Raw genomic sequence first — 57,413 nt, 5'->3', positions numbered from 1 at the left:
GGCAAAGGACAGCAGCAGCCGGTTCTGATGCCAGCGCGCCCGGGTCAGCGTCAGGGTTCCCACGTCGGGGTCGGTGCCGAACTGTGCATCGGGAACGAACCGGGAATCGGGGTCGTCGGTGCGGACCTCGACGGTGACCTCTCCACGGATTCCGTGGGGCTTGCCCATCCGGGCGACGACCTGGCTCATGTGTTCTGCCTCTGTTCGGTGTTGGGGACGGCGGTATAAGAAGGAATGCTCTGCCACGATTTTATCGGCTGCACGGGCAATGCCAACGGCCGGTAGACAGCAAACCGCCGCCCCGGGTGAACCCGGGACGGCGGATCGAACTGCTATGACTGAAAGCTCAGGACTCGATGAGGTCGACCCGGATGTTGTCCGGGGCGGCCAGGGCGTTGATCACGGTGCGCAGCGCCTTGGCTGTGCGACCGGACCGGCCGATCACGCGGCCCAGGTCATCCGGGTGGACCCGGACTTCCAGAGTCGTGCCACGGTGCCCATGGCGTTCCTTGATGGTGACATCATCGGGATAGTCCACGATTCCGCGGACCAAGTGCTCCAAAGCCTTGTCGAGCATGCTCAGGCCTCAGCGGTCTCTTCTGCGGCGGCTTCCTGCGCGGGAGCCTCAGCAGCGTCGTCGCCACCCTTGGGGGTGATCGCTTCCTTGATGACCGACTTGCCCTCCGGGGCCACGTAGGCGGCCTTTTCCGGCTGCGCCTTCACGCGGCTGGTGGTGTCCTTGTAGCCCTTGAACTTGGCCCAGTCACCGGTCAGCTTCAGCAGCTTCTTGACCTGCTCGGTGGGCTGTGCACCGACGCCCAGCCAGTACTGCGCGCGCTCCGAATCGATCTCGATGACCGAAGGGTTGTGCGTGGGCTGGTAGATGCCGATCTGCTCGATCGCACGGCCATCACGGCGGGTGTGCGAATCGGCGACGACAACGCGGTAGAAGGGTGCACGGATCTTGCCGATGCGGGTCAGGCGAATCTTGACTGCCACTTTAGTGGTGTCTCCTTTTATCAATAGGGTGGGCGCACACCCCGTCCCGTGGGGTTGGGAGGTGTAGTTCGTCCGTGTTCTTGAGTGAAGCCCAGGTTGAGAGGGTCCCGACAGCACTCGAGTACAAGTGTTTATTATGCCAGAAGCACTTACTTCTTGCCAGTCCCGAAGCCGCCGAAGCCCTTGGGCAACTTGCTCAGGTCGAACTCCTCTTCGCCACCCATATCGATGCCGCCGAAGGCCGAGCCGACGGGGTCGGGCGTCTTGCCCTCGCGGCGCAACTGTGCCTGGCGCGCTTCCTCCGCCCGCTTGGCCGGATTGCCGGACTTGCCGCCCTTCTTCTTATTGCCCTTCTTCTTCGAGCTCTTCTTCGTGCCACCGCCGCCGGTGGGCATCCCCGGCATTGCGGGCATCCCGGGCATTCCGCCGCCCATTCCGGGCATCCCCCGGCCGCCCTTCTTGCCCATCTGGCGCATCATCTTCTGTGCCTGGGAGAAACGGTCCATCAGCTGGTTGACCGCGGTCACGGTCGTGCCGGAGCCCTTGGCGATGCGGGTGCGCCGCGATCCGTTGAGGATGCGCGGATTGCTCCGCTCCTGCGGTGTCATGGAGCGCACGATCGCCTCGATGCGGTCGATCTCACGTTCATCGAAGGCGTCAAGCTGCTCGCGGAACTGGTTCATCCCGGGCATCATGCCCAGCATCTTCTTCAGCGAGCCCATCTTCTTCAGGGCCGACATCTGGGTCAGGAAGTCGTTGAGGTCGAAGTCCTCGCCCTTTTCGACCTTCTTGGCGAGCTTCTCCGCTTCCTTCTCGTCGAAGGTCTTCTCGGCCTGCTCGATCAGGGTGAGGATATCGCCCATATCGAGGATCCGGTCGGCCATCCGGTCCGGGTGGAACTGCTCGAAGTCCGTCATGCCCTCACCCGTGGAGGCGAACATGATCGGCTTGCCGGTCACCTCGGCCACCGACAGTGCCGCGCCGCCGCGGGAATCGCCGTCGAGCTTCGAAAGGACCACGCCGGTGAAGTCAACGCCCTCGTTGAAGGCCTGGGCTGTGGCGACCGCATCCTGGCCGATCATCGCGTCGATGACGAACAGGACCTCGTCGGGGTTGACGGCGGCGCGGATGTCCGCGGCCTGCTGCATCAGTTCCTCATCGATGCCCAAGCGGCCCGCGGTGTCGACGACGACCACGTCGTAGAGCTTGGACTTCGCGACCTCGATGGAGTCCTTGGCGACCTGCACCGGATCGCCCACGCCATTGCCCGGTTCGGGCGCGTAGACGAAGGCGCCCGCGCGTTCGCCCACGACCTGCAGCTGATTGACCGCGTTGGGTCGCTGCAGGTCGGCCGCCACCAGCATGGGACGGTGGCCGTCGGATTTGAGCCAGTGGGCCAGCTTGCCCGCCAGGGTGGTCTTACCCGCACCCTGCAAGCCGGCCAGCATGATGACCGTGGGTGGGCGTTTGGCGAACTGGATCCGCCTGGTCTGCCCACCGAGGATCCCAATGAGTTCGTCGTTGACGATCTTGACGACCTGCTGGCCGGGATTGAGCGCCTTGGAGACCTCTTCACTCAGCGCGCGTTCACGGACCCGCCCCGTGAAGGCGCGGACCACGGCCAGGGCGACGTCCGCGTCGAGCAGGGCACGGCGGATCTCGCGGATGGTGGCGTCAACGTCGGCTTCCGACAGCCGGCCCTTGCCGCGCAGGTTCCTGAAGGTCGCCGACAACCTATCGGACAGAGAGTCAAACAACGGAAGTCCTTTGCCTAAGCGAATGCATACGGTGAACAAGGATACCAACCCGGCACGCATCCGGCCCGCAGGTATCGGAACCTGCGGGCCGGGGTGTGCTGTGACGGCTGGTAGGAAACGTCACAGTTCGGGGGTGGCCGTCCGGGCCCCTACCGGCCCGGTCGCATGTCTCAGAGGGCGGCCAGACCCTCTGAGCGGTCGGAGACGCGGATCACGGATTCCACCGCGGTGACCCAGACCTTGCCGTCGCCGGCAGTACCCTGGCTGGTCACGTCGAGGATCGCGGTGACCACCCGGGAGACGTTCTCGTCGACGACCAGGATCTCCAGTTTGAGCTTGGGCACCAGGTTCGTGGTGAAGGTCGCACCCCGGTAGACCTGCTTCTCGCCCTTCTGCCGGCCGAAGCCGGAGGCCTCCGAGATCGTCAACCCCTGTACGCCGGCGGCTTCGAGCGCCTGCCTGACATCGCCCAGTTTCTCCGGGCGGATGACCGCTGTTACCAGTTTCATTCTCTATTCCGTCCTTGTCTGTTCTGCGTCAGTTGAGCGCCTGCGCTACTTGTCCGCCTGGGCAACGCGCTGGGCCTCGTATTCGGCGAAGGTCTGGCTGACGACCGCGGCGCGCGGCAGCCCGCCGCCGATAGCGGCACCCGTGCCGACTCCGCCGAACTCGTAGGCGGTCTCCGCGTGTTCGTGCAGATCGATGCCCTCGACCTCGGCTTTCTCGCTGACCCGCAGGCCGATGGTCTTCTTGATGACCCAGGCGATGATGAGGGTCATGACCGCGGTGAAGACGATGGAGAACACCGCCGCCATCACCTGGGCGATCAACTGGGCGATGCCGCCGCCGTAGAACAGACCGCCGGCGGTGACGTCATCGGCGGGCAGGGCGAAGAAGCCCAGGGCCACGGTGCCGATGATGCCGGAGACCAGGTGGACGCCCACGACGTCCAGGGAGTCGTCGTAGCCCAGCTTGAACTTCAGGCCCACAGCGTAGGCGGAGCCCACACCGGCCAGGATGCCGATGATGATCGCGCCGATGACCGAGACATTCGCACAGGCGGGGGTGATGGCGACCAGGCCGGCGACCACGCCGGAGGCCGCGCCCAGGCTGGTGGGTTTGCCGTCGCGGAACCATTCGACCAGGATCCAGGCGACCATCGCCATCGCCGGGCAGACCAGGGTGTTGACCCAGATCAGACCGGCCTCGGTGGAATCGGTTGCGGCACCGCCGTTGAAACCGAACCAGCCGAACCACAGCAGCGAGGCGCCCAACAGGACCATGGACAGGTTGTGGGGGCGCTGGCTTGAGTCCTTGCCGAAGCCAACGCGCTTGCCGACCAGCAGTGCCAGGATCAGGGCGGCGACGCCGGCGTTGATGTGGACCACGGTGCCACCGGCGTAGTCGATCACGGTGCCGAAGGTGGATCCGAACCAGCCCTCGTCGGACAGCAGTCCGCCACCCCAGACCATGAACGCCAGGGGGCAGTAGACCAGGGTGACCCAGACGGGGACGAAGACGACCCAGGCGGCGAACTTGAACCGGTCCGCCACAGCACCGGCGATCAGGGCGACGGTGATGATCGCGAAGGTGGCACCGAAGCCCACCGAGATCATGCTGCTTTCCTTATCGTCGAGCAGAGTGCTCAGGCCGAAGAAGTCGAACGGATTGCCGACGACCTGACCCCAGGAGGAGCCGGCCGATTCCGAATACCCCCACAGGACCCAGACGACCGCGGTGATGCCGATGGCCAGGAAGACCATCATCATCATGTTCAGGGAGGCCTTGGCACGTGTCATGCCGCTGTAGAAGAATGCCACACCGGGGGTCATGAGGAGCACCAGGGCTCCACAGACCATCACCCAGGCGTCGACTGCCGTAAGTTCCATTTTTCCTACCAGCTGTTCTATCGGTGCACGCCCGGGTCGTGTTCGCCCGGAGCGCCTAACAGTGATAAGTCTGGAAAAGCGGTGTTTCAGATCACTCGTGTATCAGTTTCGGCGATGTAACGGAATCCACCGATTTGTTACGCCGGCGTTTCCGCCTGCTCAGTCTCTGCTCAGTCCTCCAGCAGAGCGTCCACGAACCCCTCGGCGGTGAACGGGGCCAGATCGTCGGCGCCCTCGCCCAGGCCGATCAACTTGACCGGGACCCCCAGTTCCCGCTGCACTGCCACAACGATTCCGCCCTTGGCGGTTCCGTCGAGCTTGGTCAGCACGATGCCGGTGATGTCCACGGCCTCGGCGAACACGCGAGCCTGCTGCATGCCGTTCTGGCCGGTCGTCGCATCGAGGACCAGGAGCACCTCGTCGATCGTATGGCCTTCGGCCAGGGGCTTGGTCGCGGTGCGCTTGACCTTGCCCAGCTCGTCCATCAAGCCCTTCTTGTTCTGCAGCCGGCCGGCGGTGTCGACCAGGACCACATCGGCGGCCTCGGCCACCCCGCGCTCCACGACCGTATAGGCCACCGATGCCGGGTCGGCGCCCTCGGCACCGCGCACGGTGTCCACCCCCACCCGTTCGCCCCAAGTGGTCAGCTGTTCGGCCGCTGCCGCGCGGAAGGTGTCCGCCGCGCCCAACAGCACGCTCTTGTCCTCGGCGACCAGGACGCGGGCCAGTTTGCCCACGGTGGTCGTCTTACCGGCGCCGTTGACGCCGACGACCAGGACCACGGCCGGCTGACCGTCGGTTCGCTCGGTCGCCAGATTCCTGTTCATCGTCGGGTCGACCAGGTTGATCAGTTCCTCGCGCAGCAGGGTGCGGACATGTGCGGGTTCACGGGTGCCCAGCACCCGCACGCGTTCGCGCAGCCGGTCGACGAGCTCCGTGGTCGGGTCGACGCCCAGGTCGGCCATGATGAGGGTGTCCTCGATGTCCTCCCACGTCGATTCGTCGAGGTGGTCGCTCGACAGCAGGGCCAGCAGGCCGTGGCCCAGGGCGTTGTTCGACTTAGCCAGACGCGCGCGCAGCTTGGCCAGGCGGGTACCGGGCTCGGTGGGCACGTCGACCGGTGGGCCCTCGACGACGGCCGAGGTGCCGGCCGGTTCCGCGATATCGGTCGCCTCGCCGCCGGGGACGGTGGCAACCGACACGGTCTCCCGACCCGTATTCTCATGGCGGTGGCGGCGCCGCGGTGCCAGCAGCACGAAGCCCAGGAGGACGAGCACCACCACGATCGCGATGATGCCGATGGTGATGAGGAGCTGTGTATCCACGGGTGTTCCCTTCGAAACGAGTGGGTGAACCTGCCGGTGCCCGGCGGCACGCGGTGGAACCGTCGGCTACCGGAACAGCAGGTTGAGGGTGGTGCGCAGACCGGTACCGCCCTTGGGGACCTTCCAGTGCCGGGTGCGCGGGCGCAGCGTCGCCAGGGGCGGGGCCGCATGACGGCGCGGCTGCGGATAGAGGATATATGAGTGATGGGCCAGGTCACCCGCCGCCGCCTGTTCCCTGGTCGCCAGGTGGCTGGTGGCGTCGTCGGTCCCGAAGTAACCGTAGGCCTCGTCGTCATAGCCGGTCCATTCGCGTGGCAGCCGGAAATGTGGGGAGGCCGAGTCGGAGGGCTGGAGCCGGCCCTCCCGGCGCAGGGCCGGAACGGCGACCAGGAGCACAACGGCGATGCCGATGCCCACACAGACGACCAGGCCGATCAACATGACCAGCACCCCGCCCACTCCCAGGACCGCCGGACCGTCTTCGGCCAGGGCTGCGGTGACGACCACTGAGGCTCCTTCCCGGGCGGCCCGAACCAGACTGCCGGGGTCGCTTTGGCTAATGCACAACGCGAATCATTCTAACCGGATGATCTTGTCAGATCCGGCGTATTCGTGTAGACGTCGGCAACATTCCGATAACGTATCCGATTTCACCCTCCCTGAACTGGGCCGTTGCTTATCACACCGACTGTGACTTCGATCGCTGCTCGTCATCGGCCCGCTTGACCAGGCGCTGCGAGATCACCGTGGAGATGCCATCGGCGCCCATCGTCACGCCGTAGAGCGCGTCGGCGATCTCCATCGTGCGGTTCTGGTGGGTGATGACGATGAGCTGACTGGACTCCTGGAGTTCTTCGAACACCGTGAGCAGGCGTTGCAGGTTCACATCGTCCAGCGCCGCCTCGACCTCGTCCATCACGTAGAAGGGGCTGGGGCGGGCCTTGAAGATGGCCACCAGCAGCGCAATGGCCACCAGCGAGCGCTCTCCGCCGGAGAGCAACGACAGGCGTTTGACCCGCTTGCCGGCGGGCCGGGCGTGGACCTCCACGCCACAGGCCAGCAGGTCTTCCGGGTCCGTCAGCGTCAGCGATCCCTCGCCGCCGGGGAACAGCCTGGCGAAGATCCGCTCGAATTCCCTGGCGGTGTCCGCGAAGGCCGCGGCGAAGGCCTCTTTGACGTGCTCGTCGACCTGTTCGACCAATTTGAGCAGTTCCGCCCTGGTCGATTCGATGTCGCCCAGTTGGGATTCCAGGAAGTCGTGGCGTTCCTTCAGCGCCGCGTACTCTTCCAGGGCCAGCGGGTTGACCTCCCCGATCGCCTTGAGTTCCCGCTGCGCGGCCTTGCGGCTCTTCTCGACCTCGGCGCGCACGAAGGGCTGCTCGGTCGATTCGCCGACCGGGACTGGCAGGTGCGGTCCGAACCTCTCGACCAGGTGTTCGACGCTTAAGCCCGTTTCCTCTTGGACCCGAGCGCTCAGTTCGGCCAGTTCGGCCTCGTAGCGTTCGCGCACCAGCCGGGCCTCGGCCTCCTCCTGGGTCTGTTTGGCCAGGCGCTCGGCCGCTGACTGCCGGGTGGTGCGCAGCTCTTCGAGATCCTCGCCCAGCGCACTGCGGGACTGCTTGGCCCGGTCCAGATCCGTTTCCGCCTTCGCCTGCGCGGCCGCCAACAGATCGCGCAGGCCCGTGGCAGCTGTGACGATCCGACCTGCGCGCTCACGGGAGACGCGAGCGCGTTCGGCGTCTTCTGCCACCTGTTGCGCGGCGGCCCTGGCGTCCTCGGCCCGCCGTTGCAGGGCTGCGACGCGATCGCCCAGGAACTTCGCGCGGTCTCCGGCAGTGCGCACCGCGATGCGCGCCTCCATCAGCTGTTCGCCCAGGTGCGCGATGCCCGCGGAGAGCTCGTCGCGGACGGCGCTCAGCCGCTCCTCCTCCGTTTCCCCGGCGGCCGATTCCGGACCCGCATCGGAGTCCTCCGCAGCCCGATCCGCCTCCCGCTGTGCCTGCTGCGCGTCCAGTTCTTCCAGGGTCCGCTGGGCGTCCTCCAGATCCTGCTGGGCCCGAGTGCGCCGCTGGGTCAGGGTGGAGTGGCGTTCGTCGAGTTCCGCTCGGCGGGAGTCGAGTCGGCTTGCCGCGGTAGTGGCCGCCGCCAACTCCTGGGCGGCCGAGGCCCGTCTGACCTCCGCTGCGTGCTCGGCCTGCTGCGCCGTGCGGTGGGCGGCCTCGCGGTCGGCCACGACCGCTGAGAATTCCTCACGGCGAGCGCCCAATTGGTCCAGGGCCCTGCGTTTGCGCTCGAGATCGGCCTTGGTCCGTTCGAGTTCGCCCGCCGCGGCCAGGCGCGCGCCCTCGGCATCGACGCCGCGGGAGACGGCCGTGGCGGAGTACAGTTCCCCGTCCAGGGTCGCGTAGCGCATGTCCCGTTCGGCAGCCTGTTCCAGGTCCGCTTCCACGGCTCCCCCGGCCAGCAGCTCCAGAGCGGTCTGCGCATCGGCGACGACCTGCACGTCGGCCAGCAGGGTCTCCAGCAGGCGGCCGACGGCGGGATCCGAGCATGTCACCAGATCCAGGGCCGGGACGGGCCCCGGCCGGGCCGAGGTGGGGGCGGGCACTGTGCTGTCCGTTGGCTCTGCGGATTCGGCAGGCTCTGCCGGCCCTGTGGACTCCGCAGGGCCGCCGGGGCCGGCGATCAACACCTCGATCGCGGTGCCCGCGTCCAGAGCTTCGAGCAGACCTGCCGCCGTCTCCAGGTCGGCTGCGAGCACCGCCTGAGCTCCGGAGCCCAGCGCTGCGGTCACCGCCCGTTCGGCCCCGGGGGCGATCCGCAGCAGATCCCCCAGTGCGCGGTCCACGCCGGGCACGTTGAGCGCCAGCACATCGGCCAGGTGCGCAGGTGTCCTGGCGCCCTCCTGCAGGGCCTGGGCCCTGGCTCCGGCCGCTGCCAGCAGACGCCCGGCCGATTGCACGCGGGTGTCCAGTTCGGCCAGGTCCCGCCGCGCCGTGGCCAGATCCTCGGCGGTCTGTTCTGCGGCCTCACTCAGACCGGTCCCGGAATCGTTCAGATCCGCGACCCTGGCGCGGACCCGGTCGGCAAGTTCCTTGGCCCGGCGGTGTTCGTCGGCCAGGTTCGCAGCCTGGGCATCCAGGTCCGCGAGGTCCGCGGCGGTTCGCTGAAGTTCGTTCTGCGCGGATTCGATGGTGTTCTCGGCCCTGGCCCGGCGCTCGACCAGCTGTGACTGGGCTGCCCGCAGTTCGCCCAGTCGGGCCTCGGTATCCGTCAGCCCGGCCTGGGCCGCGTCCTTCTGTGCCGTAAGTTCGTCTACCTGGGCCTGGCGCTTCTGACTCAGCTTGACCGCCTCGGCCTGTTCTGCCGCATAGCGTTTGGCCTTCGCCAGAGTGGCCTCCGGGGTCTCGCCCTGCTCCGGTGCCACCGGGGCGCGGTCGAAGAAGCCAATCCGGTCCTCGGCCCGTTGGGCCAGCGCACGCGCCCGGGCGGCCGCACCGTCGAGGTCGCGCACCAGCGCGGTCAGGTCCTCGGCCCTGGTCTCGAGTTTCGCCAGGTCCGCGGTGCCGGCTGAGATTCGGCGGTCGAGTTCGGCCAGTTCGAGTTGCAGTTCCTCTTTCGCCTTCGCCGCGACCTGCGGTGAGGTCCCGGCTTCCAGCTTGGCGCTGAGCCTGACCACGTCGTCGGCGGCCAGCCGGGCCTCGGCGTCGCGCAGCACCGCTTGCACGCCCTGGGCGCGTTTGGCCGCCTGCGCCTGCCGGCCCAGGGGTTCGAGCTGATCGGACAGTTCGGCGCGCAGGTCGTTCACCCGGTCGAGGTTCGCCTGCAGGCCGGTGAGTTTGCGCAGGGCCTTGTCCTTGCGGCGGCGGTGTTTGAGGACGCCGGCCGCCTCTTCGATGAAGCCGCGCCGGTCAAAGGGGTCGGCGTGGAGGATCTCGTCGAGCCGCCCCTGGCCCACGATGACGTGCATCTCCTTGCCCAGGCCGGAGTCGTTGAGCAGTTCCTGGATGTCGAGCAGGCGCGCGGGGCTGCCGTTGATCGAGTACTCGCTGCCGCCGGAGCGGAACAGGGTGCGGGTGATGGTGACTTCCGTGTAGTCGATCGGGATGGCGCCGTCGGTGTTGTCGATCGTCAGCGACACCTCGGCGCGGCCCAGCGGTTGGCGTTTGCCGGTGCCGGCGAAGATGACGTCCTCCATCTTCGAACCGCGCAGGTTCTTCGCGCCCTGTTCGCCCATCACCCAGGCCAGGGCGTCGACGACATTCGATTTGCCCGACCCGTTGGGGCCCACCACGCAGGTGATTCCGGGTTCGAGTTCCATCCGGGTGGCCGAGGCGAAGCTCTTGAACCCGCGCAGGGTCAACGTCTTGAGAAACATGGTGGGTTCAGTTTATCGGTTGGCCCTCGCTCAGCAGGGCTCCGGCGGTGCGCATCTCCTCCAGTGCCGCCGCCGAGGTCTCCGGTGCCACCCCGGCGATCAGGCCGGTGAGCAGCCGCACGCTGAACCCCGCGGCGAGGGCGTCGAGCACGCTGGCCCGCACGCAATGGTCCGTGGCGATCCCAACCACGTCAACGGCCTCGACCCCGGCCTCGTGCAGCACGGCGGTCAGGCCCCGGCCGTCGGCCGTCCGACCTTCGAAGGCGGAGTAGGCGGGCACGCCCATGCCCTTGAGCACGTGCACGTCGATGGCCGCCGTGGCCAGGGCCGGATGGTAGTCCGCGCCCGAGGTCCCCTGCACACAGTGCACGGGCCAGGTCGTGGAGAAGTCGGGGGCCTCGTCCGGCGCTGCGAAGTGCCCGCCGTTGTCGTTGCCGGCTTCGTGCCAGTCGCGCGAGGCCGCGATCAGGGCATAGGGCGCCTGGGCTGAATTGCCAGTGGTAAAGTCCCGGGGTCGGTGCGCGGCCAACAACGCCGCCACGTCCTGGGCCACGGCGGAACCTCCGGCGACACCCAGGGCGCCGCCCTCGCAGAAGTCGTTCTGCACATCGACGATCAACAGTGCTCTGCTCGTGTGGCTCATGGGTACAAGCCTATTGCGCGCGGGGCCAGCCGACCAGGGTCGCGATCATTAAAAAAGATAGCAAAAGACCACTATGCTGGCAGCGAAGATCCCACCTGGATTTTATGAATAGGTTCAGACATGCGCATATTATACTTAGCAATTGGACTACTGCTTGTGATCATTGGAATCGCGCTATCAGTTCTTGGATACTTTCTGAACTCCAACATGAGCACATCCGGAGCGAATATCGGAGCCGGCATACTCGTGCTGGCTGGAATATCCGTAACGACGATCGGCACGATTCTGATACTGAGCTGGGCGGTATTGCAGGTGATTTCCTTGAAAAAGGCGCGACGGACTGGTCCCGATGAGGTATAGCCTCTTTCGTTCCGATGGCGAGACCAGTCAGGTGTCAGTAATGGTGACGGGCCTACAGGATCACGAGATCCTCGTCGGCGACTAAATAAACGAGCCGGCGCTCATCGGTGATCCGTCGTGACCGCCTTTGTCCAGGGCCCTAGCGCTGCGGGCGCTGGCAGGTAGGACAGAAGTGGGTGCTGCGCCCACCCACTACGATTCGCTTGAGCGGGGTCCCGCACCGGGCGCACGGCTGGCCCTCGCGCCCATAGGCCTGCAGGGACCTGGCGAAGTAGCCGGATTCCCCATTGACGTTGACGTACAGATCGTCGAAGCTGGTGCCGCCGACCTCCAGCGCCCGGGCCATCACCTCGCGCGCGGCCTCGACCACGCGCACGACCCGGGAGATCCGCAGCCTATCGGCCAGGGCCAACGGATGGACTGATGCGGCGAACAGGGCCTCGTCGGCGTAGATATTGCCGATTCCGCTGAGCACCGATTGGTCCAGCAGAGCCGTTTTGATCGCCGTGTGCTTGCGTGCCAGGACCCGGGCCACGGCCTGCGGCTCGAACCCCGGTTCGAAGGGGTCGGGGGCGATGCGGGAGGCACTGAGCGCAACGGGCCGCGGCCGGCCCGCCGATGCGCCCCAGTTGGCCATTCCCGGCACGATCGGTTCAACGCCCAGATGGCCGAAGATCCGCTGGTCGATGAACCGCAGTTCGACATCACCGTTGCCGGGCGCGTGCAGGTCCATGATCGCCCTGGTGTGTTTGTGCACGGGGTCACCGGGCTGGTGGATGCGGAACTGCCCGCTCATCCCCAGGTGCACGGCCAGGGCCCGGTCTCCATCCAGCAGCGGCAGCCACATGAACTTGCCGCGGCGCTGCGCTCCGGTGAGCGTGGCCTCGGCCAGGTCAGCGGCGAACAGGATTCCCGCGCCGGCGGGGATGTCCCTGCGGGAGGTGGTGCCGAGGATCCGCTCGTCGAGCACGCGCACGCGCTGCACATGGGCGCCGGCCACCCAGCCGGCCAGGCCACGGCGGACGGATTCTACTTCGGGGAGTTCGGGCATGTCTCGGAGGTGTCGGGGGCAGGGCCGTGCGCCGGCTCAGCGATCCCAGCTCGGATGCAGGCGGACGATCTCCTTAACCGCGATTTCAGCGGCGACCAGTTCCGCGGCCTTCTTCGAGGTCCCCTCTCCGGAGCCCCAGGAGCGTTCACCGGTGAAAGCGGTGGCGGTGTAGACCCTGGCATGATCGGGCCCGCGGCCCTCCAAGGTGTAGGTGACCGACCCCAGTTCCAGGTCGGCCGCGGCCTCCTGCAGGGTAGTCTTGTAGTCCATTCCGGAACCGAGCACCACGGCATCGCGGATGCTGTCGTCGATCAGCCGGTGGACCAGGTCGAAAGCGGACTGTCTGCCGCAGGAGACGTAGCAGGCACCGATGATGGCCTCGACGGTGTCGGCCAGGATCGAGTCCTTATCGCGCCCACCGGTCAGGTCCTCGCCCTTGCCCAGGAGCAGGAAATCGCCGATCCCGTGTTCGCGCGCATGCCCGGCCAGGGCACGGGTGTTGACCACAGAGGCGCGTTTCTTGCTCAGTTTGCCCTCAGGCAGGTCCGGATTGCCGAAGAACAGCGATTCGGTGGACACCAACTGCAGCACGGAGTCGCCCAGGAACTCCAGGCGCTCGTTGGTAGGGATGCCGCCGTGTTCGAAGGCGTAGGACCGGTGCGTCAGGGCAAGACGAAGCGTCTCGGCGTCGATATCGACGCCGAGACGCTCGTTGAGTTCAGTCAGAGACTGCTCATGCAATGGAGGTAACCTCTGGATCGCTCAGATGTCGGCGACCTTGCGGCCCTTGTACTCCAGGAACAGGGGGGTTCCAGCGGAGTCTTCGACAACGCGGGCCTGGTGGGGGCGCGAGTACACAACGCGACCGTTCTCCACAGTCTTGACCAGGGTCGGAGCCTGAGCCTTCCACTGCGAACGACGGTGGCGGGTGTTGCTGCGCGACAATTTACGCTTCGGAACAGCCACGTCTAGCTCTCTTTCTCTTCAGACAACAATGTTTCCAGTTTAGACCAGCGCGGATCGGATTCGCCTTCCGGTTCGAAGTCGACTCCGGTGGTGAAGGTGAAATCGCCATCGTCATCCGTCTTCAGCGGCCTAAACGGCAAGCTCATCACCACTGCGTCACGAAGAGCGGGTTCCAGGTCGATCCGGCCGCGTTCCACGGCATAGGATTCCTCGTCTTCCGGGTCACGCTCGTAGACGAAGAGCTCGTTGAGCGGGACGTCGAGGTCCAGCTCCAGTTCTTCGAGCGTCCGGGCATCCTGCCCCTTGGCCACAGCCTTGACGGTGCCGGTGACATAAATGCCCTCGACCACGCTTTCCAGCTGCAGCGCAAGCTGCATGGGGTCCCCGGCCGGAATCCCGATCATTTCGATCCGCAGGTCCTGCGGCGCGGCAACGGTCTTCTCCAGCTTGAGCCATTCCCCCGGCTTGTCCAGCAGGTTCATGCTCCGCAGGTCGAGTTCGAGTTCAGAATGCTTGTTCATCTCTCTTCACTCCCCTCCGTCTTACCTTCGATTTCCGTGCAGCACACGCACTGACACGCAAGCAACAAGTCTATCAACTGGGGGTGTACTGCGCTAGTTCGCCCCAAGCGCAGCACATGTGACCTTGGGTACAGCACCTGTGCAGAGCATGCGGGCGCGCCCAGGACACCACGCACATCACCTGGTGCGGATGAACACCAGGACGCCGTAGGCCGCACTCAGGCCGGCCAGCATGGAGCCCGCGAAGCGCAGCACGCCGGCCACGGTGGGCCAGGCGCCCGGCAGTCCCGCCAACCACAGGGAACCGCCGAGGACCACCAGGCCGATGCCGAAGGCGACGAGCGGCCAGCGCAGTGCACGGGCACGCGTGCGCCGCGCAGGCTGCGGGGACCTCGGTTCCGGAGAAGACTTCACACCCCCAGTCTACGGGTGCGCAAGTGGTACCACCGAAAAGGCATGGCCCTCAGTCCCGCCGGCCCCGCACCGCATTGCTCAGCGTGGCGGCGGCACTGGCCACCAGCAGACCGCCGCTCATCACGAAGATCGCGGCCACGCCCACCGAGGCGCTCAGCGCCGAGGCCGCCAGTGGGAACGCCACCTGGCTCAGCCGGTTGCCGGCCAGGCGCAGCGACATCACGGCACCGCGGTTGGCGGCATCGGCCAGGGAGGACACCAGGGTCATCGTCAGCGGCTGGGTCATCCCGAAGGCGAACCCGCTGAGCACCATCATGAGCGCCAGGGGCCAGACCTGTGGGAACACCGGAATCGCGAACACACACAGGCCAGCCAGCAGACTGGCGGTCCACAGCAGCCGCAACAACCCCACCGTGTGCGTGAGCTGGGTGGTGAACAGCCTGGCCACGATCGTGGCCAGGGTGCGCACCGTGAGCAACAGGGTCACGGCCTCGACCGAGATCCCATGGGTCTGGCCCAGCACCGGCAGGTAGGCGCTCATCAGGTCGATCGCGGCCAGGGTCGACATGGACGCCAGGATCGCCGGCTTCATCCCGTGCAGTCCCAGCAGGGTGATGGGCGAGAGCGCCGCGGCCTTCGCCATCTCGCGGGAGACCCGCGGCATCCGGGGCCTGCGCATGATGCCGAACATGCACGGAATCGCCAAGGCCCCGAAGGCGCACATCACCCACATGCCGCGCACCGGGTCGACGTGGGCGCCTGACAGGCCGCCGCCGGCCACCAGGCCCGCGATCGGCATGCCCAGGGTCTGCCCGATGGACACGCCCAGGGTCAGCGAGCCGAACCGGGCGGTCAGATCACCGGCGGGGAAACTCGAGGGGATGACGGCCTGCGAGCCGACGGTCATCAGCAGCTGGCCGGTGCCCAGGCCCACCGCCGCGACGGCCACGCCCGCGATCGACGGGCTCAGGGCCGCGCCGGCCACACTCACGGTGGACAGCACGGTGCCCAACCACAGCACGGGGATGACGAAGCCGCGATCGACCTTGCGCCCGATGTAGATCGCCAGGAACAGCGGCACGATCGAATAGACGCTCGTCAGGATGCCGACGGCCGCGGAGCCACCACCCAGTTCCAGCGCCCGGTAGCTCATCAACACCTTGGTGGCGTTGAAGATCCCGTGCATGAAGATGGTGTGCAGGACCAGGAAGAAGAACCATCCGGGACGGAACACCCTCAGCTCCGCTTCGCGCCGGCGCTGCAGGCTTCAGCGGCACCGTCGGCGCCACCGGGCTGCGCTTGCTGCGACTGCTGTGCGCGCCGTGCGGTCAGCTCGGCCAGGACCATCTCCGGAACCATCCCGGCCACGTCCCCGCCCAACGCGGAAACCTCGCGGATGAGCGAGGAGGACACGTGCTCATAGGCGGGATCGCCCGGCACGAAAACCGTCTCGATGTTCTTCAAGTGCCGGTTCATATGCGCCATCGGCAGTTCGTAGGCGTAGTCGGTGCCCGAGCGCAGTCCCTTGACCACGGCTCCCGCACCGATCCGCTCGCAGTAGTCGACCAGCAGGCCGCCGGGCACATCGTCGATCGTGATGTTGTCCACTCCGGCGAACCGGGGGTCGGCGGCCAGGCCCGCGCGGATGAACTCGATGCGCTGGGCCAGGGGGAAGTGGCCGGTCTTCGAGGGATTGTGCACAACCGCGATGACGACGTGCTCGAACATCCGCGCCGCCCGCAGGGCGATGTCGATGTGGCCCACCGTCACGGGATCGTAGGAACCGGGGCAGACGACCTTCATGCGTCGTTCATCTCCTTTGTGGATTTCACTTCTTCTCCAGCCACCACAGTGCCGTCTCACCGTGCGTCTTGTGTTTGAACACCTGCAGGTCCTCCGGCAGCGTGGGTTCGGGCGAGCGCGTGGAGCGCTCCAGCACCACCAGGCTGGACGCATCGCGCAGCAGCGGCACCAGGGCAGCGAGCACCTGGGTCACCTGGGCCTCCGTCAGCGGGTACGGCGGATCGGCGAACACCAGGTCGGTCTCGCCTGGCTCGATCTGTCCCAGCGCCGCGGGTGCGGTCCCGGTGATGAGCCTGGTGCGCTCGGCCACGCCCAGATCCGCGATATTCGCCGCCACCACGGCCGAGGCGGACCGCGCCTTCTCGACGAAGGCCGCGTGGGCCGCACCCCGGCTCAGGGCCTCCAGGCCCAGCGCACCGGAGCCTGCGAACACGTCGAGCACCCGGGCGCCATCGAGCATGCCGAGGGCCTCGAGCGAGGCGAACAGGGATTCGCGCACCCGGTCCGAGGTGGGCCGGGTGGCCGAACCACCGGGTGTGCGGATACGGCGGCCGGACAGGCTGCCCGCGACGATGCGCATCAGGAGACCTCCATCCAGGTTTCGTCGGCGTCGAGGATCTGCCGGTCGACGTGTGCGCGCAGGGCGGGGAAGGACTCCAGGGTGGGGTCCTCGTCGACCAGGGCGAAGGCGTCGGCGCGCGCGGCCAGCACCAGGTTCTCGTCCTTGATCACCGATAGGTATTTCAGGCTGGTGCGCAGGCCCGACTGGCTCAGGCCCAGCACATCGCCCTCGCGCCGGGTCTCCACGTCGAAGGTGGCCAGGGCGAAGCCGTCCAGGGTCCCTGCCACGGTGTCCAGCCGTTCCCTGGCGGGGTCGTCTGGCGGGCGGTGGGTGGCGAAGAAGCAGATCGCCTCGCGGCCGTCGCGGCCGATCCTCCCGCGCAGCTGGTGCAGCTGGGCGACTCCGAACATCTCCGCGTCCATAATGGCCATGCAGGTGGCGTTGGGGACGTCGACGCCCACCTCGATGACGGTGGTGGCGACCAGCACATCGGTATCGCCCGCGACGAAGGCCGCCATCGCCGCATCCTTGTCCTCCGGCGTCATCCGGCCGTGCAGGATGCCGATGCGCGCTGCGCGCGTCCCGCCTCCGGGTGTTGGGATCGCGCACAGTTCGGGCCGGGCCGCCAGGGCCGCAGCCGTGTCCTCGACGCCGGGCAACACTCCGCCCGGGGCCAGGCCGGTCTCGTCCGCCTTCGAATCGATCCGGCCGACGACGGTGAACACCTGCTGGCCCGCGGCGATGCGTTCGGCCATCACCTGGTACATGCGCTCATACCAGCGGGGGTGCTCGGCGCCGACGACGAAGGTTTTGATCCGCTTGGGCCCACCCGGCAGTTCATCGAGCACACTGACGTCCAAGTCCCCGAACACCGTCATCGCGACCGTGCGCGGAATGGGCGTGGCCGTCATCACCAGCATGTGAGGGACCCCCTCCCCGCCCTTGGTGCGCAGGGCCTCGCGCTGGCGCACCCCGAAGCGGTGCTGTTCGTCGACGACCACCAGGCCCAGTTCGGCGAATACGGTCTTCTCACTCATCAGCGCATGCGTGCCCACCACGATGTCGACCTCGCCCGAGGCCACGGCCAGCGCCACCTTGCGGCGCCGGGCCGCGGGCAGGGAGCCGGTGATCAGTTCGATCCGCACCCCATCGGGGTCCCCTGACAGCGTGCCGTCGTTCACGCGGGAGCCCAGCAGGGAGCGCAGGGAGTTGTAGTGCTGGGCGGCCAGCACCTCGGTCGGGGCGACCAGAGCGGCCTGCTTGCCGGAGTCCACCGCCTGCAGCATGGCCCGCAGGGCCACCAGGGTCTTGCCCGATCCGACGTCGCCGTGCAGCAGCCGGTTCATCGGCCGGCTGCGCAGCAGGTCGGCAGAGATCTCCGTGCCAACGCGGATCTGCGAGCGCGTCAGGGTGAAGTCGAGTTCGGCGTCGAAGGTGTCGAGGTGACCGCCGATGGCGCCGGCCAGGGCGATGGCGGACTGCTCCTCGAAACGCCTGCGCCGGCTGGCCAGTTCGGCCTGCAGGGACAGTGCCTCCTCGAACTTCAGCGCGTGGATCGCCTGCTCGGGCTGATCGGCCTCAGCGGGGTCGTGCAGGTACTGCAGCACGGTCCGGAAGTCCGGCAGGCCGTGTGCGGTGCGGATGCGCTGCGGCACGACGTCGGCGAAGCACTCCTGCGGGGCCGCGGCCAACAGCACCTTCGTCAGCCGCTGGATCCGGTTGCTGGCGATCCTGGCATTCGCCCGGTAGATCGGGATGGGCTTGGTGATGGCCCCTGGAGCGTATTCCTCCGAACCGTCCTGGGTGATGAACTTCGGGTTCTGCAACTGGGGACTGCCGCGGAACTGTTCGACCTTGCCCGCGATCAGCACGAAAGAGTCGATCGCATCCGCAGCCTTCTTCTCCATCCACTTCTGGTTGAAGAAGGTCGCCGAGATCGTCGCCTCCCCGTCGCTGAGGCGCAGCCTGGTCATATGCATCATGCGCGGGCCCCTGGAGCGCTGATTCGGTTTGCTCCACGAATCGGCATCGGTCACGCGCACGTAGAGGACCGCCTCCTGGCCCACTTCCAGCTCCCTGATCCGGGTGGCCTGGCCGGGGAAGATATAGCGGCGCGGCAGATTGCGGAAGACGTCGTGGATCGTCACCAGGCCCAGGGATTCGAGGTCCTTGAGGTCTTTGCGGGAGGTGATGAAGTCTTTCAGGAGCGGTTCGCGCGCGCTACTCATCAGCCCTCATTCCGCCGCGAGTTCCGCACACAGGCGGCTGGAGCGGCTCTCGACGACGTCGACGATGGCCTCGGGGTAGGCATCCTGCAGGTGGGCCCGGGCGGCGGCCAGGGCAGCAGGCGGCAGGGAGGTGCCGGTGACCAGGGTCAGCAGTTCGGCATCCGGGGCCAGCGCGTCGATGAGCCCCAGCAGTGCCGATACGGAGTCCTCGTAGACCGAGCGGACCCGGCCCACCTGGACGAACATGACCTCGTCGGGGGCCAGCGCGGGTTCTGCGGCATCCGCCGCACCCGGCAGCGAGGTCCCCGCCGGCCATCCGGACCCGCGGACGACCTGGCGCCCGGCGGCCCGGCCCGAGCGGACCACGGACCCACAGGACAGGGAGTCGACGACATCGGCCATATCCGCGGCCACTGCGGCCGGACCCGCGGCCGGGTCGTAGACGGCCAGGGCCGCGAACACCTGGGCCTGGTTGAGGGCGGGAACCAGTAGAACGTCGGTGTGCAGCGCGAGTTCGTGCAGGGCCACATGGCTGGCGGCGTCATGGGACACGACGACGGCAGGACCCTCCTCACCGGTCTCCCCCGGCACTGCCGAGGCGCCCGACTCGTCCGGCCCGGGGGCTGCGGACGCCTCGCCATCGTCTGCCGCCGGATCCGGGGTCGGGCTCAGTCCCGCTGCGAGTTCGGCCACCAGTGCCTCGTAACCGGGCAGGGCCGCATTGACGGCCACCGCCTCGGCCACGGCAGCGGCGAACAGCGAGCCGATGCCTGCTACGGTGACCAGCACCGTAGTGCGCCGCCGGGGGCCACCGCTGACCGTGAGGTCCTCGACGCGCAGCTGCGCGATGCCCAATGACTTGCAGGAGCGCAGCGCCTCCAGCGCGGAGGACGTGTCCGGCACGTGGACGTGGACCTTGGGCCAGGACACCACGATCGAGGTGCCACCGGCGGCTTTGAGCACGCGTTTGACATGACGGGCGCGGTCGCGTTTATCGGCGAGGAAGAAAACGAGCTCGTAGCCGGTCTCCCCCGCCCGGGCCTCCGGACGTTCGACGGTCACGCCGTCCAGTGCCTCCTGCCGCAGCCGACGGCCCGCCATGGCCTGTTCGGTCATCGTGGCCCCGGCCGGGTCGCGCCCGGTGGCCGTGAGGTAGAGCAGGTCGAACAGTTCGACGATGCCCGAGGAACCCGCATCGACCACATCGGCCTCCGAGAGCACATCGAGCTGGCCGGTGGTCTCCAACAGGGCCTGCTGGCTGCGGGTGCGCACCGCGGCGATCAGTTCGATGAGGTCGGCCCCTGCGTCGGCCTGTTCCCTGGCGCATTCGGCCATGGCGTGCAGGACCGTGAGCATGGTCCCGTCCACCGGATCGGCGATCGCCTCCGCTGCGCGGTCGGCGGCCAGTTCCAGAGCGGCCGCGAAGGTCGCGGAGTCGAGTTCCGTGACACCGGCGAGTCCGTCGGCCACCCCACGCAATGCCACGGAGAGGATCAGCCCGGAATTGCCGCGGGCCCCGCGCAGGGCGCCATTGGCCATCGCCTCGACGACCTGGCCCAGTGTCACCTGGCCGGTCAGTCCCTCGACTGCGCGGTAGGCCGAGCGGACGGTGTGATAGAGATTGGTGCCGGTATCGCCGTCGGGGACGGGGAAGACGTTGAGCGCGTCGATGTCGGTGCGCTCGCGCCGCATCCGTTCGACGATCCGCCTGGCCCAGCGGGCCGCCAAGCGACCGCCGAGCCGCTCGGGGTCCATGCTCATCCCGCCCTCCTTCGAGCCGTTGTGGGTCCGTCCTCGTCGTTGCAACAGCCGCGGCTAGGCGAAGTGTCTGAACGCCCCATCGGCAACCGCCGCCCCGGCCAGGTGAATGCCGAGGGCGCCGCCGGCATCCGGTGCGCCGGCCTCGACCGCCCGCCTGGTCACCGTGCCGATCGCCTCCCACTTTACCGGAGCCCGGTTCGCACCCGTGCCGGGCAGGGTGGGCGCGGTCACCAGGAAACCGTGGTCCTCTCCCCCGGTGAGCACCCAGTGGCGGGCCAGGTCCAGGGCCGGCGCCCCATCGGCGCGCAGTGCGCGAGCCGCGGGCAGGAGAGGCCGGGACAAGCGGTCGATGGCGTCCGGATCGAGGTCGATGACGACCTGCGAGGCCCGGGCGATGCGGCCCAGATCGCCCACCATCCCGTCCGAGGCGTCGATCCCGGCATGGGCCCACCCAGGCAGCCGCGCGGCCGCAGCATAGTCCGGCCGCGGCCCCAGTTGCACCGCCAGGGCCAGGTCCAGGTCCGGGTCCTCTCCGGGGCGCACCCCGGCCAGCAGCAGGTCGAGGCCCGCGGCGGCGAAGCCCACGGTGCCGGCCAGATAGACGGTGTCGCCCGGCCGGGCACCGCTCCGGCGCAGCGGCGGGGTGGAGCGCGGGTAGTCCCCGAGCGCGGTGATGGAGACGATGAGCTCCCCGGCCGCGCCGATATCGCCTCCGAGCACTCCGGTGCCGGCCCGCGCGCACTCGGCGAGCAGGCCGGCGTAGAACTCCTCGATCCGCTCAGATTCGGTGTCGCCCGGCAGTCCGAGGGAGACCAACAGTCCGTGGGGGCGCGCGCCCATGGCGAACACGTCCGCGAGGTTCTGCGCAGCCGCCTTGACCCCCAGGCGGTACCAGCCGCCCGGAGTGGTGCCGGCCGCCCGGCGGAGGCCGGCGCCCGGGCAGAGTGCATCGGGAAGTTCGCCGAGGTCCAGCCAAGCGGGCAGAAAGTCCTGTCCTGCCACGAGCATGTCGGTGGTGCTCGCCAGGGCGCCGGCGGGGTGGGTCACGGCGGCATCATCGCCTGGACCCACCGCCGCCGGATGGTTCAGGGCAGCGGCGGGCGCGCGATCGAGCGTATCGGTGATGAGGCGCAGCAGAGCGGTTTCGCCCAGCCGGTGCAGGGTGGCCATGGGCCCACGCTAGCAGGCGGATAAACTGCGGGTATGCGCAGATACACGGGTTGGACTCTGGCGGCCGCGAGCGTGGGGCTCGGACTGGTCCTCAGCGGGTGCACCGACACTCTGGTCGTCGAATCGGCGCCGCATCCGGAGGATCCGGCCTGCGCGAACACCATGCTCAGCCTGCCCGATGTGGTCGGCGACTTCCATCGCCGCGACACCTCCAGCCAGGCCACCGGCGCCTGGGGCGATCCCTCGGCGGCGGTGTTCAAGTGCGGGATGGACGTCCCGGCGCCCACCACCGATCCCTGCGTCAGCGTCAGCGGGGTCGACTGGATCTCCACGCAGCAGGACGAGAAGACCTGGCGTTTCGTGACCTACAACCGCAAACCGGCGGCCGAAGTCCTGGTCGACCCCACGCGGATGCCCGGCGCCACCGCACTGGCGGCCCTGGCCGATGCCGTGGGCAAGCTGCCCGAATCCGCTCGGTCCTGTGTCGCGGCCAAGGACCTCGACGAGTCCGGTACCCCGCAGGTCAGTGGTACGGCGACGCCGCCGGCGACACGCCCTTAAGGGACGCATCGCCGGCTGTTCCCGTCCTCAGCGGGTGCGGTCGCGCAGGGCGATCGCGATCAGCCGGTTCAGCAGCTCCGGGAACTCAACGCCCGTGCGCGCCCACATCATCGGATAGGCGGAGCTGGGGGTGAAGCCCGGCAGGGTGTTGAGCTCGTTGACCAGCACGCTACCGTCGTCGAGCACGAAGGTGTCGACCCGGGCCAGGCCCGAGCCCTCGAAGGCCTGGAAGGTCTTGCGGGCGACCCGGCGGACCTCCTCGGTCACGGCCTCTGGCAGTTCGGCCGGGCAGGTCACCTGGGAGGCGCCGTCGAGGTACTTCGCCTCGAAATCGTAGAACTCGTGTTCGGCCCCGAAGGTGATCTCCGAGGGCCAGCTGGTCGCGGGTTCGGTGTCGTGGAAGGAGCCCAGCACCGCGCATTCGACCTCGCGGGCGACGACTCCCGGTTCCACGATCACCTTCGTGTCGTGGGCGAAGGCCGCGGTGAAGGCCGCAGCCAGCCCGGAGGCGTCGTGGACCTTCGAGATCCCCACCGAGGAGCCCGCGCGGGCGGGCTTGACGAAGGCGGGGAAGCCCTGGGCGATCACCGCATCGTGTGCCGCCTGGGCGTCCGCGGTGTATTCGTCCTGCCGGATCGTCACCCACGGGGTGGTGGGGATCCCGGCCGCGGTCAACACGACCTTCGTGAAGTGCTTGTCCATCGCCGCGGCCGAACCGAACACGCCGGGGCCGACATACGCCGCTCCCATGAGTTCGAACAGGCCCTGCACCGTCCCGTCCTCCCCGTAGGGACCGTGCAGCAGGGGGAAGAACACGTCCACCGACCCCAGCCGACGGGTTGACCCGTCGGCGCGCCGTTCCACCAAGGGGTGGTCGGCGGAGGTCGGGGACACGAAGATGGCCGTCCCGTCGTCTTCGACTTCGGGCATCGCCTCCGCATCGAAGGCGAAGTCCTGCCAGTCGGGCACCAGTCGCCAGGTGCCCTCCCGGGTCACGCCGATCGGCAGGATCCGGTATGCGGCATCGTCCAGAGAGGACAGCACTCCGACGGCGCTGACGCAGCTGACGGAGTGTTCGGACGAGCGGCCACCGAACAGCACGGCGACCACGGGACGGTTATCAGGCATGTTTCCTTATTTCGTTGACGGAGTGGCGGGGGTTCACGCCTCGACTTCGAACGTGGTCTCCAGCCACGCCCGGCCGATGCTCTTGAAGAAGATGTTGAAGCCGACGAAGGCCGGCGAGGAATCCTCGGGCAGGTTCAGGGGCTCGCTGAGCGCGTGCACGATGAAGAAGTAACGGTGCGGGCCGTGTCCGGCCGGCGGAGCCGCGCCGACGAAGCGCGGTTCGCCCGCGTCGTTGCGGAACACGGAGACCCCTGCCGGCAGCAGGTCCGCAGCCGGATTGCCGGCGTTCGTGGGAAGTTCGGTCACCGTCCCTGGGATGTCGGCGACGACCCAGTGCCAGAAGCCGGATCCGGTGGGCGCATCGGGGTCGTAGCAGGTCACGGCGAAGGCTTTGGTCTCCTCCGGGAAGTCCGTCCAGGACAGCTGGGGCGATTCGTCCCGGCCGCCGGAGATCCCCATCGAGCCTGATGCCTGGGCCAGGGCCAGTGGTGCGCCCTCGGCCACATCGGTGCTGGTGACGGTGAAGCGCGGAACGTCGTTCAGGCGGGCGAAGGGCGAGTTCAACTGTTCGCTCATGATTCCTCCTCGGATTTCGGTATGCGTTGCACGGGGCGTATCCCACACTACAGGTGCGCGTCCGCTGCGGGTCGGGCCCTGCGGCCGGAGTGCGGCCCGGCGTTGGATGCGGACCGGGTCCGGCGAATCAGATCCGGGGATCCTCGACCTTGCGTTTGCGGGCCAGCAGCAGGGTGGCCATTTCGCCGACGCTGAGCTTCCCGGCCAGCACGCCCACGACCGCCTGCGCGATCGGCAGGTCGACACCGTGCTCGGCACCCAGGGCCAGCACGGCCTTGGCGCTCTTGACGCCCTCGGCAGTCTGCTTGGTCTTCGCCACCGCCTCCTCCAGGGTCAGTCCCTCTCCCAGCAGGCGGCCGAAGGACCGGTTGCGCGAAAGCGGGGAGGCGCAGGTGGCGACCAGGTCGCCCATCCCCGCCAGCCCGGACAGGGTGTGCGCCCGCCCACCCATGGCCAGGGCCAGGCGGGTCGTCTCCGCCAGGCCGCGAGTAATGATGGAGGCCTTGGAGTTATCGCCCAGGCCCTGCCCATCGGCCATGCCCACGGCCAGCGCGATGACGTTCTTGATCGCCCCGCCCAGCTCCACGCCCACCACATCGGTGTTCGTATAGGGCCGGAAGTAGGAGTTCGCGGAGATCTCGGCGACACGTTCGGCGACCTCACTGTCCTCGGCCGCGACGACGGTGGCCGTCGGCTGGCAGGCGGCGATCTCACGGGCCAGGTTCGGCCCGGAGACCACGGCGATCCGGCGCTTCGGCAGACCGGTGGCCTCGGCGACGACCTCCGTCATCCGCTTGCCCGTGCCGATCTCGATGCCCTTCATCAGGCTCACCACGATCGCATCCGGCCGGATGTGCCCGCCCCAGGCCGCAAGGTTCTCCCGCAGGCTCTGGGCCGGCACGGCCAGCACGACGATTTCGGCATCTGCCAGTGCCGCAGCCGGATCCGAGGTGGCGCTGAGATTCTCCGACAGTGTCACCCCCGGCAGATAGCCGGAGTTGGTGTGGGCGGAGTCGATCTCCGCGGCCACATCATCGCGTCTGGCCCAGATGGTGACGGGGTACCCGGCATCGCAGATGACCTGGGCGTACACCGTCCCCCAGGATCCGGCTCCCATGACCGCCGTCTTCACACCCGACTCCTTACACGTTTCGTCCGATAAGTGGAATAGGCCGCGATGGAGCGCGGCCTGCCGACTATTTTAGCCGTCCGCCCGATCCTCATCGGCCAGGCGGTGGTCGGTGGTGAACCGCGCGGGCAGTTCGACCCCGCGCAGACGGGCCAACAGCGCAGCCGTCTGATAGGTGATCTCATGGGTCAGCCGCGAGATCCCGTCGGGCACCCCGGCATACGGGGCGGGATCGATCCGCTCACCGTAGACCAGGTCCATCCGGCGGCCGAACTGCGGTTTGACGGCCTTGTTGTGCTTGGTCATCGTGTCCTGCAGTCCCCAGTGCGCGGCCGGCACCACGGGCGTCCCGGTCTCGATGGCCAGGCGCGCGGCCCCCGTGCGCGAGGGGTCGGGCCAGCCGTCGGGGTCGGCGGTGAGCGTGCCGCGCGGGAAGATCACGACGACCTCGCCGGCGGCCAGGGCCTTCTTGGCCGAGACCAGTGATTCCGCCGCCCCGGCGGAGCCGCGCAGCACGGGGATCTGCGCCAGCGGGCGCATGAACACGCCCAGGAACCCGGTGAACAGGGACGCCTTGGCCAGGAAGTGCGGCATCCGACCGTGGTGCCACAGGTCCAGCGACAGCAGCACAGGGTCGACCTTGCTCAGGTGCAGCCCCGCGACGATCACCGCACCGGAGTCGCCGACGTTCTCGAAGCCATGGCTGTGCGGCTTGCCCATGGTGCGAAACAGCGCGGTCAACGGGGGCGCCACGACGTGGGCGACCGAGCGCGAGCGGGCCAGCAGCTTCGGCGAGTAGTCGATCCCGGCGACCACCTCTTCCTCGTGCGCCCGCTTCCGCTGTTCCTTGGCGGCCCTGGCCGCGGCGTCCTTGCTCATACTTCCTCCACCCGGGCTCCCAGGCCCTGCAGTTTCATGTCGAAGTCCTCGTAGCCGCGGTTGATCAACTCGATCCCGCGCACCTCGCTGGTCCCCTCGGCGGCCAACGCGGCGATGACGTGGCTGAAGCCCCCGCGCAGGTCGGGCACGGTGATCGAGGTCCCGTGTAGGCGACTGGGCCCGGAGATCGCAGCGGAGTGCAGGAAGTTGCGCCGGCCGAATCGGCACGGCGTACCGCCGAGGCACTCGCGGTAGAGCTGGATCTGCGCGCCCATCTGCCCCAGCGCCTGGGTGAAGCCGAAACGGTTCTCGTACACCGTCTCGTGGATGATCGACAGGCCCCTGGCCTGGGTCAACGCCACCACCAGGGGCTGCTGCCAATCGGTCATGAAACCCGGGTGCACATCGGTCTCGAGGACGACGGAGTTCAGTTCGCCACCGGGGTGGCGGAAGCGGATGCCGTCCTCTTCGACGGTGAACGCCCCACCGATCTTGCGGAAGACGTTGAGGAAGGTGATCATGTCCTGCTGGTGCGCCCCGCGCACGAAGATGTCCCCGCCTGTGGCCAGGGCGGCCGAGGCCCAGGAGCCCGTCTCCATCCGGTCCGGCAGCGCACGGTGGGTATAGCCGGAAAGCGATTCGACGCCTTCGATCCGGATCACCCGCTCGGTGTCGACGGTGATGATCGCGCCCATCTTCTGCAGAACGGCGACCAGGTCCATGATCTCCGGTTCCACAGCGGCGTTCTTCAGCTCCGTGATGCCGTCGGCGCGCACTGCCGTCAGCAGCACCTGCTCGGTCGCCCCGACCGAGGGGTAGGGCAGTTTGACCTTGGTCCCGCGCAGGCGCTGCGGGGCCTCCAGCAGGATCCCGCCGGGGGTCTTGTCGACGCGCGCGCCGAACTTGCGCAGCACGTCGAGGTGGAAGTCGATCGGCCGGTCGCCGATCTTGCACCCACCCAAATCGGGGATGAACGCCCGGCCCAGGCGGTGCAGCAGCGGCCCACAGAACAGGATCGGGATGCGTGAGGACCCGGCGTGGGCGTCGATGTCGGCGATCGAACCCTGGGAGACGTTCGCGGGGTCCATCCGCAGCTCCCCATCGGCCCGACCGGCGTCCGGTCCCGAGGTCACCTCGACCCCGTGCAGGCCCAGCAGGCCGGTGACGACGTGGACGTCCTTGATATCGGGCACCGAACGCAGTACCGAGGGGGTGTCCCCCAGCAGCGAGGCGACCATGGCCTTGGGAACCAGGTTCTTGGCCCCGCGGACATCGACCTCGCCCGTCAGCGGTGTTCCGCCGTGGACTCGCAGCATGACCCTCCCATATGAGATCTGTGTAGGTTCGCACCGATCGGTGCGAACCTACAGAATCTTAACGGGTGTATATCAGAACTTCGCCGGAATGGTCTTGGGCTTGAACGACGGGCGGCGGGCCTCGAAGGCCGTGATCTCCGCTTCGTGCTGCAGAGTCAGCGAAATATCGTCCATTCCCTCCATCAGCCTCCAGCGCGTGAAGTCGTCCAGGGCGAAGGGCACGGTGACGGTATCGCAGCTGACGGTGCGCTGTACCAGGTCGACGGTGACATCGATGCCCGGGTTGTTGTCCATCACCTTCCACAGCAGTTCGACATCGGGCTGCTCGACCTGGCAGGTGACCAGGCCGTTCTTACCGGCGTTGCCCCGGAAGATGTCCGCGAAGCGGGCGGAGACGACCGCTTTGAAGCCGTAGTCGTGCAGGGCCCAGACAGCGTGCTCACGGCTCGAGCCCGTTCCGAAGTCGGGGCCGGCGACCAGCACCGAGGCGCCCTCGTAGGCGGGACGGTTGAGGATGAATTCCGGGTCCTCGCGCCAGCCGGCGAACAGGGCGTCCTCGAAACCGGTACGGGTCACGCGTTTGAGGTAGACGGCCGGAATGATCTGGTCGGTGTCGACATTCGAGCGGTGCAGCGGAACGCCGACGCCGGTATGGGTGGAAAACTTCTCCATGGTGGAACTCCCTTGTGGCTCTCAGGCGGACTTCTGGACGACGGTCAGCGGCAGCTGGGTGTGTGTTTCGCGCGGTTCGCGGGGCCGGTGGCTGTGGGCCACCAGTTCCGGATCTTTCTCCGGCAGGTCGGCCGGGCTGGACAGGGTGCCGCGCACGGCAGTGGCGGCGGCCACCAGCGGGCTGACCAGGTGGGTCCGTCCGCCCTTACCCTGCCTGCCCTCGAAGTTGCGGTTCGAGGTCGCAGCACAGCGCTCCCCCGGAGTCAGCTGATCGGGGTTCATGCCCAGGCACATCGAGCAGCCGGCGAAGCGCCATTCGGCGCCGAAGTCGGTGAAGACCCGGTCCAGGCCCTCTTCTTCGGCCTGTAGGCGGACCAGGGCGGAGGCCGGGACGACCATCATCCGCACGTCCGGATGCTTGACCTGCCCGCGCACCACCTCGGCGGCGGCGCGCAGGTCCTCGATCCGGCCGTTGGTGCACGAACCCAGGAAGACCGTGTCCACCTTGATCTCGCGCAGCGGGGTGCCCGGCGTCAGACCCATGTAGTCGATCGCGTTCTGGGCCGCCACCTTGGCGGATTCGTCGACGATCGCGGCGGGATCGGGCACCGTCGCGCTCAGCGGCAGCCCCTGCCCCGGATTGGTTCCCCAGGTCACGTAGGGCGAAATGTCCTCGGCCTGCAGGGTGACCTCGGCGTCGAAGACCGCGTCGTCGTCGGTTTTCAGCGTCTTCCAGTATGCGACCGCGGCGTCCCAGTCCTCGCCCTGCGGGGCGTGCGGCCGGCCGTTGACGTAGTCGAAGGTCGTCTGGTCGGGGGCGACCATACCGGCCCTGGCACCTGCCTCGATGGACATATTGCAGATCGTCATCCGCGCTTCCATCGACAGCTTGCGAATCGCCTCGCCGCGGTACTCCAGGACGTAGCCCTGTCCGCCACCGGTGCCGATCTTGGCGATGATCGCCAGGATGATGTCCTTGGCGACCGAGCCCTCGGGCAGTTCACCCTCGATGTTGATCGCCATCGTCTTGAAGGGCTTGAGGCTCAGCGTCTGCGTGGCCATGACGTGTTCGACCTCGGAGGTGCCGATGCCGAAGGCCAGCGCGCCGAAGGCCCCGTGGGTCGAGGTGTGCGAATCCCCGCAGACCACCGTCATACCCGGCTGAGTCAGGCCCAGCTGGGGGCCGACCTGGTGGACGATGCCCTGCTGCATATCGCCCAGCGAATGCAGGCGCACGCCGAATTCGCGCGCATTGGTGCGCAGCGTTTCGATCTGGGTGCGGCTCGTCAGGTCCGCGATCGGCTTGTCGATGTCCCAGGTGGGGGTGTTGTGGTCCTCCGTCGCCAGGTGCTGGTCGACGCGGCGCAGCTTGCGTCCTGCCAGGCGCAGGCCCTCGAAGGCCTGCGGGCTGGTGACCTCGTGGAGGAGCTGCAGATCGATGTAGATGAGGTCCGGTGAGCCGTCCTCGCCGGCCACAACGACGTGATCGGCCCACACTTTCTCTGCCAGGGTCTTGCCCATTGCCCACACTTCCTTTGTCTTGAGCCTGAAGGGAATCAGCGGTTGCGGCGGTCGGGGTGAGACCGCCATCTGCCACTATTTTAGGTGCGGGTTTTCGCATTCCGGACTTGCATCTTGGATTGTGAGACCACAAAATAGTGCCTATGAGCACAGAAAACGGCAGCGGCGTCGGTGTCATCGACAAGGCCGCACTCGTCATGTCGGCACTGGAGGCCGGCCCCGCGTCCCTGGCGGAACTCGTCTCCCTGACCGGCCTGGCCCGACCCACCGCCCACCGGCTGGCCGTAGCCCTCGAATACCACCGCTTCGTCGGCCGGGACATGCAGGGCCGATTCGTCCTGGGCCCGCGTCTGAACGAACTGTCATCGGCCGCCGGCGAGGACCGCCTGCTGGCCGCCGCGGGCCCCGTCCTCAACCAGTTGCGCGACCGCACGGGCGAATCGGCCCAGCTGTTCCGCCGCCAGGGCGACCTGCGCCTGTGCGTGGCCGCGGCCGAACGGCCCGTTGGCCTGCGCGACTCGGTGCCGATCGGCGCGACCCTGAGCATGCGCGCGGGATCCGCGGCACAGGTGCTGTTGGCCTGGGAGGAGCCCGACCGGCTGCACTCGGGCCTGCGCGGGGCCAGGTTCTCGGCCACCATGCTCTCCGGCGTGCGCCGGCGCGGCTGGGCCCAGTCGATCTCGGAGCGCGAACGCGGGGTGGCCAGCGTGTCGGCCCCCGTGCGCGGACCCAGCAACCGGGTCGTGGCCGCCGTCTCGATCTCCGGACCGGTCGACCGGTTGACCCGCCAGCCCGGCCGACTGCACGCCCAAGCCGTGCTCGAAGCGGCGAAGGTCCTCACCGAGGCCCTCAACCGCGGCTGAGCCCACCGCCCCGATTCCACCGCATCCGACGGAACCGGGGCGGTTCCGTATTCACAATCGCCAGGAGGGTCCTGGCCGTAGTCCCCGAAAGGAAATCATGTCCCAGTCCCCCAACCCCGAGCAGCAGCCCTATCAGCCCACCGGCTACCCGCAGGCGGGCTACCCACAGACCGGGTCGCAACCGTCGGGCTCCCAGCCCTACGGCCAAGACGCCTACGCCGGCTATCAGCAGTACCCCTCCGCCGGCCAGCCGCAGGCGGCACCCGGTTACGACTACCAGGCCCAGCCGGGCCCGCAGGGCCAATGGGCGCCGCCGGCCAAGGCCGCGGGCGAACCCGGCTTCATCAAGGCGCTGTTCGATCTGCGCTTCAACCACTTCGTCTCCATCAAGTTCGCCTCGATCATCTACGTCATCGCGATCGTCCTGGCCGGGCTGACCTGGCTGTGGTACATCGTCATCGGTTTCATGATGGGCTTCGCCGTCGAAGAGGTCGGCTCCGACTATTCCCCGATCATGGGCATTCTGGCGATTTTCCTGGGCTGGATCCCCGCGGTCATCCAGATCGTCGTCTCCCGGGTCATCCTCGAGTTCCTGGTCTCCGGCGTACGCACCGCCCAGAACACCACCAAGCTGGTCGAACTCCAGTCCAAGTAACCTCCAGGTTCCACTACGACATGAATTGTCGATTGGGAACGGTCCCGATCGGTTTTTCCGACATTTCGGGTTGTAGTGGAACTCCAGAGGAACGGCGGGGATGAGAAAGGGCCCGGTTCACATGAACCGGGCCCTTCTTGGTACTCCCGAGCAGATTTGAACTGCCGTTACCGCCTTGAGAGGGCGGTGTCCTAGGCCGCTAGACGACGGGAGCAGGACACTTCGCGATGAAGCTGCTTCATAAGAAGCGCTGGGCTACCAGGACTCGAACCTAGACTAAGTGAACCAGAATCACTCGTGCTGCCAATTACACCATAGCCCAATGTTTTGCAATCAACCGGAAGTCCTAAGAACTTCTTTCCGTTGACCGCGGCAACAGAATGAAACTTTACACGACCCATTTCCGCGATGCAAAACCAGAACGGCCCTCCTGGCGGTGATCCTGCTCACGTAGGGGTATTAGGGCTCGTGTGCCCCGGAATTCCGGGGCACACGAGCCCTGACACCCGCCTACACCAGGCTGCCGTCGCGGGCCAGGCGTAGCAGCTTGTCCAGCACCACCCCGTTGGAGGCCCGCAGCCCGTTGTGCTCGTACTCGCTGGTCACCCAGGTCCGCACGCGCGGCAGCAGACCGGCCGTGGGCAGCGAGTACTCCCTGGGCACATAGGCGTCCTCGTAGTACACGGCGGCCACGACCGGGACCTCGGCGGCCCGCAGCGCATCGGGCTCCCACATCACGGGCCAGGAGAAGGCCGCCAGCTCCCCGGCCACCGGACGCCACGGCCGCAGCGGACCCGTGGCGAAGTGCTCCGGGGCGATGTGTTCGCCTGCCAGCCACAGCGGGTCCGTGGCCACGGCCCTGGGCATCCCGCGCACCCCGGCCCAGGTCGTAGCGGTGCCATTGGCCCAGCAGGATTCCTGTAGCACCGCATACAGGGGGTTGCGCGCACTGAACGGCAGGGCGGCCAGCAGGTCGTGCCGGAAGGCCGCCGAGTCGATGTCCTGGGCCAACAGATAGTGCAACGCCGCGGCCCCACCGGACGCCCCCAGCAGGTGTCCCAGGCCGCGCACATGGGCGGGACCCGCCTGGGTGCCGTCGGGCAGCTCGATCCCCTTGCCGTGCGCTGCCCGTTCGGCCAGCCGGCGCATCCGGGCGGCGTCGGCGGGGAACCGCTCGAAGTAACTCTGCGATTTCGCGCGCAGGGTGTGCCAGGTGGTGGTGTAGAGCTCTGCGGGGTCCGGCGTGTCCGCCAAGGAGCCGGCCACACGGGGCAGGCCACCGGTGAAGATCGCCAGGTCCAGGGACTCCGGATGCGCGGCCAGATATCGCAGAGTGGTGAACCCGCCGAAGGACTGGCCCATCACGGACCAGGATTCGCAGCCGATATCCCAGCGCAGGGCCTCGGCGTCCTCGACGATGGCATCGGCGCGGAAGTGGGTCAGGAAGGCAGCCACCGCACCCGAGTCCTGGACGGGGTCCGTACCCCTGGCCGAGGTCCCCCTGAAGGAGCCGTCGACGTATCCGATCGGGTGGGACAGACCGGTGCCGCGTTGGTCGAGCAGGACCACCGAGTAGTCCTCGAGCGCCCTGGCGAGCCAGGACGGGTTCCCCGCAACCGGTCCGGGGACCTCGGAGCCTGGCCCTCCCTGCAGGAACAGCAGATAGGGTTTGGCCGCCTCGCCCGTGCTCACGATCCGCGCGGCCACGTCGATTTCACCGACGGCCGCCAACCGCCCAGGCAGGCCCGCCGCAGCCTGCGCACCGAAGTGGTCCACCGGCACGCGCACCCGGCGCTCATCGATCCGCAGGCCACCGGGCAGACGGTAACTGTCAACCAACATGAACTCATCCCTCCTGACCCGCCGGGCGGGCCGTGTTCGTTAGTCCCAGGGTATGCGCAGCTCCCGGCGGGTGGGACGGTCCCGACCGAGGCGACAGCCGGCAGATGGACGCGGATACGCGAATGCCCGGACCGAATCCGGTCCGGGCATTCGTGCGTGCCGCTGGCGGGCTGGGGCCGAAGGGCCGTCGCCCTATTGCCTAGGCGTTTGCCAGGTGATCGGCCAGGGCCCGCAGCCGGTTGAGAGTGGATTCCCGGCCCAGGATCTCCATCGACTCGAACAGCGGCGGTGAGACACGGCGGCCCGAGACCGCCACGCGCAGCGGCCCGAAGGCCAGGCGCGGCTTGATACCCAGCTCGTCGACCAGCTTGGCCTGCAGCCCTTCGTGCAGCGCGTCGGTGGTGAAGTCCGCCTCCGGTACGCCGGAGAGCAGTTCGATCGCGGCGGCCAGGACCTCGGGGGCGGTGTCCTTGAGCGTCTTCAGACCCTCCGGGGTCAGTTCCAGATCCGCATCCGCGGTGAACAGGAAGGACAGCAGATCGGGTGCCTCGCCCAGCAGGTTCATCCGCGTCTGGACCAGCGGAGCCGCCTGGGCCAGCACTGCGTGCTGCGCATCCGTGGGTGCGGCACCGCCCGCGCCGAAGACGTTCGCGGCCTGCAGATAGGGCACCATGCGCTCGGTGAAGTCGGCGACGTCGAGCAGGCGGATGTGGTCGCCGTTGATCGAGGTGGCCTTCTTGATGTCGAAGCGCCCCGGATTGGGCAGCACGTCGTGGACGTCGAATGCTTTGACGAATTCCTCGACGGAGAAGATGTCCTGGTCCGGTCCGATCGACCAGCCCAGCAGGGCCAGGTAGTTGATGAAACCCTCGGGGATGAAGCCGGCGTCGCGGTGGTGGAACAGGTTCGATTCCGGGTCGCGCTTCGACAGCTTCTTGTTCCCCTCCCCCATGACATAGGGCAGGTGGCCGAATTCGGGGGTGGCCTGGGCGACGCCGATCTTCTTCAGCGCCTCGTACAGCACGATCTGGCGCGGAGTCGAGGACAGCAGGTCCTCACCGCGCAGCACATGGGTGATGCCCATGAGCGCATCGTCGACGGGGTTGACCAGGGTGTAGAGCGGATCACCGTTGGCGCGCACCACCACGAAGTCCGGCACTGAGCCGGCCTTGAAGGTGATGTCCCCGCGGATCATATCCGTGAATGTGATGTCCTCATCGGGCATCTGCACGCGCAGCACGGGCTCGCGGCCCTCCGCGCGGAAGGCCGCCTTCTGCTCATCGCTCAGGGTGCGGTCGTAGCCGTCGTAGCCCAGCTTCGGGTCCTCACCCTTGGCCTTGTGGCGGGCCTCGACCTCTTCGTTGGTGGAGAACGATTCGTAGACCAGGCCGGCGTCCTTGAGCTTGGCGATGACGTCCTGGTAGATCTCACCGCGCTGCGACTGCCGGTAGGGGGCGTGCGGCCCGCCCACGTCGATGCCCTCGTCCCAGTCCAGGCCCAGCCAGCGCATGGCCTCGAGGATCTGCGCGTAGCTCTCCTCGGAGTCGCGTTGGGCGTCCGTGTCCTCGATCCGGAAGACGAAGGTGCCGCCGGTGTGGCGCGCATAGGCCCAGTTGAACAGGGCGGTGCGCACCATGCCGACGTGCGGGGTGCCGGTGGGTGACGGGCAGAAGCGAACTCGTACGTCGCTCATTGTCAGGTGATTCCTTTGTTCGTTCGGTAGGAAGAAAGAGGTCTGGGCTCAGGCGTCCAGCACTGGGTTGCTCAGCAGGCCCAGGCCGTCGATCGCGATGTCGACGCGGTCGCCGGCGTTGATCGCGCCCACGCCTTCCGGGGTGCCGGTGAGGATCACATCGCCTGGCAGCAACGTGATGACCTCACTCAAGTGCTCGATGACGGTCGGGATGTCGAAGATGAAGTCGTCGGTGTTCCCGTCCTGCTTGAGCTCCCCGTTGACCCAGGAGCGGATCCGCACACCTTCGGGATCCAGGTCCGTTTCGATCCACGGGCCCAGTGGGCAGCTGGTGTCGAAGCCCTTGGCGCGCGACCACTGCTTGTCGATCTGCTGGATGTCGCGCAGGGTCACGTCGTTGGCCGCGGTATAGCCCAGCACGTATTCGTAGGCCTTCTCCGCCGGAACGTTCTTCGCCACGCGGGAGATGACCACCGCGAGTTCGGCCTCATAGGAGACCTTCTCACTGATGGCGGGCAGACGGATCGGATCGCCGGGGCCCACCACCGCGGTGTTCGGTTTGAAGAAGGTCAACGGGCTGGCCGGGACCTCGTTGCCCAGTTCCTTCGCGTGGTCGGCGAAGTTCCGGCCCACGCCGATGACCTTGGAGCGCGGGATGATGGGGGCGATGAGACGGACGTCGTCGTACTTCAGGTGAGCGCCGGTCGATTGAGCCGGGCTGAAGAACGGGTCGCCGTCGAGGACCGCGATTTCGAGTTCGGAGGTGTCCAGAGTTCCGTCGGCGGCGGCTTCGGGCAGGTCCCCCTCGACGACGCCGTACGTGGGTGCATCGTTGTGCACGAATCTGACAATGCGCATGGAACCATTCTAGAAGGCCTCGGGCCCGGATGGGTGGTCGGGGCGCGAAGCGCTGCGACTACTGTGGTGCACATGCCCGATCGCCCCGCCTTCGTCTTCGACATCGACCGGATCGGCGCGGGCCTGCCCGCCGCCACGCTCGCCACGGGCCTGCGAGGGCTCGCAGGACCGGGCGCGGACGCAGTGGAACCGGGCGCCTCGGGCAGTGAACTGCCGGCCGGGGCGCACTCCGGCCCGCGCGCCGTCGTCGAGGCCCCGCCCGGCTCGGGCAAGACGACGGTTGTCCCGCCGGTCGTGGCGAACCTGGTGGCCGCGGGCCCGGGACGCGGGGCAGGCAGGGTGATCGTGACCCAGCCGCGGCGCATCGCCGCCCGCGCCGCCGCGAACCGGCTGGCCGAGCTCTCCGGGACCCGGGTCGGTCAGGAGGTCGGCTACACGATCCGCGGCGAGCGCCACGTCAGTGCCGCCACCCGCGTCGAATTCGTCACCACCGGCGTGCTGTTGGGCCGGCTGATGGGCGATCCGGAACTGGCCGGGGTGTCCGTGGTCGTGCTCGACGAGGTGCACGAGCGCGCGGTCGACTCCGATCTGGCCTTCGCGATGCTGCGCCAGTTGGTGGAATTGCGCGAGGACCTGGGCCTGATCGTCATGTCTGCGACCCTGGACGCCGGCCGCTGGGCGCAGCTGTTGGGTGAGGACGGGGCACCGGCGCCCGTGCTATCCGTGGCGGCCCGACCCCATCCCCTGCGCGAGGTCTGGACTCCCCCGCGCACCCCTGCCCTGGATACCCGTGGAGTCACGCCCGATTTCCTACGCCATGTGGCGGGCGTTGTGGCCGAGGCGCTCGGGGGCGAGACGGGCCCGGCCGGTGCAGCCACGGAGGCTGCACGGGCGGGCGAGCCAGTTGCCGGGGCGGCCGGGAGCGGCGGCGATGTGCTCGTCTTCCTGCCGGGTCAGCGAGAGATCGACCGGGTCGCAGGCGAGCTGCGCGGGCGCGTGGACCCGCGGTCAGCCGAGGTCCTCACCCTGACGGGACGGACGCCGGCCGCCGAACAGCGGCGGATCATGCGTTCACGCCAGGACGGCGCGCGCCGGGTCATCCTGGCGACCAATGTCGCCGAGTCCGCACTGACCGTGCCCGGTATCGACCTGGTGGTCGACGCCGGACTGGATCGGCAGCAGCGGCTGGACACCGGCCGGGCGATGGCGGGGCTGGTGACGGTGGGCGCGTCGAAGGCCGCGATGGTCCAGCGCGCGGGCCGCGCCGCCCGGCTCGGTCCCGGCACCGTCATCCGATGCATGGCACAGGCGGATTTCGCGGCGCGCCCGGCCCAGACCCCGCCGGAGATCCGCACCACCGATCTCACGGAGCCCGCTTTGCAGCTGGCCTGCTGGGGCGCCCCCGGCGGGGCTGGTCTGCGCCTGCCCGACGCCCCACCGGAGCGGCCACTGGCGCTGGCGCAGGCCACCCTGCGGGCTTTGGGGGCGCTCGACTCCCATGGCGCCGCCACCGCCCTGGGGCACCGGCTGGCCCGCGTCCCCGCGGATCCGCGGTTGGCACGCGCCCTGTTCGACGGAGCCGAGCTGACCGGACCGCGCGCCGCCGCCGAGGTGGTGGCCGCCTTGGTCTCGGACGTACGTGCCCCAGGTGGGGACCTGTGGTCGCTGCTGCGTGGCCTGCGCCGGGACAAGAACACCCGGTGGCAGGCCGATGTGCGCCGCTTCGAGGGATTCCTGCCCGGTGCGGGTGGGCACGACGGCGCGGGACCGGCGGCCGGTGCCGAGGATACGGGGCTCATCACCGCCTTGGCCTTCCCCGACCGGATCGCCCGACTCCGGCCGGGTACCGCCGGGGATTACCTGCTGGCCGGCGGCACGGGTGCCGAACTCCCCCGCGATTCGGCCCTCAAGGGTCATACGTGGTTGGCGATCGGCGATGTCGCCCTGACCGGCGCTCGGGCGCTGATCCGAGCGGCGGCCGTGATCGACCAGGACCAGGCGGAATTGGCCGGCGCGGAACTGCTGGAGACCACGACCACGGCGGAGTTCTCCGGTGGCAGGGTGCGCGCGCGGCGCGTCGAGGGCCTGGGCGCGATCGAGCTGAGTTCGACGCCCACCCGGGCCGACGCCTCGGCCGCCCGGACCGCGGTAGCCGCCTTCGTGCGCGAGCAGGGGGTGTTGGACTTTCTGGAGCTGGCCGAGGGCACCCAGGGCGACCGGCCGGCCGGGGACACCCGCGATGCCGCCTTCGCGCAGCTGCGCGGGCGCCTGGGACTGTTGCACGCCGTCTACGGCGAGCCGTGGCCCGATGTCAGCCTGAGCGCGCTGGCCGAACACGCGACGACGTGGCTGGGACCGGATCTGGAGCGGGTCGCGGGCGGTGCCAAACCGGGGCGGATCGACGCAGTGGGCGCGCTGCGCCGGCTTCTGCCCTGGCCCGCCGCGGCACAGTTGGACGAACTGGTGCCCGAGCGCGTGCCGGTGCCCAGCGGTTCCTGGGTCCGCCTGGACTACCCGGCGCCGGAGTCGCACGGGGCCGCGATCACCGCGCCCATCCTGGCCGTGAAACTCCAGGAGTGCTTCGGCATGGCCGACGGCCCGGCGGTCTGTCGGGACGGTGTCCCCGTGCTGCTGCACCTGTTGTCCCCGGCGCGCCGCCCCCTGGCGGTGACCGCCGACCTCAGGTCGTTCTGGGACAACGCGTATCCGCAGGTGCGCGCGGAGAACCGCGGCCGCTATCTCAAACACCCCTGGCCCGAGGACCCCTGGAATGCCGTGGCCACGGCCAGGACGAAGAACCGAATGTAGGGACGCTGGATGTCGGAGTGCGGCGACAGGTGCTGCTCGGTTCGGGTGCCGCTCAGTCGACCCGCAGCTGCGGGATGACGTGTTCGGCGAACGCCTCCACTGTCTGCAGCGTCAGATCCCGGTCGGCGCTCGCTTCGGGATGAATGGCGATACGCGCGGCACCGGTCCGCTCGACGAACGTACCCAGCTCGTCGACGACCTGGGCGGCGGAGCCGATGATCGCGCCCTGCGCGCTCATCGCCGCCTGTGCCGCCGGTCCGACCGGCTCTCCATCCGGTCCGACGTGCGAGCCCGCGTTGGGAACGTGGGGGTGCTCGCCGGCCTCGAACGACTGTTGCAGGGCGCGCTGGAGCCCGTCCCTGGCCGTGGGGTCCTCGCTGACGATGGCGATGAGGCAGTGCAGGTGTTCCGGTGCCGGACCCTGTACGCCTGCAGCCGCGCGCTCTGCCGCATAGCGCTCCTCGACTGCGATCCGGGGTTCCGCCGGCATCGCGAAGTAGTGCTGCAGCGCCAACCCGTGTGCCGCGGCGAAGCGGACCCCGTCCTGACTCGTCGTGCCGAGCATGAGCGGAGGGTGGGGCAGGGTGTGAACGGGCGGCTGTAGTTCGAAGTCCTTATCCCCTGCCGGATCCCAGGCGTTGAGGATTCCAGCCGCGGCGGCCTGTGGGTCGTGGTCCCAGCGCGCCACGTCCTTGTCCAGCACCTCGAAATCCTTGGCATATCCACCGCGACCCAGGCCCAGGGTGAAGCGCCCGCCGCTGAGCTGGTCGAGCAGCGCGGCCCGCTCCGCCATCTCAACCGGATGCAGCAGCGGGGAGAGGGTCACGGCGGTTTCCACATTCAGCCGCCGTGTGCGACCCAGGATGAAGGCGGCCATCGTCAGCGCACTGGGACTGATACCGAATCGGATGAAATGGTGTTCGGTGACCCACAGGTCGTCATAGCCCAGGTCCTCCGCGCGCTCTGCCTGGGCCCGCGTGAAGTCGAAGACGTCCTCGGCCGTGGGCCCGAGGTTTGAGCCGGTATTCACCAGCAGGCCGAAACGCATGTTCTACCTCCGCGATCATCATCGATGCATTCAATATAGCTAAGCCTAAGCATATCGATACAAGGGCGAGGCGCGGGGCCCCGAACAGTGATTTACGCCTCACCACGCGAAGGGGCTCAGGCGGCAGCAGGGAGCCGCTCAGCGTTTGACCGCGCCCAGCGGCAGCATCAGAAGCGCCGCCAACAGGGGGCCCGCGGCCAGAGTGGTGAACGAAGCGTAGACGGAATCCGTCGCGGAGAACACCGCGCCCACTGCGGTGGGGACGATGACGCTGCCCAGCTGCCAGATCGCGTTGATCGACCCGGCCGACGACCCGGAGAGCCTCCGGCCCGCGTAGCCCAGGATCAGGTTGTTCTGAATCGGCGAATAGCAGTATGCGGCGAATCCCAGGAAGGGCGCGGCGATATAGAAGAGAGTCAAGTCGTGCAGACGGCCGAAGATCAGCAGCATGATGCTGAACATCAGCAGGATGCCCGCGGCCAGGTACTTCGAGTGGAACTTCGTGCGCCCGTCGATGAAGCCGATGATCGGCTTGCACACGACCGCGGTGATGGCGAACAGGGAAACGACCGCACCCGCGTGGACTGGATCGATCCCGACTCCCTTGATCATCAGGGTATTGGCCCAGGTGATGAACCCGTAGGTGCCCCACAGGCTGAAGAATCCGGCCACCGCCAGGATCAGCAGGTTCCGGTTGCGCAGGACGTCCAGCAGGTTGGGGAAGGAGTGCTTGGGTTGCGCGCCGGGGCCGGTTTCGACGCCCACCGCGGTACTCGGGGCGGCCGCACTCGCCCCAGCGGCCTCGGCACCGGTTGCACCAGGGGCGTTGCGGTGCAGGATCAGGATGACGATGCCCAGCACGATGGAGATGGAGCCGAAGAGCTCATAGGACACGCGCCAACCATGGGACTTGATCAGGGTGGGCACAACCAGGTTCGCGATGACGGTGCCCAACGAGGTGGCGGTGGTGAACAGGGAAACGGCCAGGGCGCGTTCGCGTCCGGAAAACCACACGGAGATCGACTTGGCACCGGCCGCGTAGTCCGCGCCGGCGAAAAGACCGACCAGGGCCTGGATGACGAAGCCCAGCGCCATCGAGTGAACGTTGCCGAAGGTGACCATGCCCGCGCCGGCCACCAGGATCGAGCCGCCCAACACCGCGCGGGGACCGAACCAGTCGCTGGCCACGCCGCCTAAGAAGTTCGAGACGACGTAGCCCACGTAATAGCAGGTGGCGAAAACGCCCAGGGAGGACAGCGCAACGCCCAGATCGCCGCCCACGCTGGGCGCCGCCGGGCCCCAGACCGAACGGTCCAGGCTGGTCATGAGGAAAGCGGCCCAGGACAGGACGAGGATCAGCCAGCGGTAGCCGGGGAGCGGGCCCGAGGGTGTGGAGACGGATTGCGGGGATGTATGCAGAGAACTCACAGGACAAGGACTATATACCCGGGTTCTCCTTCTAGCGGGCGGTGTCCGCCTTGTGGTGCGACGCGTGCAATGCCGAACTCCCCCGCGGCACCGGCCGGGCCCGGCCCGGCCGCGGCTACCGCTTGGACTGGACTGCCACGCATGCGACCGTCACACCGATGCCCACCAGCTGCAACCAGCTCAACCGCTCCCCCAGAACGAGAGAGCCCAGGACAACCGCGGACAGCGGCTGCAACAACAGGATCGTGGCGCCCAGATCCGCGGGCAGGCGCACGGTGGCGAAGCCGATGAGGACGAACGGCAGGAACTGGCCGCCGACGGCCAGCACCGCCAGCCAACTCCAGGCGGAAGCGGACAGGTGAACCACGATGGAACCCGTGACCAGGCCGAAGACCCCGATCACCACGGCGGCGCTCGCCGATCCCAGCGCCACCGGTCCGAAGGCCCGCCGCGGTTCCAGGGTGCCCGCGCGGCGGTTGCAGTACAGATAGCCCGCGTACAGACAGCCGGCCAGCACGCCCAGCACCGTACCGCGCACAGGATGGGACATCGTGGTCTCCCGACTGCCCAGCCCGCCGGTCAGCAGCAGGCCCGCGAGCATCACGGGAAGGACGAGGGCGAACCGCCTCCCCAGCACGGCCCCGTCGAGGACGCGGGCCAGCAGCGGGAAGACCAGCACCTGGGAGCCGATGAGCACGGTGGCCACTGCCGCGCCCATGTCCAGGACCGACTGCGTCCACATCAGGTAGTCGCACGCCAGGAAGGCACCCGACAGCAGGGACCAGACCACGGCCGGCCGCGACATCCGGCCGTGGCGCCGCAGTTCGAGGCAGAACAGGACGGCCAGCGGGATGAGCGCCAACAGGCAGCGGTAGAACGCCGCAGTCGCAGCCGAGGTCCCCGCGAGTTTGATGAAGGTCGAGGCGGACCCGACCAGGATGCACCCGCAGATCATGGAGACCAGGGACGCGAAACGGGGGCTGGGCGCCGGACCGGGCCCCGACTGTGCGACTGTCATGGCTTCAGCATGACATCCCCCCCGTCAGCTAGAGTCGTTGTCCAAGGATGCGCGGTCGCGCCCGAGCACCGAGTCAATGACGAATCGGAAAGGACACCGATTTTCGGCGGGATCGCCTGTTTCTTCATTTCCTCGGATGACACCGTCGGCATCGTCGCGCTCGTCTCCGCGGCCTGGCTCATCGCATTCACGCTCGGCGCATCCTTGGTCGCGGTCCGCGCTGTGAAGTCCGTGCGCTGAGGCGGTCCGCGCGCCGCAGCTGGGAGGACGGTCGGCCGGGTAGTCGGATGGTCGGCCAACTCGTCGGGCGGGCCCGTCCGGTCGCCGGCGGCCATGCCATAATGACCGCACCGAAGAATGGGAGAACGGACCGATGACTGATTGCGTGTTCTACACGGCTGCGACCCTCAACGGATTCCTGGCCTCGGACGATGATTCCCTGGACTGGCTGCTGCGCGTTCCGCAGGACGATGTGCAGGGCGATATGGACGCGTTCTTCGCAAGCGTCGGGGCCCTGGTCATGGGTTCCGCCACCTATGAATGGATGCTGCGCCAGGAGGATCTGCTGGCCCACCCTGCGAAGTGGGCCGAGATCTACGGCGAGCGCCCCGCCTTCGTCTTCACCACCCGCAGCCTGCCGGCGATCCCCGGCTCGGGCATCCGATTCGTCTCCGGAGATGTGGCCGAATGGTTCGACCTGATCGCCCGGTCCGCTGGCGACAAGGACGTCTGGGTGATGGGCGGCGGCGCTCTGGCCGGGCAGTTCGCCGCGGCCGGCCTGCTCAACCGCATCATCGTGACTTTCGCACCGGCCACCCTGACCAGTGGCAAACCGCTGTTTCCGCACGATTTGAGCTGGGAAGACCTCGAACTGACCGGGGTCAGACAGATCGGTCGCTTCGCCGAGCTGAGCTACCGGGTGGGATAATCGGGGCGTGTCCTCCACCGTTTCAACCAGCCCCGCAGCTAATTCCGCAGATGTTTCCGCGCCCGGTTCGAGTGCCGGCGCAGCTGCGCCGACCACGCCGGCCGTCACCCGGTATCTGCCGGCCGAGGTCTGGCGCGCCCGCCGGGATGCCCATGAGAGCCTGGCCCATGCCCGCACCGATGCGCACCATGAGCGCCGGCTGCACGGTCAGAAGCACCCGGTCGAGGATTTTCTGTTCACCTACTACCCTTTTAAGCCCGGCCGGATCGCCCGGTGGAATCCCGGCGCCGGCGTCGCGGTGGAGATCCGGGACGAGGCCGACCGCGCCTACTTCGACCGGCGCTGGTACCGGTTCTTCGAGGCCGAACCGGCCTCGACGACGTATGCCGCCCTCGACCTGCCGGCCTGGCATGCCGACCGCGGCACGGGCGCCGGTTTCATCCGCTCCCTGCTGGAGGCCACCTTGGACCGCGAGGCCTCGTTCGGGTGCTTCGGCATGCACGAATGGGCGATGGTCTACCGGCTGGGCCCCGATCAGCGCCGCCATGAGCAGGTCCCCCTGCGGCTGAGCCAGGAGGAGACGGATCGGGTGGTGGAGAACCACCGCATCCAGTGCTCACACTTCGATGCCTTCCGCTTCTTCACCGAGCCCGCGCGGCCCCTGAACACGCTGCAGCCCACCCGCGCCTCGATGGTCGCCAATGAGCAGGCGGGCTGTCTGCACGCGGGGATGGACCTGTACAAATGGGCGATGAAGCTCGAGCCCACGGTGCCGGGCGAGGTTGTCCTGGACGCCTTCGACCTGGCCATCGACATCCGCGCCCTGGACATGGAGGCCAGCCCCTACGATGTGCGCGGCTGGGGCTACGGCGTGGTCCCGGTCGAAACAGCTGCGGGCAAGGCCGAGTACATGCGCCGCCAGCGGGAGTTGAGCGTGCGAGCGCAGGCGATGCGCCGCCGGCTGCTCGACTGTCTGGCCGCCGCCGGAGTCTGAGACCCGCGGTCGGTGGACCGGCTATCGCGGACTTCACCGTTCATGCAGTGGAATCCGCGATAACCGGTCCGCGGACTCCGCCCGCAGCCGGGCCAGCAGGTGGTCGGCCAGTGCCTCGTTGGCGCGGAATACGCGGGCGTCGGTGCCGGGCCGGGCGAAGGCCTCGGCGGTGGAACCGGAGACCGCGGGCCCGACCATGAACAGGGACCGCTGTGGCCGTCCCTCCGCGTCCAGCGCGCGCCCCGCCGGGTCCGTGGCGAACTTGCCCGCGCCGGCGAAGGACAGCTCCCCGTCCGCGATCAGCCCCCGCAGCAATCCGTCACGGGCCCGAGGCGCCACGACCGGGGCCAACCGCGCGTCCAGCAGGTGCCGCGCGGTCACAACCGCGTCGTGGGCCGGGCTACTCGCCGCGAAGTGCCGCGGGCACGAGCCGGCGGAACCTCCTGGGTCCGCGCCCGGTCGCGCGGCGACCGCCTCCACGTGCAGATCGGGTCCGAGGAATCGCAGGAGGCCCGCCCGGTGCAGGGCCAGCAGATTCTCCAGTCGCTCCGGCGGCGGTCCCGATGCGATATAGCTGAAGAAGCCATGCAGCACGGTGTCGATGCGGGCGGTCTGCTCCGGGTCGAAGAATCCCTGGGCGATGAACTCGCGCAGGGTGAAATAGGCGCTCACCAGTCCGGTGAACAGGGCCGCGTCCTGGGCAAAGTGGGGGTCCGCTGCACGGTCCAGCCGGCCCCTGATCAAAGTGGCGACGCGGGCCTCCAGATCCTCCAGGCGATCCGTCTGCGGCCGGGCCGCGCCGTCGCCGGTGGAGGGTTCAGCCGACCGGGATGGCGCCTGTGCGGTCGCGCCGTGCAACGGCCGGTCCAAGGTCGCCACGTCGTAGAGGTCGGCGGGATCCGGGACATGGGCTGTGGCGAACGCCCGCACCGCGGCCTTGACCCCGGCGGGGTCGGACCCGGTCACCAGCGCGGAGGCCCAGGCGTCGATCAGCTCCAGATACGCCCCGGGCCCACCCGCTGCGCGCCGCTCATCGCGGGCCAGCCAGACATAGTGGGCCGCCGCCATCTCCGCGTCGAACAGGCCGAGCACGCCGTCGACCAGGCTCTCCGCCGGAACCGCCGAGCGCAGGGAACGCAGGGCGTCCGCAGTGATGTAGCGGGCCGGGCCGATCGACAGTTCCGGCTCCGCATAGCCGAGTTTGGGAAGCAGTGGCACGCCGCGCCGGGAACCGACCCACAGCACTGGCTCCGAGCCGCTGGGAACGTAGTCGATCCGACCCCCGCCCTGGCGCTGTCCGGCGGCATCCCCGGCCGCCTCCGCCGCGGCGTCCCCAGCTGCGCCCCGGCGGACGAAGCGGCCCCCGCGGCCCTCGGTGAGCATCATCATCGCGTCGATGAATGCCAGGCCGAAGCCCCGGACGATCACATCCTCGCCGGCCGGCAGCACGCTCAAATCCAGGTCCGCGGTGTAACCAGGGGGAATATAGGTCAGATCGGTGCCGGCCGTGAAATCCAGCAGCGCGGCGGCCTGCTCATCGGGGTCGACTTCGATATACCCCTGGGCCAGGACCAGTAGCTGCGCGCGCAGATCGTAGTCGGCCCGTGCGTCCGCCGGGTGGACGCGGAGCAGATATCCGCCGTCCAGTGCGGCCGCCGCGGTGACCCACCCCCGGTGCACCCGGACCCGCCAACCGGCCGGCAGTGCTGCACGGGCCCGGTCGAAGGCCCAGGCCAGGTATCCGCCCTGGACGTGGCGGGGCGCGAAACCATCACCGGGAACGTGTTCGGATGGGTCCAGATGTTCGACGATCCACTGGTCCAGGGGCGGCCCCTGCACTGCGCCGGGCCGGTCGGAGAACACGGTGATATCGGCGGCCAGGGAGTTCATCCACAGCACTCCGTCCTGATTCGAGCGCCAGATTCTGCCGCCGCCCACCGGATACGGATCGATGACCTCGATGTCCAAGCGCGGTGGGATCCCGGCCCCGGGCCGGAAACCGGCCGGGGCGGGCCCGCCCGGATCCGGCGCGGCGCGGCGGGCGGCAGCCGCCAGGGCCAGTAGCAGTCCGGTGGTCTTGGGCCCGCCGCCGACGAACACCAGCCGTGGAACCCGGGGCTCCGCCGCCTCGGCCGGTCCGCCGGGTACGTCCCCGCTCCCGTCACTCGCCCTGGCCGCGGCTGCCCGGGCCGCGAACCGTTCACGCCTCACAGCGCTACGACCCGCTGCGCGGTCACCCCGGCGGGCGCCCCGGCCAGCTGCGCGTCCGGCGCCGCGGCCTCGGGCACCGGCAGCACGCGCACGGCGAGGTCGGCGAATCCGGGCGCGGAGGCCTCGGCGGCGGGAGTGTCGAGCACGACCACGGTGGGCAGGACGCCCTGCGGCGGCCGGGGCACGATAGCCGGCCCCTTGACCGAGAACTCCCCTCCCACCGAATCGGTGCCGCTGAAATCGACGTAGCGCACCCTGTCCGCGTCGATGAACCGCCCCGAGGACTGCTCACGGATGACCGCATCCGCGTCCCAGGAAAGCCACAGCCGTTCGAGCAGCCCGTCGATCTGCGCGGCCTCGGCCCAGGCGGCGGATTCGCCCTCCGGACCCACTGCCGGGCGGCGGCCGATCAGCCGCGCCTGCGCATCCGTGGTCTGCACGGTAGGCGCCCACGCGGCCCGCCCGTGCGTGATGTAGTCCAGCGTGGCGGTCGCACCGGCCAGGTGGAAGGGCTCGGCATGGGTCACCGGAGTCTCGGGGGTGATCGTCAGATTCCGCGTGACCGGGCCCAGCCAGGCGGCCAGGGTGCCCGCGTCGAGTCCCCCGGTCGAATCGTCGGCGATGATGAGCAGCCCGGGTCCTGCCGCGTCGATCCCCTCCACCCAGTGGCGCAGATCGTGCAGGTCGACGCGCAACGGGTCGACGGTGATGCGCAGACCGTGTCCGGCGACCGAGGCGCGCGGGCGCTGCGCCGATTCGGCGGCGCCGGTGTCCGGCCGGCTGCCGGATCGGCGGTCGGTATGCGCGCTGGGCGATGTGGTGGGCGGAATGCTCATGATACGACCTCCTGGAGTTCGGTTGTGGCGGCCCGGGTCGTCGAACGCGCGGCCGTCCATTCGGCCTCGGGCCGGAAGCGGGGCAGCCCCAGATTGTCCCTGAGGGTGGTCCCGTGATAGGCGTCGCGGTAGACGCCGCGGTTCTGCAGTTCGGGAACGACCCGATCGACGAACTCGTCCAGCCCGCCGGGTGTGAGATGTGGGACGAGGATGAAACCGTCGGCCGCTCCGGCCTGCACATAGGCGTCGAGCTGTTCGGCGATGGTGGCCGGGGTGCCGACGAAGGAGTGCCTGGCCGAGACTTCGACGACCAGGTCCCTGATCGACAGGTGCCGGGCTGCGGCCAGTTCCCGCCAGGCCGCGATGGTGGGCCGCGGATCCTTGATGTGCCGGACCCGGCCCCGTGTGATGGCCGCCGGATCGACGTCCGGTTCGACGTCGGGCAGCGGCCCGTCGGGATCGTAGGCCGTCAGATCACGGCCCCACAGCTGTTCGAGGAAGGCGATGGCACCGGCCGGGCTGACCTGCTGATAGCGGATGTGGCGAGAGCGTTCCTCCGCTTCCGCGGCCGTGTCGCCGATGGCGAAGGTGACACCGGGGAATATCTTGAGCGAGCCGGGCTCGCGGCCATAGCCTGCGGCGCGCGCCCTGAGGTCTGCGACGAAGGCCGCCCCGGCTTCGATCCCGGTGTGGCGGGTGAAGACGACATCGGCGGAACCGGCGGCGAAGTCGCGCCCGGCGGGGGAATCACCCGCTTGGAAGACCACGGGGTGGCCCTGCGGCAGAGGTGGCAGGCCGAAGGTGCCCGCGATGTCGAAGAACTCGGAGCGGTGGGAGAAGGATCCATCGCCGGGCCCGATCGCTGGCACGCGGGATTCCCACAGGGTCCGGGCGGTGGAGATGAAGTCCTCGGCCCGCCGATACCGGTCCGCGTAGTCAAGGTAGCCGCCGCGGCGGAAGTTCGCCCCGGTGAAGGCGTCGTTGCTGGTCACGACGTTCCATGCGGCCCGCCCACCCGATACCAGGTCCAGCGTGCCCAGTTTGCGCGCCAGATCGTAGGGCTCGTTGTACGTCGAGGACAGGGTGCCGGCGAGCCCCAGATGTTCGGTGACCTGGGCCAGCGCCGCCAGGATCGACACCGTCTCCGGCCGGCCGACGGTGTCCAGGTCGAAGACCCGGCCCTTGTGTTCACGCAGGCGCAGGCCCTCGGCCAGGAAGAAGAAGTCGAACAGCCCCCGCTCCGCGGTCCGGGCCATATGTTCGAAGCTGTCGAATTCGATGTTGGACCCCGCAGCGGGGTCCGACCACACCGTCGTATTGTTCACGCCCGGGAAGTGCGCGGCCAGGTGCACCTGGCGCCGTGTTCGCTCTGTCATGCCGTTCTCCTTACTACTGTGGTTTCCTCATCGTGGTTCGGCGCGGATCTCACGCCGCGTTTTCCAGGTGCGCGCCCCGCCCCGGCACCGCGTCCAGCAGCCGGCGGGTCACGTCCGATTCCGGATGGGCGAACACGTGCGCGGCCGGACCCGATTCCACCAGCCGACCGTCGGCCAGCACCGCCACCGTGTCGCTGATCTGCCGGATCACCGCCAGGTCGTGGCTGATGAACACATAGCTCAGTCCGAACTCCCGCTGCAGCCCGACCAGCAGGTCCAGGATCTGGGCCTGCACCGACACGTCGAGGGCCGACACCGGTTCGTCGAGCACCAGGAGTTGCGGCTCGACGGCCAGGGCCCGTGCAATGGCCACGCGCTGGCGCTGCCCGCCGGAGACCTCGCCCGGGTGGCGGTGGCCGAAGGACTGCGGCAGCCCGACCCGGTCCAACAACTCCGTCACGCGCAGGCGCCTGCTGCGCCGGTCCCCGATCCCGAAGCCCCGCAGTGGCGCCTCGAGGGTCTGCGCGATCGTCCGCCGCGGGTCCAACGAAGCCGAGGGGTCCTGATAGACCAGCCGTGCCGCGCGGGCTCTGTCCTGTGCGGTTCTCCCCCTGGCCCCGCGCGCTCGCCGGCCGGGCGGTGCCAGTTCTTTGCCGAGTAATTCGACGCGGCCGGCGTCCCAGGACTCCAGGCCCAACAGGATGCGGGCCGTGGTGGACTTGCCAGAACCGGATTCGCCCACCAGGCCCAGCGTGCGGCCGCGGCGCAGTTCGAGCGATACCCCGTCGACGGCGCGCAGACTGCGGCCGCGCCCCGCGAACTCCTTGACCAGGCCGCTCGCGCGAACGGCGAAGTCGCCCGGCCCGGCGGCGAGGCGGCCGCGCGCCCCACCTGGCCCGCCCGGCACCGCATCCTCGGCCCCGGCGCTGTGACCGCCGCCCGCCCCTGCGGCGGCCGAGTCCGCCTGCTCCGCCACGGACCGCAACGGCGTGGGGTCGCGCAGCAGTGCGACCGAGGGCGCGGCGGCGACCAGGGCGCGAGTGTAGTCGGCTTGCGGGTCCTGCAGAACGCGGCTGGCGGGTCCGGTCTCGACGACCCTGCCCTGTTCGAGCACCGCGATCCGGTCCGCGCGGTCGGCGGCGACCCCCAAATCGTGGGTGATGAGGACCAGCCCGGCCCCCGTCGACCCGACGAGTCCGGCCAGTAGGTCGAGGACCTGTTTCTGCACGGTCACGTCCAATGCCGAGGTCGGCTCATCGGCGATGACCAGTTTGGGATCGCCGGCCAGCGCCAGGGCGATGAGCACGCGCTGGCGCTGCCCGCCGGAGAGCTCGTGCGGATAGCGGCCGAGGTGCCCGGCCGTCAGGCCGACGGATTCGAGGGAGGCGACGGTGGCCTCGGACACGGTGCTGCTGCGCCCCAACCGCCCGGTTCCGCCCCGCACCACCTGTCCCAGCTGGGAGCCGATCGTGCGCACCGGGTTGAGGCCCAGCCCGGCGTCCTGGGGCACATAGCCCATGGCGCTGCCCCGCAGCCCGCGCCAGCCGGAGTCCCCGGCACCGCGCAGGTCGTGGCCCAGGATCGTGTGCGTCCGCACGCTGACCGCGGCCGCCGGCAGCAGGCCGGCGAGCGCCTTGGCCGTGGTGGACTTGCCGGATCCCGATTCGCCGACCAGGGCCAGGGTCTCGCCCGGGGCCAGGCTCAGGTCGATTCCGGTGACGGCCGGCGCCTGTGCCGTGGGATAGGTCACGGTGAGGTCGCGCAGTTCGAACAGCGTGTTCATGATGCTCTTCCATTCTGGGTGGAGGCCCCGCGGGCCAGGACGTTCACGGACAGGACGACGATGGCGATGACCAGGCCGGGCAGCGTCGTCATCCACCAGGCGCTGGCCAGGTAGTCGCGTCCCTCGGCGACCAGCAGGCCCCATTCCGGTTGGGGCGGCGCAGCGCCGAATCCCAGGAAGGACAGCGCCGAGACCGTGAGCACGGCCGACCCGAACTCCAGGGCGGCCAGGGCCAGCACGGGGCCGACCGAATGCGGCAGGATGTGCGTGGTGAGGGTGCGCAGGGCCCCGGTTCCGTCCAGCCTGGCGGCCTCGACGAATTGGGAGCCGCGCACGCGCAGGACCTCGCCGCGGGTGATCCGGGCGAAGGACGGGATGGTGCCGGCCGCAACGGCCGCTGTCAGCGGCACGACCCCGGTGCCCAGGGCTGTCACGATGGCCAGCGACAGCAGGAGGCCGGGGATCGCCTGGAGCACATCGATCAGCCGCATGATGGCGGTGTCGGCCGTGTGCCCTGCTGTGCCGGCGATCAGGCCCAGCCCGGTTCCCACGGTGCCGCCCGCGAGCACGGCGATGAACGTGATGCTCAGCGTGCGGGCGGTGCCGTGGACCACGCGGGCGAACACATCGCGGCCCAGGTGGTCGGTGCCGAACCAGTGGGCGGGGCCCGGCGGCTGCAGGCGGTCTGCGACCGTGCCGATCAGTGGATCCCAGCCGGTGAACAGGCCGGGCGCCACGGCCCAGGCGAGCGCCAGGCCGATGACCAGTGCTGCGCCCAGCCGCAGCGGGCCAACCCGGAGCGGGCCCCGGCGTTGCAGGCCCCGGCCCCGGTGTTGTGGGCCCCGGCCCAGACCGCGCGGGACGCCGGTCCGTTCTGTGAGGGCCGCCTGCGCTGTGGACTGCGCAGGCCCGGCGGAATCCGTCTGCGCGTGTGGAGCGGTGGACGTTTCGACGCTCATACCGGTGTTACCTCCTGTGTTGGATGGGCCGCGGGGTACTCCGGCGTGGTCTGTGCGCCCGACCGGCCGTTCCGAAGGCCGCTCCGGGCGGTCCGGCGGCCGGCCGGGGTGGGACGGGTGCGGGCGTCGAAGACGGGGTAGAGCAGGTCGGTGACGAGGTTGACCACGACGAACACCGCCGCGGCCACCAGCACGATGCCCTGGACCACCGGAATGTCCTGGCCCGCCACGCTGGTCTCCACCAGGCGGCCCAGGCCGTTGCGGGTGAAGACCGTTTCGACGACGACTGCCCCACCCAGCAGCTGGCCCGTCACCAGGCCGGCCACCGACAGCAGGGACAGGCCCGCCACCGGCAGCGCATGAGTCAGCAGGAGGGTCCAGCGGCGGAGGCCGGCCGCATGGTACGTGGTGATGAACTGCTGGGCGGCCGCGGCGTCCAGGGCCTGCAGCAGGACCTGGGCGATCACCGCGCCCACGGGCAGCGCCAGGGTGAGCGCGGGCAGGATGACGCCGGCCAGTCCGTGGGCGCCCAGGGCGGGGATCCACCCCAGCCGGAAGGACACGAGCTGGAGCAGGATGAGGCCCACCCAGAACGTCGGCAGGGACACGCCCAGGCCGGGCAGTCCCGCCAGTCCGCTGCGCAGCCAGGGCCGCTTGGCGCCTGCCGCCAGCACGGCCAGGGCGATCCCGCCGGTCACCGCGAGCACCAGGGTGGCACCCGCCAGTTGCAGAGTCGAGGGCAGGACCTGTCCGATCGCCTGGGCGACCGGCTGGCCACTGGCATAGGACAGCCCCAGATCACCGCGGAACAGACCGGCCATACTCTCCAGGTACTGTGCCCACAGGGGTCGGTCCAGCCCGTACTGGGCGCGGATCGCGTCGATCTGCTCCGGCGTGGCCGCGCTGGCGCCGGCGGCGCCCAACAGGATCTGGATCGGATCACCCGGCAGAGCGGACAGGATGAGGAAGGTCAGGGTGTAGGCGGCCCACAGCACGATCACGCCGTGGCCGAGTCGTCTGAGCACATAGGCCATCGTTCTCATTCCCCCTCCCCTGCCCGGCCCGCCAGCCAGGTGTCGTAGAGCTGGAACCTGCTCGAGGCCTCGTAGTGGAAGCCGCGGACCTGCGGCGCCAGCGCCATGACGGTCGACAGCTCGACCAGCGGCACTGCGAAGCCGCCCTTGACCAATTCGTCGCCGGCCCGGCCCAGCAGCGCATAGCGTTCGGCCGGGTCCACGGTGGCGGTCGACCGGTCGAACAGCTCGTCGATGCCGTCGCGGTGCTTACCGGTCTGGTTCTGCGCATCCACGGCGTAGACGCTGCGCAGGATGTCCGGATCGGCCCTGGTCAGGTTGGCGAACAGCAGATCCAGTTCCCCCGCCTGTTTGAGCGCAGTCTGCTGTGTCGACGTCACCCGCTTCAGTTCCAGTTCGATGCCGATGCCGCGCAGTTGTTGGGCGATGAGTTCGAGGAAGGGCGCATTCTGCCAGTAGGGCAGTTCCACCCGCAGGGGCCGGCCGTCCTTGACCCGGATATCGGAGCCCGCCCGCAGGTGCCAGCCCGCCTGGTCCAGGAGGCGCTTGGCGCCGGCCGGGTCGTAGGACAGGGTTCCTGCACGGTTCCGGTACCCGGGGGTGGACGCGGCCAGGGCCGAGGTCGCCTCGGACTGTTCGCGCGACAGCAGTGCCCGCAGCTCGGGCCGGTCGATGCCCTGCCCCAGTGCTCGCCTCACCCGGGCGTCGGCGAAGATCGGCGAGGCCGTGTTGACATAGAAGGAGTACACGACGCCGGGATTGGGCCGCGCTGCCAGTTGGAAGTTCGAGGCCTGCAGCAGTTCCTCGTTCTGCGGCTGGACGGATTGGTCCACGTCGATGTCGCCGGACGACAGGCTGCCGGTGCGCACCGATGCCTCCGCGACGTTCTGGAAGTCCAGGGCCGCCAAGTATGCGGGACCGCGGTGCCGGGGCAGGCTCGACGGCCACGCGTAGTCGGCGAAGCGCGTGAGTCGGGCCCCGGAGCCGGGGGTGTAGCCATCCAGTTCGAACGGGCCGGTGCCCACTAGACCGCCGGTGCAGCGCTGTTCGGGTGTGAGTTTCCATGTCGCGGGGGCGTAGAAGCCCAGGCTCATGGTCGAGGTCGCCTGGAGGAACTGCGCATTGGGCTCTTTGAAGGCGATCCGCACGGTGTGCGCGTCGGGCGTGCTGATGGATTTCAAACCCGCCAGGTACGTCGAGGCCAGTTGGGCCTTGGCGCCCAGTGCGGCGATGCCGGAGAAGTTCTGTTTGACGCTCTGCGCGGTGAACGGCGTGCCGTCGTGGAATTTCACGCCGTGGCGGAGTTTGAAGGTGTAGGTCCGCGCATCCTCGCCGACCGTCCAGGAGGTGGCCAGCCAGGGTTTGATCGCGCCGGTCTTCGGATCCTGGTCGGTCAGGGAGTCGGTCATCTGCCTGCTGATGTTCAGGGCGTTGTTCGTGCCGTTCTGCTGGCCGTCGATGCACTTGGGGTCGTTGTCGTAGGCCAGGCGCAGGGTTCCGCCCCGGGCCGGGGTGGAAGCGCCGGGGCCCGCGGCCGTCTGCGGATCGGCTCCGCAGCCGCTCAGCGCCATGGCCGCCGCGAGCCCCAGAGCGATCAGACTCCGGGCTGCGGGACTGGAGCGGCCGGCGGGGCCGCTCCGCTCGGAGGAGGACCGTCTGTCGGGTTCCGACCGGGATGGAAACCGGGATGGAAGGGGCAGGGGGCTGGACATGCCTGGGCTCCTGTGCTGTCCGGCTCAGGACGCGGCGTCGCGGCAGGCCGGACCCGTCCTCCGGGGTGCGGGCACGGGCACCGGGGCGCCATGGGCGCACGGGGGCCCGGACGCCGGCGGCATCCGGTGAGGACATGGGTTCGGATCTGCTCGGACGCGAGGGTCCGCGAGCGTGGTGACGTCGGGTCGGCAGCAGGGCCGCGGCGGGTTTCCAGGTGCACCGCCGGGACTCCGGGGTGTTGTCGCGAATCCTGGCGGGTCTGCTGTGGTGTACGACGTCGGGGATAGCGGATGAGGGCCGCCGTGGGGCGGGGCTCAACCGCGAGGGGTCAACGGATCACATACATCCGTCGACGCCGGCACGGGCACGACAATCGAGGGCTTCAAACCTGGTTGCAAGTGCCCAGACCTGAGAGTTCCTGAATGCCGTCGTCATATTCTTCCTGCCGTTGAAGTCGTGGCCCTCACATTACCCCGGCGGGAAGGCGCCCTTCAAACCGGATTGCCGATTATGACGGCCGGAGTCGCTCCGGTCTCCGGCACATCCCACATACGTTGTGCGCCTCCCACATACGCTGCACAGGCGTGCGGCGGGCCGGCGCTCAGGCCAGGTGGCGCAGCAGACCGACGGCCAGGCAGATCATGATGACGCCGGATCCCAGGTCCATCCAGCGCAGGGCACCCGGCCTGCGGGCGAACAGGCGACCCAGCAGCTTGGCCGCGAACCCCAGAACGGTGAACCAGGCGGCCGAGGCCCCCAGCACCCCGAGGGCGAAAATCCACCGCTGCTCGCCGTAGTTCGCCGACATCGAGCCCAGAATGACGACCACATCGAGGATCGCCTGCGGGTTGAGCCAGGTGAAGGCCAGCAGGGTCACAATCGCGGTGAGCATCGCATGGCGGCCGGTCTGTGCGGGATTCGCCCGCCCGTCGTGCGCACGACCGGTATGGGCACCTCCGGCTTCCGCACCACCGTGCGCCGCACGATCCTCGCGCAGCCCGCCGAGGTGCCCGGCGGCGGACGGCGCACCGGCGCCCACGGTCGCCGGTGCAGCCGCGGCGAAGACGACCTCGCGCTCGGTGTGGGCCGCGGGGTCTGCGGAGCGGGGCCGGAAGAAGTGCCAGACATTCAGGCCGCCGTAGCAGACCAGGAAGGCCACGCCGATCAGCGTCATGACCGTGAGCACGGAGGGGAAGGCCGTGACCAGGCGGCCCATCCCGGCCACGCCGACGATCGTCAGCAGGATGTCGGAGAGGAATCCGACGATGAGCAGCGGCAGCATGTGCGCGCCCGATGCGCCGTGCTTGATGAGGAACATCGTCTGCGCGCCGACGGCGGCGAACAGTGCGATACCAGCGAAGAATCCGGTCAGGGCGACGCTCATGACCACTACCTCCCAACGAGAAGACGAGGGGAACCGGGGATGCCCGGCCCAACGGATTCCACGCTAGGCCGCCACCCGAATGAAGCAAAGCAACGAATTCTTTCCCTCCCTAAGATATTCTTATCATCAAGGATCACACAGCCTTCTGACCTGGGATAACACAACCAATACCGGAGTCAGCACACAGAATCAGTGGGGGATCTCATATGGCCACTCTCAACGACCTGTCGACCGCTGCCCTGCGGACCTTCGCCACGATCGTCGACCTGGGCACGATCGAGGCCGCCGCACACCGTCTGGGCGTCACCGCCTCCGCCGTGTCCCAGCGGCTCAAGGCGCTGGAGACCCAAGCGGGCACCGTCCTCCTGCTGCGCACCAAACCGGTCGAGCCGACACAGGTGGGCAGGATCATCTACCGGCTGGCCAGGCAATACCAGGTCGCGATGCACGATGCCCAGGAAGCGCTGGACCGACGCACCCGGGTGCGCGACTTCACCCGCGTCACCCTGGTCGTCACCGCCGACGCCCTGGCCACCTGGATCACCACCGCACTGGAGGGCGTGGCAGGCGAACACAAACTGCTGCTGAGCATCATCCGCGAGGACGAATCGCGCGCGGCCACCCTGGTGCGCGACGGCACCGCAATGGCAGCCGTGAGCGCCAGCCCGGAACCCGCCCCGGGTATCAGCGTGACCGAACTGGGCACCTGGCGCTATTGGGCGGTGGCACACCCACAGTTCGTCCGACGCTATTTCCCGTCCGGAATGGACAGGCGCGCAGTCGGCCAGGCGCCCCTGCTGCGCTATGACGATGACGACCGGATGCCCGTGGATCTAATCACCCGGACCGTGGGCCCCGGGACCAATCCGCCGACCCACTTCCTGCCGGAATCGCGCCAGATGGTGCTGGCATGCGCCAGGCAATTGGGTTGGACCATGGTCTCGCGCGAGCTGCGCGCCCTGGTCCCCGGGGCCGCAGGACTGGTCCCCGTGCCAGGGACCGAACCCGTCGACGTCCGCCTGTACTGGCAGCAGTGGGCCATGTCCTCGCCCACCCTCGACGCGATCCAGCAGGCCGTGGGCGCGGCCGCCCGCCGCGCCTCATCGACACCCGGCGCCCGGTGGTGAACCGAGCCGACGCCCTGCCGTGACAGAATGCGAAACGCGCAGGGCCCGACCGCGTCACGCCACATAGACTCGGAGGCATGCGAGCCGTATACATCACCTCCGCCGGCGCCACGCCGACCGTTGAGGACATCCCCTCCCCCGCCCTCCCCGCCGACGGCGTCATCCTCGACGTCGAGGCGACCGGACTGTGCCGCTCGGACTGGCACGCCTGGTCAGGCCACGACGACACCGTGCACTTCCCGCACGTGCCCGGCCACGAGATGGTCGGCCGGATCGCGGCGGTCGGGCCCGAGGTGAAGAACTGGTCCGTGGGCCAGCGCGTCACCACGCCCTTCGTCTGCGGCTGCGGCCAGTGCGAGCTGTGCCTGGGCGGCAACGCCCAGGTCTGCCCCACCCAGACCCAGCCCGGTTTCACCCACTTCGGCTCCTGGGCCCAGCAGGTGGCCCTGCACGCGGCCGACGCGAACCTCGTCGCCGTGCCCGAAACCCTGCCGGCGGAGGCCGCAGTGCCCCTGGGCTGCCGCTTCGCCACCAGCTACCACGGACTGAAGAACCGCGCCCGGCTGCGCGCCGGCGAGATCGTCGCCGTCTTCGGCTGCGGCGGCGTGGGACTGTCCGCGGTGATGATCGCTGCGGCCCTGGACGCCCACGTGATCGGCGTGGACATCAGCGATGACGCGCTGGCGCTGGCCCGCGAACACGGCGCCGAGGCCGTGGTCAACACCCGCGGCATGTCCGTCGACGAGGCCGCGGCGGCCGTGGTAGCCGCCGCCGGGGACGTGGCGGCGGCGAACGGGCTGACCGGGGTGGGCACGACCTCGGGCCCGGCCGTGACCGTCGAGGCGCTGGGCCTGCCGGCCACGATGAACGCGGCGCTGAAGTCCCTGGCCCCGCTGGGCCGGCACGTGCAGATCGGACTGCTCGCCGAATCCCCCGTGACCGAGGTCCCGCAGGTCATCGGCAAGGAGATCGCGTTCTTCGGCTCCCACGGGATCGCCGCTGCGGGCTACCCCGAGCTCATGGCCCTGGTCGAATCCGGCCGGCTGCGGCCCCAGGACCTGGTGACCCGCACGATCGATCTGGAACGGGCCTGCACCGAGGTCGTCGAATTGAGCAACGGTTCGACCCCTGGCATCACGATCATCCGTCCCTGAACCGAGGGCCCCGGCCCCGAACGCACCCCGGACACACAATGAGCAGGCGCTTTGGTCTGGTTCTCGCAAGAGAATAAGACCAAAGCGCCTGC

50 protein-coding genes and 2 tRNA genes (1 of these 52 running past the window's edge) are annotated in these 57,413 nt (G+C 68.8%); 8 read left to right on the top strand and 44 right to left on the bottom strand.

What is annotated here, in order from left to right; translation table 11 throughout:
- The 21 genes from rimM to NQ034_RS04965 all read right to left on the bottom strand — a co-directional run.
- On the bottom strand, positions 1-189 hold the 5' end (the start) of the coding sequence (gene rimM, locus NQ034_RS05070; RefSeq protein WP_257047401.1) for a ribosome maturation factor RimM. The gene continues 336 nt to the left of window position 1, outside the view; only the first 189 of its 525 coding nucleotides appear in the window; the start codon lies at positions 187-189; its stop codon lies off the left edge, out of view.
- A 157-nt stretch (positions 190-346) separates the two neighbouring features.
- Positions 347-577 carry an RNA-binding protein gene (locus tag NQ034_RS05065; protein ID WP_257047399.1) on the bottom strand — a complete coding sequence of 77 codons (231 nt, stop codon included), beginning with the start codon at positions 575-577 and terminating at the stop codon, positions 347-349.
- A 2-nt stretch (positions 578-579) separates the two neighbouring features.
- Positions 580-999 carry a 30S ribosomal protein S16 gene (gene rpsP, locus NQ034_RS05060; protein ID WP_257047397.1) on the bottom strand — a complete coding sequence of 140 codons (420 nt, stop codon included), beginning with the start codon at positions 997-999 and terminating at the stop codon, positions 580-582.
- 149 nt (positions 1,000-1,148) lie between these two features.
- Entirely contained in the window at positions 1,149-2,756 is a 1,608-nt protein-coding gene (gene ffh, locus NQ034_RS05055; RefSeq protein ID WP_257047395.1) for a signal recognition particle protein, read from the bottom strand.
- 170 nt (positions 2,757-2,926) lie between these two features.
- On the bottom strand, positions 2,927-3,265 hold the full coding sequence (locus NQ034_RS05050) for a P-II family nitrogen regulator (RefSeq protein ID WP_257047393.1): 339 nt from the start codon (positions 3,263-3,265) through the stop codon (positions 2,927-2,929).
- A gap of 45 nt (positions 3,266-3,310) precedes the next feature.
- Entirely contained in the window at positions 3,311-4,645 is a 1,335-nt protein-coding gene (locus NQ034_RS05045) for an ammonium transporter (RefSeq protein WP_257047391.1), read from the bottom strand.
- Positions 4,646-4,815: 170 nt separating this feature from the next.
- Positions 4,816-5,970, bottom strand: coding sequence for a signal recognition particle-docking protein FtsY (gene ftsY, locus NQ034_RS05040; RefSeq protein ID WP_257047390.1), 1,155 nt, complete (start codon positions 5,968-5,970; stop codon positions 4,816-4,818).
- Between the two features lie 66 nt (positions 5,971-6,036).
- Positions 6,037-6,477 (bottom strand): hypothetical protein, encoded by a 441-nt coding sequence (locus NQ034_RS05035; protein WP_257047388.1) that lies wholly within the window; start codon positions 6,475-6,477, stop codon positions 6,037-6,039.
- Between the two features lie 172 nt (positions 6,478-6,649).
- Positions 6,650-10,348, bottom strand: coding sequence for a chromosome segregation protein SMC (smc, locus tag NQ034_RS05030; RefSeq protein WP_257047387.1), 3,699 nt, complete (start codon positions 10,346-10,348; stop codon positions 6,650-6,652).
- Between the two features lie 7 nt (positions 10,349-10,355).
- Positions 10,356-10,991, bottom strand: a complete 636-nt coding sequence (locus NQ034_RS05025; protein WP_257047386.1) for an isochorismatase family protein — start codon at positions 10,989-10,991, stop codon at positions 10,356-10,358.
- Positions 10,992-11,490: 499 nt separating this feature from the next.
- Positions 11,491-12,402: a bifunctional DNA-formamidopyrimidine glycosylase/DNA-(apurinic or apyrimidinic site) lyase gene (gene mutM, locus NQ034_RS05015; RefSeq protein ID WP_257047384.1), complete on the bottom strand. Its 912-nt coding sequence runs from the start codon at positions 12,400-12,402 to the stop codon at positions 11,491-11,493.
- Between the two features lie 36 nt (positions 12,403-12,438).
- Complete coding sequence (gene rnc, locus NQ034_RS05010) at positions 12,439-13,143, bottom strand: ribonuclease III (protein ID WP_257047383.1); 705 nt, start codon at positions 13,141-13,143, stop codon at positions 12,439-12,441.
- A gap of 21 nt (positions 13,144-13,164) precedes the next feature.
- Positions 13,165-13,368 carry a 50S ribosomal protein L32 gene (gene rpmF / locus NQ034_RS05005; RefSeq protein WP_257047381.1) on the bottom strand — a complete coding sequence of 68 codons (204 nt, stop codon included), beginning with the start codon at positions 13,366-13,368 and terminating at the stop codon, positions 13,165-13,167.
- A gap of 2 nt (positions 13,369-13,370) precedes the next feature.
- The gene (locus NQ034_RS05000; RefSeq protein WP_257047380.1) at positions 13,371-13,889 is read right to left on the bottom strand and encodes a YceD family protein; all 519 of its coding nucleotides are present in this window, start codon (positions 13,887-13,889) and stop codon (positions 13,371-13,373) included.
- A 177-nt stretch (positions 13,890-14,066) separates the two neighbouring features.
- Positions 14,067-14,303 (bottom strand): hypothetical protein, encoded by a 237-nt coding sequence (locus NQ034_RS04995; protein WP_257047379.1) that lies wholly within the window; start codon positions 14,301-14,303, stop codon positions 14,067-14,069.
- Positions 14,304-14,352: 49 nt separating this feature from the next.
- The gene (locus NQ034_RS04990) at positions 14,353-15,537 is read right to left on the bottom strand and encodes an MFS transporter (RefSeq protein ID WP_257047378.1); all 1,185 of its coding nucleotides are present in this window, start codon (positions 15,535-15,537) and stop codon (positions 14,353-14,355) included.
- A 2-nt stretch (positions 15,538-15,539) separates the two neighbouring features.
- Positions 15,540-16,106: a pantetheine-phosphate adenylyltransferase gene (gene coaD, locus NQ034_RS04985; RefSeq protein WP_257047377.1), complete on the bottom strand. Its 567-nt coding sequence runs from the start codon at positions 16,104-16,106 to the stop codon at positions 15,540-15,542.
- Positions 16,107-16,131: 25 nt separating this feature from the next.
- Positions 16,132-16,686, bottom strand: a complete 555-nt coding sequence (rsmD, locus tag NQ034_RS04980; RefSeq protein WP_306427748.1) for a 16S rRNA (guanine(966)-N(2))-methyltransferase RsmD — start codon at positions 16,684-16,686, stop codon at positions 16,132-16,134.
- Complete coding sequence (locus tag NQ034_RS04975) at positions 16,686-18,896, bottom strand: ATP-dependent DNA helicase RecG (protein ID WP_257047376.1); 2,211 nt, start codon at positions 18,894-18,896, stop codon at positions 16,686-16,688. Before NQ034_RS04975 ends, rsmD begins: the two co-directional genes overlap by 1 nt.
- 6 nt (positions 18,897-18,902) lie before the next feature.
- Positions 18,903-20,657, bottom strand: coding sequence for a DAK2 domain-containing protein (locus tag NQ034_RS04970; RefSeq protein WP_257047375.1), 1,755 nt, complete (start codon positions 20,655-20,657; stop codon positions 18,903-18,905).
- Between the two features lie 54 nt (positions 20,658-20,711).
- Complete coding sequence (locus tag NQ034_RS04965) at positions 20,712-21,827, bottom strand: thiamine-phosphate kinase (RefSeq protein WP_257047374.1); 1,116 nt, start codon at positions 21,825-21,827, stop codon at positions 20,712-20,714.
- Between the two features lie 33 nt (positions 21,828-21,860).
- On the opposite strand from NQ034_RS04965, the gene NQ034_RS04960 reads away from it, so the two are divergent.
- Positions 21,861-22,388 carry a DUF3515 family protein gene (locus NQ034_RS04960; RefSeq protein ID WP_257047372.1) on the top strand — a complete coding sequence of 176 codons (528 nt, stop codon included), beginning with the start codon at positions 21,861-21,863 and terminating at the stop codon, positions 22,386-22,388.
- A 27-nt stretch (positions 22,389-22,415) separates the two neighbouring features.
- Here the strand turns inward: NQ034_RS04960 and NQ034_RS04955 are convergent, their stop codons facing one another.
- The 7 genes from NQ034_RS04955 to leuC all read right to left on the bottom strand — a co-directional run bounded on the left by NQ034_RS04955 (position 22,416) and on the right by leuC (position 29,609).
- Positions 22,416-23,516: a D-alanine--D-alanine ligase family protein gene (locus NQ034_RS04955; RefSeq protein ID WP_257047371.1), complete on the bottom strand. Its 1,101-nt coding sequence runs from the start codon at positions 23,514-23,516 to the stop codon at positions 22,416-22,418.
- 33 nt (positions 23,517-23,549) lie between these two features.
- Complete coding sequence (locus tag NQ034_RS04950; RefSeq protein ID WP_257047370.1) at positions 23,550-24,092, bottom strand: YbhB/YbcL family Raf kinase inhibitor-like protein; 543 nt, start codon at positions 24,090-24,092, stop codon at positions 23,550-23,552.
- A gap of 127 nt (positions 24,093-24,219) precedes the next feature.
- Positions 24,220-25,224: an NAD(P)H-dependent glycerol-3-phosphate dehydrogenase gene (locus NQ034_RS04945; RefSeq protein ID WP_257047369.1), complete on the bottom strand. Its 1,005-nt coding sequence runs from the start codon at positions 25,222-25,224 to the stop codon at positions 24,220-24,222.
- 69 nt (positions 25,225-25,293) lie between these two features.
- Positions 25,294-26,100, bottom strand: coding sequence for a lysophospholipid acyltransferase family protein (locus NQ034_RS04940; protein WP_257047367.1), 807 nt, complete (start codon positions 26,098-26,100; stop codon positions 25,294-25,296).
- Positions 26,097-27,416 carry a UDP-N-acetylglucosamine 1-carboxyvinyltransferase gene (murA, locus tag NQ034_RS04935; protein ID WP_257047366.1) on the bottom strand — a complete coding sequence of 440 codons (1,320 nt, stop codon included), beginning with the start codon at positions 27,414-27,416 and terminating at the stop codon, positions 26,097-26,099. Before murA ends, NQ034_RS04940 begins: the two co-directional genes overlap by 4 nt.
- Positions 27,417-27,488: 72 nt before the next feature.
- Entirely contained in the window at positions 27,489-28,088 is a 600-nt protein-coding gene (leuD, locus tag NQ034_RS04930) for a 3-isopropylmalate dehydratase small subunit (protein WP_257047365.1), read from the bottom strand.
- A 21-nt stretch (positions 28,089-28,109) separates the two neighbouring features.
- Positions 28,110-29,609, bottom strand: a complete 1,500-nt coding sequence (gene leuC / locus NQ034_RS04925; RefSeq protein ID WP_257047363.1) for a 3-isopropylmalate dehydratase large subunit — start codon at positions 29,607-29,609, stop codon at positions 28,110-28,112.
- A 143-nt stretch (positions 29,610-29,752) separates the two neighbouring features.
- Between leuC and NQ034_RS04920 the strand changes: the two genes are divergently transcribed.
- Both NQ034_RS04920 and NQ034_RS04915 read left to right on the top strand, forming a co-directional pair.
- Positions 29,753-30,472, top strand: a complete 720-nt coding sequence (locus NQ034_RS04920; protein ID WP_257047362.1) for an IclR family transcriptional regulator — start codon at positions 29,753-29,755, stop codon at positions 30,470-30,472.
- Positions 30,473-30,569: 97 nt separating this feature from the next.
- On the top strand, positions 30,570-31,127 hold the full coding sequence (locus NQ034_RS04915; RefSeq protein ID WP_257047361.1) for a DUF4282 domain-containing protein: 558 nt from the start codon (positions 30,570-30,572) through the stop codon (positions 31,125-31,127).
- 138 nt (positions 31,128-31,265) lie between these two features.
- Here the strand turns inward: NQ034_RS04915 and NQ034_RS04910 are convergent.
- The 5 genes from NQ034_RS04910 to NQ034_RS04890 all read right to left on the bottom strand — a co-directional run bounded on the left by NQ034_RS04910 (position 31,266) and on the right by NQ034_RS04890 (position 35,520).
- Positions 31,266-31,341: transfer RNA gene (locus tag NQ034_RS04910), tRNA-Glu, on the bottom strand.
- 36 nt (positions 31,342-31,377) lie between these two features.
- Positions 31,378-31,449, bottom strand: a tRNA-Gln gene (locus NQ034_RS04905).
- 188 nt (positions 31,450-31,637) lie between these two features.
- A complete protein-coding gene (locus NQ034_RS04900; protein ID WP_257047360.1) occupies positions 31,638-32,969 on the bottom strand; it encodes an alpha/beta fold hydrolase in 1,332 nt (443 codons plus the stop codon).
- Between the two features lie 199 nt (positions 32,970-33,168).
- Positions 33,169-34,662 (bottom strand): glutamate--tRNA ligase, encoded by a 1,494-nt coding sequence (gene gltX / locus NQ034_RS04895; protein WP_257047358.1) that lies wholly within the window; start codon positions 34,660-34,662, stop codon positions 33,169-33,171.
- A gap of 48 nt (positions 34,663-34,710) precedes the next feature.
- Positions 34,711-35,520, bottom strand: a complete 810-nt coding sequence (locus tag NQ034_RS04890) for a fumarylacetoacetate hydrolase family protein (protein WP_257047357.1) — start codon at positions 35,518-35,520, stop codon at positions 34,711-34,713.
- 72 nt (positions 35,521-35,592) lie between these two features.
- Between NQ034_RS04890 and hrpB the strand changes: the two genes are divergently transcribed.
- Positions 35,593-38,328, top strand: a complete 2,736-nt coding sequence (hrpB, locus tag NQ034_RS04885; RefSeq protein ID WP_257047356.1) for an ATP-dependent helicase HrpB — start codon at positions 35,593-35,595, stop codon at positions 38,326-38,328.
- A gap of 52 nt (positions 38,329-38,380) precedes the next feature.
- On the opposite strand, the gene NQ034_RS04880 is transcribed toward hrpB, so the two are convergent.
- The 3 genes from NQ034_RS04880 to NQ034_RS04870 all read right to left on the bottom strand — a co-directional run bounded on the left by NQ034_RS04880 (position 38,381) and on the right by NQ034_RS04870 (position 41,822).
- Positions 38,381-39,376 (bottom strand): LLM class flavin-dependent oxidoreductase, encoded by a 996-nt coding sequence (locus NQ034_RS04880; protein WP_257047355.1) that lies wholly within the window; start codon positions 39,374-39,376, stop codon positions 38,381-38,383.
- Between the two features lie 138 nt (positions 39,377-39,514).
- Positions 39,515-40,804: an MFS transporter gene (locus NQ034_RS04875; RefSeq protein ID WP_257047354.1), complete on the bottom strand. Its 1,290-nt coding sequence runs from the start codon at positions 40,802-40,804 to the stop codon at positions 39,515-39,517.
- 115 nt (positions 40,805-40,919) lie between these two features.
- Positions 40,920-41,822, bottom strand: a complete 903-nt coding sequence (locus tag NQ034_RS04870; RefSeq protein ID WP_257047352.1) for a DMT family transporter — start codon at positions 41,820-41,822, stop codon at positions 40,920-40,922.
- 373 nt (positions 41,823-42,195) lie between these two features.
- On the opposite strand from NQ034_RS04870, the gene NQ034_RS04865 reads away from it, so the two are divergent.
- Positions 42,196-42,750 carry a dihydrofolate reductase family protein gene (locus NQ034_RS04865; protein ID WP_257047351.1) on the top strand — a complete coding sequence of 185 codons (555 nt, stop codon included), beginning with the start codon at positions 42,196-42,198 and terminating at the stop codon, positions 42,748-42,750.
- 115 nt (positions 42,751-42,865) lie between these two features.
- Positions 42,866-43,744 carry a 3-methyladenine DNA glycosylase gene (locus tag NQ034_RS04860; RefSeq protein WP_257047562.1) on the top strand — a complete coding sequence of 293 codons (879 nt, stop codon included), beginning with the start codon at positions 42,866-42,868 and terminating at the stop codon, positions 43,742-43,744.
- A gap of 33 nt (positions 43,745-43,777) precedes the next feature.
- Here the strand turns inward: NQ034_RS04860 and NQ034_RS04855 are convergent, their stop codons facing one another.
- The 8 genes from NQ034_RS04855 to NQ034_RS04820 form a co-directional block, all read right to left on the bottom strand.
- Positions 43,778-45,955 carry an FAD/NAD(P)-binding protein gene (locus tag NQ034_RS04855; protein ID WP_257047350.1) on the bottom strand — a complete coding sequence of 726 codons (2,178 nt, stop codon included), beginning with the start codon at positions 45,953-45,955 and terminating at the stop codon, positions 43,778-43,780.
- Positions 45,952-46,791 carry an LLM class oxidoreductase gene (locus NQ034_RS04850; protein WP_257047349.1) on the bottom strand — a complete coding sequence of 280 codons (840 nt, stop codon included), beginning with the start codon at positions 46,789-46,791 and terminating at the stop codon, positions 45,952-45,954. The genes NQ034_RS04855 and NQ034_RS04850 overlap by 4 nt, the downstream gene beginning before the upstream one ends.
- A complete protein-coding gene (locus NQ034_RS04845) occupies positions 46,788-48,167 on the bottom strand; it encodes an LLM class flavin-dependent oxidoreductase (RefSeq protein ID WP_257047348.1) in 1,380 nt (459 codons plus the stop codon). The genes NQ034_RS04850 and NQ034_RS04845 overlap by 4 nt, the downstream gene beginning before the upstream one ends.
- Positions 48,168-48,216: 49 nt before the next feature.
- Positions 48,217-49,950, bottom strand: coding sequence for a dipeptide ABC transporter ATP-binding protein (locus tag NQ034_RS04840; protein WP_257047346.1), 1,734 nt, complete (start codon positions 49,948-49,950; stop codon positions 48,217-48,219).
- On the bottom strand, positions 49,947-50,909 hold the full coding sequence (locus NQ034_RS04835; RefSeq protein WP_257047344.1) for an ABC transporter permease: 963 nt from the start codon (positions 50,907-50,909) through the stop codon (positions 49,947-49,949). The genes NQ034_RS04840 and NQ034_RS04835 overlap by 4 nt, the downstream gene beginning before the upstream one ends.
- A complete protein-coding gene (locus tag NQ034_RS04830) occupies positions 50,906-51,952 on the bottom strand; it encodes an ABC transporter permease (protein WP_257047343.1) in 1,047 nt (348 codons plus the stop codon). Before NQ034_RS04830 ends, NQ034_RS04835 begins: the two co-directional genes overlap by 4 nt.
- The gene (locus NQ034_RS04825) at positions 51,949-53,514 is read right to left on the bottom strand and encodes an ABC transporter substrate-binding protein (protein ID WP_257047342.1); all 1,566 of its coding nucleotides are present in this window, start codon (positions 53,512-53,514) and stop codon (positions 51,949-51,951) included. The genes NQ034_RS04830 and NQ034_RS04825 overlap by 4 nt, the downstream gene beginning before the upstream one ends.
- A gap of 743 nt (positions 53,515-54,257) precedes the next feature.
- Positions 54,258-55,040, bottom strand: a complete 783-nt coding sequence (locus tag NQ034_RS04820) for a LysE/ArgO family amino acid transporter (RefSeq protein ID WP_257047341.1) — start codon at positions 55,038-55,040, stop codon at positions 54,258-54,260.
- A 206-nt stretch (positions 55,041-55,246) separates the two neighbouring features.
- Between NQ034_RS04820 and NQ034_RS04815 the strand changes: the two genes are divergently transcribed.
- Positions 55,247-56,167, top strand: coding sequence for an ArgP/LysG family DNA-binding transcriptional regulator (locus NQ034_RS04815; protein WP_257047339.1), 921 nt, complete (start codon positions 55,247-55,249; stop codon positions 56,165-56,167).
- A 77-nt stretch (positions 56,168-56,244) separates the two neighbouring features.
- A complete protein-coding gene (locus NQ034_RS04810; RefSeq protein ID WP_257047337.1) occupies positions 56,245-57,321 on the top strand; it encodes an alcohol dehydrogenase catalytic domain-containing protein in 1,077 nt (358 codons plus the stop codon).
- The last annotated feature ends 92 nt before the right edge of the window (positions 57,322-57,413 follow it).

The sequence above is a fragment of the Brevibacterium moorei genome (assembly GCF_024580735.1).
Lineage (GTDB): Bacteria > Actinomycetota > Actinomycetes > Actinomycetales > Brevibacteriaceae > Brevibacterium > Brevibacterium moorei.
The sequence above is the reverse complement of the archived record's forward strand: the minus strand, read 5'-3'. Positions and strand labels throughout refer to the sequence as shown.

Bases quoted from the DNA above. Each gene is read 5' to 3' on its own strand.
- NQ034_RS05065 (WP_257047399.1), bottom strand. From the start codon at position 577: ATGCTCGACAAGGCTTTGGAGCACTTGGTCCGCGGAATCGTGGACTAT.
- NQ034_RS05050 (WP_257047393.1), bottom strand. From the start codon at position 3,265: ATGAAACTGGTAACAGCGGTCATCCGCCCGGAGAAACTGGGCGATGTC.
- NQ034_RS05045 (WP_257047391.1), bottom strand. From the start codon at position 4,645: ATGGAACTTACGGCAGTCGACGCCTGGGTGATGGTCTGTGGAGCCCTG.
- smc (WP_257047387.1), bottom strand. From the start codon at position 10,348: ATGTTTCTCAAGACGTTGACCCTGCGCGGGTTCAAGAGCTTCGCCTCG.
- NQ034_RS05025 (WP_257047386.1), bottom strand. From the start codon at position 10,991: ATGAGCCACACGAGCAGAGCACTGTTGATCGTCGATGTGCAGAACGAC.
- mutM (WP_257047384.1), bottom strand. From the start codon at position 12,402: ATGCCCGAACTCCCCGAAGTAGAATCCGTCCGCCGTGGCCTGGCCGGC.
- NQ034_RS05000 (WP_257047380.1), bottom strand. From the start codon at position 13,889: ATGAACAAGCATTCTGAACTCGAACTCGACCTGCGGAGCATGAACCTG.
- coaD (WP_257047377.1), bottom strand. From the start codon at position 16,106: ATGAAGGTCGTCTGCCCCGGTTCCTACGATCCCGTGACGGTGGGCCAC.
- rsmD (WP_306427748.1), bottom strand. From the start codon at position 16,686: ATGCGCATCGTCGCGGGCAGCCTGTCCGGCCGCCGTATCCGCACACCC.
- NQ034_RS04975 (WP_257047376.1), bottom strand. From the start codon at position 18,896: ATGAGTAGCGCGCGCGAACCGCTCCTGAAAGACTTCATCACCTCCCGC.
- NQ034_RS04970 (WP_257047375.1), bottom strand. From the start codon at position 20,657: ATGAGCATGGACCCCGAGCGGCTCGGCGGTCGCTTGGCGGCCCGCTGG.
- NQ034_RS04965 (WP_257047374.1), bottom strand. From the start codon at position 21,827: ATGGCCACCCTGCACCGGCTGGGCGAAACCGCTCTGCTGCGCCTCATC.
- NQ034_RS04960 (WP_257047372.1), top strand. From the start codon at position 21,861: ATGCGCAGATACACGGGTTGGACTCTGGCGGCCGCGAGCGTGGGGCTC.
- NQ034_RS04955 (WP_257047371.1), bottom strand. From the start codon at position 23,516: ATGCCTGATAACCGTCCCGTGGTCGCCGTGCTGTTCGGTGGCCGCTCG.
- NQ034_RS04950 (WP_257047370.1), bottom strand. From the start codon at position 24,092: ATGAGCGAACAGTTGAACTCGCCCTTCGCCCGCCTGAACGACGTTCCG.
- NQ034_RS04940 (WP_257047367.1), bottom strand. From the start codon at position 26,100: ATGAGCAAGGACGCCGCGGCCAGGGCCGCCAAGGAACAGCGGAAGCGG.
- murA (WP_257047366.1), bottom strand. From the start codon at position 27,416: ATGCTGCGAGTCCACGGCGGAACACCGCTGACGGGCGAGGTCGATGTC.
- leuD (WP_257047365.1), bottom strand. From the start codon at position 28,088: ATGGAGAAGTTTTCCACCCATACCGGCGTCGGCGTTCCGCTGCACCGC.
- leuC (WP_257047363.1), bottom strand. From the start codon at position 29,609: ATGGGCAAGACCCTGGCAGAGAAAGTGTGGGCCGATCACGTCGTTGTG.
- NQ034_RS04920 (WP_257047362.1), top strand. From the start codon at position 29,753: ATGAGCACAGAAAACGGCAGCGGCGTCGGTGTCATCGACAAGGCCGCA.
- NQ034_RS04915 (WP_257047361.1), top strand. From the start codon at position 30,570: ATGTCCCAGTCCCCCAACCCCGAGCAGCAGCCCTATCAGCCCACCGGC.
- NQ034_RS04900 (WP_257047360.1), bottom strand. From the start codon at position 32,969: ATGTTGGTTGACAGTTACCGTCTGCCCGGTGGCCTGCGGATCGATGAG.
- gltX (WP_257047358.1), bottom strand. From the start codon at position 34,662: ATGAGCGACGTACGAGTTCGCTTCTGCCCGTCACCCACCGGCACCCCG.
- NQ034_RS04890 (WP_257047357.1), bottom strand. From the start codon at position 35,520: ATGCGCATTGTCAGATTCGTGCACAACGATGCACCCACGTACGGCGTC.
- hrpB (WP_257047356.1), top strand. From the start codon at position 35,593: ATGCCCGATCGCCCCGCCTTCGTCTTCGACATCGACCGGATCGGCGCG.
- NQ034_RS04880 (WP_257047355.1), bottom strand. From the start codon at position 39,376: ATGCGTTTCGGCCTGCTGGTGAATACCGGCTCAAACCTCGGGCCCACG.
- NQ034_RS04870 (WP_257047352.1), bottom strand. From the start codon at position 41,822: ATGACAGTCGCACAGTCGGGGCCCGGTCCGGCGCCCAGCCCCCGTTTC.
- NQ034_RS04865 (WP_257047351.1), top strand. From the start codon at position 42,196: ATGACTGATTGCGTGTTCTACACGGCTGCGACCCTCAACGGATTCCTG.
- NQ034_RS04850 (WP_257047349.1), bottom strand. From the start codon at position 46,791: ATGAGCATTCCGCCCACCACATCGCCCAGCGCGCATACCGACCGCCGA.
- NQ034_RS04845 (WP_257047348.1), bottom strand. From the start codon at position 48,167: ATGACAGAGCGAACACGGCGCCAGGTGCACCTGGCCGCGCACTTCCCG.
- NQ034_RS04840 (WP_257047346.1), bottom strand. From the start codon at position 49,950: ATGAACACGCTGTTCGAACTGCGCGACCTCACCGTGACCTATCCCACG.
- NQ034_RS04835 (WP_257047344.1), bottom strand. From the start codon at position 50,909: ATGAGCGTCGAAACGTCCACCGCTCCACACGCGCAGACGGATTCCGCC.
- NQ034_RS04830 (WP_257047343.1), bottom strand. From the start codon at position 51,952: ATGAGAACGATGGCCTATGTGCTCAGACGACTCGGCCACGGCGTGATC.
- NQ034_RS04825 (WP_257047342.1), bottom strand. From the start codon at position 53,514: ATGGCGCTGAGCGGCTGCGGAGCCGATCCGCAGACGGCCGCGGGCCCC.
- NQ034_RS04820 (WP_257047341.1), bottom strand. From the start codon at position 55,040: ATGAGCGTCGCCCTGACCGGATTCTTCGCTGGTATCGCACTGTTCGCC.
- NQ034_RS04815 (WP_257047339.1), top strand. From the start codon at position 55,247: ATGGCCACTCTCAACGACCTGTCGACCGCTGCCCTGCGGACCTTCGCC.
- NQ034_RS04810 (WP_257047337.1), top strand. From the start codon at position 56,245: ATGCGAGCCGTATACATCACCTCCGCCGGCGCCACGCCGACCGTTGAG.